Annotated in this window: 64 protein-coding genes (2 of these 64 cut by a window edge); 26 read left to right on the forward strand and 38 right to left on the reverse strand. The window is 60.7% G+C overall.

Annotation, left to right across the window (positions count from 1 at the left end; translation table 11 throughout):
• The 3 genes from ACZ25R_RS15095 to ACZ25R_RS15105 all read right to left on the reverse strand — a co-directional run.
• Positions 1-176: the 5' portion of an ArsR/SmtB family transcription factor gene (locus tag ACZ25R_RS15095; protein WP_223611257.1), read on the reverse strand. 160 nt of this gene lie to the left of the window's left edge; only the first 176 of its 336 coding nucleotides appear in the window; the start codon lies at positions 174-176; its stop codon lies off the left edge, out of view.
• Positions 177-307: 131 nt separating this feature from the next.
• Positions 308-718 carry a hypothetical protein gene (locus ACZ25R_RS15100; protein ID WP_472461410.1) on the reverse strand — a complete coding sequence of 137 codons (411 nt, stop codon included), beginning with the start codon at positions 716-718 and terminating at the stop codon, positions 308-310.
• 15 nt (positions 719-733) lie between these two features.
• Complete coding sequence (locus ACZ25R_RS15105) at positions 734-2,017, reverse strand: LysM peptidoglycan-binding domain-containing protein (protein ID WP_472461411.1); 1,284 nt, start codon at positions 2,015-2,017, stop codon at positions 734-736.
• 174 nt (positions 2,018-2,191) lie between these two features.
• On the opposite strand from ACZ25R_RS15105, the gene ACZ25R_RS15110 reads away from it, so the two are divergent.
• Both ACZ25R_RS15110 and ACZ25R_RS15115 read left to right on the forward strand, forming a co-directional pair.
• Positions 2,192-2,797, forward strand: a complete 606-nt coding sequence (locus ACZ25R_RS15110; protein WP_223611260.1) for an LOG family protein — start codon at positions 2,192-2,194, stop codon at positions 2,795-2,797.
• Between the two features lie 21 nt (positions 2,798-2,818).
• The gene (locus tag ACZ25R_RS15115) at positions 2,819-3,829 is read left to right on the forward strand and encodes a CorA family divalent cation transporter (RefSeq protein ID WP_472461412.1); all 1,011 of its coding nucleotides are present in this window, start codon (positions 2,819-2,821) and stop codon (positions 3,827-3,829) included.
• On the opposite strand, the gene rarD is transcribed toward ACZ25R_RS15115, so the two are convergent.
• The 4 genes from rarD to cysS form a co-directional block, all read right to left on the reverse strand.
• The gene (gene rarD, locus ACZ25R_RS15120) at positions 3,826-4,779 is read right to left on the reverse strand and encodes an EamA family transporter RarD (RefSeq protein ID WP_464659773.1); all 954 of its coding nucleotides are present in this window, start codon (positions 4,777-4,779) and stop codon (positions 3,826-3,828) included. The genes ACZ25R_RS15115 and rarD overlap by 4 nt on opposite strands.
• A 113-nt stretch (positions 4,780-4,892) precedes the next feature.
• Positions 4,893-6,506 (reverse strand): citramalate synthase, encoded by a 1,614-nt coding sequence (gene cimA / locus ACZ25R_RS15125; protein ID WP_472461413.1) that lies wholly within the window; start codon positions 6,504-6,506, stop codon positions 4,893-4,895.
• A complete protein-coding gene (locus ACZ25R_RS15130; RefSeq protein ID WP_472461414.1) occupies positions 6,503-6,997 on the reverse strand; it encodes a GFA family protein in 495 nt (164 codons plus the stop codon). Before ACZ25R_RS15130 ends, cimA begins: the two co-directional genes overlap by 4 nt.
• Positions 6,994-8,451 carry a cysteine--tRNA ligase gene (gene cysS / locus ACZ25R_RS15135; protein WP_472461415.1) on the reverse strand — a complete coding sequence of 486 codons (1,458 nt, stop codon included), beginning with the start codon at positions 8,449-8,451 and terminating at the stop codon, positions 6,994-6,996. The genes ACZ25R_RS15130 and cysS overlap by 4 nt, the downstream gene beginning before the upstream one ends.
• 385 nt (positions 8,452-8,836) lie before the next feature.
• Between cysS and ACZ25R_RS15140 the strand changes: the two genes are divergently transcribed.
• Positions 8,837-9,001 (forward strand): hypothetical protein, encoded by a 165-nt coding sequence (locus ACZ25R_RS15140; protein WP_158531317.1) that lies wholly within the window; start codon positions 8,837-8,839, stop codon positions 8,999-9,001.
• Here ACZ25R_RS15140 and ACZ25R_RS15145 read toward each other — a convergent pair.
• Together ACZ25R_RS15145 and ACZ25R_RS15150 are read right to left on the reverse strand one after the other, a co-directional pair.
• Complete coding sequence (locus ACZ25R_RS15145; protein WP_472461416.1) at positions 8,978-9,592, reverse strand: LysE/ArgO family amino acid transporter; 615 nt, start codon at positions 9,590-9,592, stop codon at positions 8,978-8,980. The two genes, ACZ25R_RS15140 and ACZ25R_RS15145, sit on opposite strands and share 24 nt — an antisense overlap.
• Positions 9,593-9,633: 41 nt before the next feature.
• Complete coding sequence (locus ACZ25R_RS15150) at positions 9,634-10,398, reverse strand: SOS response-associated peptidase (RefSeq protein WP_472461417.1); 765 nt, start codon at positions 10,396-10,398, stop codon at positions 9,634-9,636.
• 125 nt (positions 10,399-10,523) lie between these two features.
• On the opposite strand from ACZ25R_RS15150, the gene ACZ25R_RS15155 reads away from it, so the two are divergent.
• The 4 genes from ACZ25R_RS15155 (at position 10,524) to ACZ25R_RS15170 (ending at position 12,647) form a co-directional block, all read left to right on the forward strand.
• Positions 10,524-10,955 carry an NUDIX hydrolase gene (locus ACZ25R_RS15155; RefSeq protein WP_472461418.1) on the forward strand — a complete coding sequence of 144 codons (432 nt, stop codon included), beginning with the start codon at positions 10,524-10,526 and terminating at the stop codon, positions 10,953-10,955.
• A gap of 31 nt (positions 10,956-10,986) precedes the next feature.
• Entirely contained in the window at positions 10,987-11,409 is a 423-nt protein-coding gene (locus ACZ25R_RS15160; RefSeq protein ID WP_374042756.1) for a TIGR02301 family protein, read from the forward strand.
• A gap of 103 nt (positions 11,410-11,512) precedes the next feature.
• Positions 11,513-11,770 (forward strand): hypothetical protein, encoded by a 258-nt coding sequence (locus ACZ25R_RS15165; RefSeq protein WP_105736147.1) that lies wholly within the window; start codon positions 11,513-11,515, stop codon positions 11,768-11,770.
• Between the two features lie 22 nt (positions 11,771-11,792).
• Positions 11,793-12,647 carry a hypothetical protein gene (locus tag ACZ25R_RS15170; protein WP_472461419.1) on the forward strand — a complete coding sequence of 285 codons (855 nt, stop codon included), beginning with the start codon at positions 11,793-11,795 and terminating at the stop codon, positions 12,645-12,647.
• On the opposite strand, the gene ACZ25R_RS15175 is transcribed toward ACZ25R_RS15170, so the two are convergent.
• Positions 12,644-13,480 carry an AraC family transcriptional regulator gene (locus ACZ25R_RS15175; RefSeq protein WP_472461420.1) on the reverse strand — a complete coding sequence of 279 codons (837 nt, stop codon included), beginning with the start codon at positions 13,478-13,480 and terminating at the stop codon, positions 12,644-12,646. The two genes, ACZ25R_RS15170 and ACZ25R_RS15175, sit on opposite strands and share 4 nt — an antisense overlap.
• Positions 13,481-13,519: 39 nt before the next feature.
• On the opposite strand from ACZ25R_RS15175, the gene ACZ25R_RS15180 reads away from it, so the two are divergent.
• From ACZ25R_RS15180 to ACZ25R_RS15195, 4 genes are all read left to right on the forward strand, one after another.
• Positions 13,520-13,774: a hypothetical protein gene (locus ACZ25R_RS15180; protein WP_346308177.1), complete on the forward strand. Its 255-nt coding sequence runs from the start codon at positions 13,520-13,522 to the stop codon at positions 13,772-13,774.
• Between the two features lie 9 nt (positions 13,775-13,783).
• The gene (locus ACZ25R_RS15185; protein ID WP_472461421.1) at positions 13,784-14,176 is read left to right on the forward strand and encodes a hypothetical protein; all 393 of its coding nucleotides are present in this window, start codon (positions 13,784-13,786) and stop codon (positions 14,174-14,176) included.
• Between the two features lie 94 nt (positions 14,177-14,270).
• Positions 14,271-14,723, forward strand: coding sequence for a carboxymuconolactone decarboxylase family protein (locus ACZ25R_RS15190; RefSeq protein ID WP_472461422.1), 453 nt, complete (start codon positions 14,271-14,273; stop codon positions 14,721-14,723).
• A gap of 55 nt (positions 14,724-14,778) precedes the next feature.
• Positions 14,779-15,576 (forward strand): sigma-70 family RNA polymerase sigma factor, encoded by a 798-nt coding sequence (locus ACZ25R_RS15195; RefSeq protein WP_464663230.1) that lies wholly within the window; start codon positions 14,779-14,781, stop codon positions 15,574-15,576.
• 33 nt (positions 15,577-15,609) lie between these two features.
• Here the strand turns inward: ACZ25R_RS15195 and ACZ25R_RS15200 are convergent, their stop codons facing one another.
• Positions 15,610-16,269, reverse strand: a complete 660-nt coding sequence (locus tag ACZ25R_RS15200; protein WP_472461423.1) for a DsbA family protein — start codon at positions 16,267-16,269, stop codon at positions 15,610-15,612.
• Positions 16,270-16,438: 169 nt separating this feature from the next.
• Here ACZ25R_RS15200 and ACZ25R_RS15205 point away from each other — a divergent pair, with 169 nt between their 5' ends.
• Complete coding sequence (locus ACZ25R_RS15205; protein ID WP_472461424.1) at positions 16,439-17,227, forward strand: PhzF family phenazine biosynthesis protein; 789 nt, start codon at positions 16,439-16,441, stop codon at positions 17,225-17,227.
• Here ACZ25R_RS15205 and ACZ25R_RS15210 read toward each other — a convergent pair.
• Positions 17,215-18,552, reverse strand: a complete 1,338-nt coding sequence (locus ACZ25R_RS15210) for a dihydroorotase (protein WP_472461425.1) — start codon at positions 18,550-18,552, stop codon at positions 17,215-17,217. The genes ACZ25R_RS15205 and ACZ25R_RS15210 overlap by 13 nt on opposite strands.
• 76 nt (positions 18,553-18,628) lie before the next feature.
• Between ACZ25R_RS15210 and ygfZ the strand changes: the two genes are divergently transcribed.
• The 6 genes from ygfZ to ACZ25R_RS15240 all read left to right on the forward strand — a co-directional run bounded on the left by ygfZ (position 18,629) and on the right by ACZ25R_RS15240 (position 22,524).
• Positions 18,629-19,480, forward strand: a complete 852-nt coding sequence (gene ygfZ / locus ACZ25R_RS15215) for a CAF17-like 4Fe-4S cluster assembly/insertion protein YgfZ (protein ID WP_472461426.1) — start codon at positions 18,629-18,631, stop codon at positions 19,478-19,480.
• Positions 19,481-19,492: 12 nt separating this feature from the next.
• Entirely contained in the window at positions 19,493-20,125 is a 633-nt protein-coding gene (locus ACZ25R_RS15220) for an HD domain-containing protein (RefSeq protein WP_472461427.1), read from the forward strand.
• A 9-nt stretch (positions 20,126-20,134) separates the two neighbouring features.
• Entirely contained in the window at positions 20,135-20,656 is a 522-nt protein-coding gene (locus ACZ25R_RS15225; protein ID WP_472461428.1) for a tyrosine phosphatase family protein, read from the forward strand.
• Positions 20,653-21,618 (forward strand): NUDIX hydrolase, encoded by a 966-nt coding sequence (locus ACZ25R_RS15230; protein ID WP_472461429.1) that lies wholly within the window; start codon positions 20,653-20,655, stop codon positions 21,616-21,618. The genes ACZ25R_RS15225 and ACZ25R_RS15230 overlap by 4 nt, the downstream gene beginning before the upstream one ends.
• Positions 21,619-21,627: 9 nt before the next feature.
• A complete protein-coding gene (locus tag ACZ25R_RS15235) occupies positions 21,628-22,134 on the forward strand; it encodes a cupin domain-containing protein (protein WP_472461430.1) in 507 nt (168 codons plus the stop codon).
• A 99-nt stretch (positions 22,135-22,233) separates the two neighbouring features.
• The gene (locus ACZ25R_RS15240) at positions 22,234-22,524 is read left to right on the forward strand and encodes a HigA family addiction module antitoxin (RefSeq protein WP_472461431.1); all 291 of its coding nucleotides are present in this window, start codon (positions 22,234-22,236) and stop codon (positions 22,522-22,524) included.
• Between the two features lie 2 nt (positions 22,525-22,526).
• On the opposite strand, the gene panB is transcribed toward ACZ25R_RS15240, so the two are convergent.
• The 6 genes from panB to ACZ25R_RS15270 form a co-directional block, all read right to left on the reverse strand.
• Complete coding sequence (gene panB, locus ACZ25R_RS15245) at positions 22,527-23,342, reverse strand: 3-methyl-2-oxobutanoate hydroxymethyltransferase (RefSeq protein ID WP_472461432.1); 816 nt, start codon at positions 23,340-23,342, stop codon at positions 22,527-22,529.
• A gap of 26 nt (positions 23,343-23,368) precedes the next feature.
• Complete coding sequence (gene panC / locus ACZ25R_RS15250; protein WP_472461433.1) at positions 23,369-24,214, reverse strand: pantoate--beta-alanine ligase; 846 nt, start codon at positions 24,212-24,214, stop codon at positions 23,369-23,371.
• On the reverse strand, positions 24,211-25,101 hold the full coding sequence (gene nadC, locus ACZ25R_RS15255; protein WP_472461434.1) for a carboxylating nicotinate-nucleotide diphosphorylase: 891 nt from the start codon (positions 25,099-25,101) through the stop codon (positions 24,211-24,213). Before nadC ends, panC begins: the two co-directional genes overlap by 4 nt.
• Before the next feature lie 19 nt (positions 25,102-25,120).
• The gene (locus tag ACZ25R_RS15260) at positions 25,121-26,701 is read right to left on the reverse strand and encodes an L-aspartate oxidase (RefSeq protein ID WP_472461435.1); all 1,581 of its coding nucleotides are present in this window, start codon (positions 26,699-26,701) and stop codon (positions 25,121-25,123) included.
• A gap of 43 nt (positions 26,702-26,744) precedes the next feature.
• Positions 26,745-27,818, reverse strand: a complete 1,074-nt coding sequence (gene nadA / locus ACZ25R_RS15265; RefSeq protein WP_472461436.1) for a quinolinate synthase NadA — start codon at positions 27,816-27,818, stop codon at positions 26,745-26,747.
• Positions 27,819-28,103: 285 nt separating this feature from the next.
• Entirely contained in the window at positions 28,104-28,319 is a 216-nt protein-coding gene (locus ACZ25R_RS15270) for a hypothetical protein (protein WP_163600290.1), read from the reverse strand.
• A 142-nt stretch (positions 28,320-28,461) separates the two neighbouring features.
• Here ACZ25R_RS15270 and ACZ25R_RS15275 point away from each other — a divergent pair, with 142 nt between their 5' ends.
• Positions 28,462-29,694, forward strand: a complete 1,233-nt coding sequence (locus ACZ25R_RS15275) for an MFS transporter (protein WP_472461437.1) — start codon at positions 28,462-28,464, stop codon at positions 29,692-29,694.
• A gap of 6 nt (positions 29,695-29,700) precedes the next feature.
• Here ACZ25R_RS15275 and ACZ25R_RS15280 read toward each other — a convergent pair whose 3' ends face one another.
• The 5 genes from ACZ25R_RS15280 to ACZ25R_RS15300 form a co-directional block, all read right to left on the reverse strand.
• Positions 29,701-30,879, reverse strand: coding sequence for a glycoside hydrolase family 5 protein (locus tag ACZ25R_RS15280; RefSeq protein WP_472461438.1), 1,179 nt, complete (start codon positions 30,877-30,879; stop codon positions 29,701-29,703).
• A gap of 152 nt (positions 30,880-31,031) precedes the next feature.
• Positions 31,032-31,319 (reverse strand): PTS sugar transporter subunit IIB, encoded by a 288-nt coding sequence (locus ACZ25R_RS15285; RefSeq protein ID WP_464659729.1) that lies wholly within the window; start codon positions 31,317-31,319, stop codon positions 31,032-31,034.
• 27 nt (positions 31,320-31,346) lie between these two features.
• Positions 31,347-31,808, reverse strand: coding sequence for a PTS sugar transporter subunit IIA (locus tag ACZ25R_RS15290; RefSeq protein WP_472461439.1), 462 nt, complete (start codon positions 31,806-31,808; stop codon positions 31,347-31,349).
• A gap of 24 nt (positions 31,809-31,832) precedes the next feature.
• Positions 31,833-33,236, reverse strand: a complete 1,404-nt coding sequence (locus ACZ25R_RS15295) for a PTS galactitol transporter subunit IIC (protein ID WP_223611293.1) — start codon at positions 33,234-33,236, stop codon at positions 31,833-31,835.
• A 229-nt stretch (positions 33,237-33,465) separates the two neighbouring features.
• A complete protein-coding gene (locus ACZ25R_RS15300) occupies positions 33,466-33,972 on the reverse strand; it encodes a CcdC protein domain-containing protein (RefSeq protein ID WP_472461440.1) in 507 nt (168 codons plus the stop codon).
• A 76-nt stretch (positions 33,973-34,048) separates the two neighbouring features.
• Between ACZ25R_RS15300 and ACZ25R_RS15305 the strand changes: the two genes are divergently transcribed.
• Positions 34,049-34,642, forward strand: coding sequence for a TetR/AcrR family transcriptional regulator (locus tag ACZ25R_RS15305; protein ID WP_472461441.1), 594 nt, complete (start codon positions 34,049-34,051; stop codon positions 34,640-34,642).
• Positions 34,643-34,668: 26 nt separating this feature from the next.
• Here the strand turns inward: ACZ25R_RS15305 and ACZ25R_RS15310 are convergent, their stop codons facing one another.
• From ACZ25R_RS15310 to rpoZ, 10 genes are all read right to left on the reverse strand, one after another.
• Positions 34,669-35,187 (reverse strand): PaaI family thioesterase, encoded by a 519-nt coding sequence (locus ACZ25R_RS15310; protein ID WP_472461442.1) that lies wholly within the window; start codon positions 35,185-35,187, stop codon positions 34,669-34,671.
• Positions 35,184-35,960, reverse strand: coding sequence for a DNA repair protein RecO (gene recO / locus ACZ25R_RS15315; protein ID WP_472461443.1), 777 nt, complete (start codon positions 35,958-35,960; stop codon positions 35,184-35,186). Before recO ends, ACZ25R_RS15310 begins: the two co-directional genes overlap by 4 nt.
• 15 nt (positions 35,961-35,975) lie before the next feature.
• Positions 35,976-36,914, reverse strand: coding sequence for a GTPase Era (gene era / locus ACZ25R_RS15320; RefSeq protein WP_472461444.1), 939 nt, complete (start codon positions 36,912-36,914; stop codon positions 35,976-35,978).
• A complete protein-coding gene (rnc, locus tag ACZ25R_RS15325; RefSeq protein ID WP_464659717.1) occupies positions 36,911-37,624 on the reverse strand; it encodes a ribonuclease III in 714 nt (237 codons plus the stop codon). The genes era and rnc overlap by 4 nt, the downstream gene beginning before the upstream one ends.
• Before the next feature lie 7 nt (positions 37,625-37,631).
• Positions 37,632-38,414 carry a signal peptidase I gene (lepB, locus tag ACZ25R_RS15330; RefSeq protein WP_288194245.1) on the reverse strand — a complete coding sequence of 261 codons (783 nt, stop codon included), beginning with the start codon at positions 38,412-38,414 and terminating at the stop codon, positions 37,632-37,634.
• 89 nt (positions 38,415-38,503) lie between these two features.
• The gene (gene acpS, locus ACZ25R_RS15335; RefSeq protein WP_223611301.1) at positions 38,504-38,908 is read right to left on the reverse strand and encodes a holo-ACP synthase; all 405 of its coding nucleotides are present in this window, start codon (positions 38,906-38,908) and stop codon (positions 38,504-38,506) included.
• On the reverse strand, positions 38,905-39,465 hold the full coding sequence (locus tag ACZ25R_RS15340; RefSeq protein WP_464659715.1) for a DUF2062 domain-containing protein: 561 nt from the start codon (positions 39,463-39,465) through the stop codon (positions 38,905-38,907). The genes acpS and ACZ25R_RS15340 overlap by 4 nt, the downstream gene beginning before the upstream one ends.
• 72 nt (positions 39,466-39,537) lie before the next feature.
• The gene (pyrE, locus tag ACZ25R_RS15345; protein ID WP_223611303.1) at positions 39,538-40,116 is read right to left on the reverse strand and encodes an orotate phosphoribosyltransferase; all 579 of its coding nucleotides are present in this window, start codon (positions 40,114-40,116) and stop codon (positions 39,538-39,540) included.
• 10 nt (positions 40,117-40,126) lie between these two features.
• Positions 40,127-42,349, reverse strand: a complete 2,223-nt coding sequence (locus ACZ25R_RS15350) for a RelA/SpoT family protein (protein WP_472461445.1) — start codon at positions 42,347-42,349, stop codon at positions 40,127-40,129.
• A 152-nt stretch (positions 42,350-42,501) separates the two neighbouring features.
• The gene (gene rpoZ, locus ACZ25R_RS15355; RefSeq protein ID WP_223611305.1) at positions 42,502-42,906 is read right to left on the reverse strand and encodes a DNA-directed RNA polymerase subunit omega; all 405 of its coding nucleotides are present in this window, start codon (positions 42,904-42,906) and stop codon (positions 42,502-42,504) included.
• Positions 42,907-43,203: 297 nt separating this feature from the next.
• Here rpoZ and ACZ25R_RS15360 point away from each other — a divergent pair, with 297 nt between their 5' ends.
• Both ACZ25R_RS15360 and ACZ25R_RS15365 read left to right on the forward strand, forming a co-directional pair.
• Complete coding sequence (locus ACZ25R_RS15360) at positions 43,204-43,776, forward strand: LabA-like NYN domain-containing protein (RefSeq protein WP_223611306.1); 573 nt, start codon at positions 43,204-43,206, stop codon at positions 43,774-43,776.
• Positions 43,777-43,855: 79 nt separating this feature from the next.
• Positions 43,856-44,512, forward strand: a complete 657-nt coding sequence (locus ACZ25R_RS15365; RefSeq protein WP_464659712.1) for a uracil-DNA glycosylase — start codon at positions 43,856-43,858, stop codon at positions 44,510-44,512.
• Positions 44,513-44,716: 204 nt separating this feature from the next.
• Here ACZ25R_RS15365 and smpB read toward each other — a convergent pair whose 3' ends face one another.
• Both smpB and dapA read right to left on the reverse strand, forming a co-directional pair.
• A complete protein-coding gene (gene smpB / locus ACZ25R_RS15370; RefSeq protein ID WP_105735936.1) occupies positions 44,717-45,205 on the reverse strand; it encodes an SsrA-binding protein SmpB in 489 nt (162 codons plus the stop codon).
• 176 nt (positions 45,206-45,381) lie between these two features.
• The gene (gene dapA, locus ACZ25R_RS15375) at positions 45,382-46,263 is read right to left on the reverse strand and encodes a 4-hydroxy-tetrahydrodipicolinate synthase (protein ID WP_223611308.1); all 882 of its coding nucleotides are present in this window, start codon (positions 46,261-46,263) and stop codon (positions 45,382-45,384) included.
• A 265-nt stretch (positions 46,264-46,528) separates the two neighbouring features.
• On the opposite strand from dapA, the gene ACZ25R_RS15380 reads away from it, so the two are divergent.
• Positions 46,529-48,625 carry a lytic transglycosylase domain-containing protein gene (locus tag ACZ25R_RS15380; RefSeq protein WP_472461446.1) on the forward strand — a complete coding sequence of 699 codons (2,097 nt, stop codon included), beginning with the start codon at positions 46,529-46,531 and terminating at the stop codon, positions 48,623-48,625.
• Between the two features lie 89 nt (positions 48,626-48,714).
• A complete protein-coding gene (locus ACZ25R_RS15385) occupies positions 48,715-49,548 on the forward strand; it encodes an alpha/beta fold hydrolase (RefSeq protein ID WP_472462496.1) in 834 nt (277 codons plus the stop codon).
• Here ACZ25R_RS15385 and ACZ25R_RS15390 read toward each other — a convergent pair.
• From ACZ25R_RS15390 to ACZ25R_RS15400, 3 genes are all read right to left on the reverse strand, one after another.
• Positions 49,545-50,210: a hypothetical protein gene (locus ACZ25R_RS15390; RefSeq protein ID WP_472461447.1), complete on the reverse strand. Its 666-nt coding sequence runs from the start codon at positions 50,208-50,210 to the stop codon at positions 49,545-49,547. The genes ACZ25R_RS15385 and ACZ25R_RS15390 overlap by 4 nt on opposite strands.
• 174 nt (positions 50,211-50,384) lie before the next feature.
• Positions 50,385-51,050, reverse strand: coding sequence for a BON domain-containing protein (locus tag ACZ25R_RS15395; RefSeq protein WP_472461448.1), 666 nt, complete (start codon positions 51,048-51,050; stop codon positions 50,385-50,387).
• A gap of 178 nt (positions 51,051-51,228) precedes the next feature.
• Positions 51,229-52,347, reverse strand: a complete 1,119-nt coding sequence (locus ACZ25R_RS15400) for a porin (RefSeq protein ID WP_472461449.1) — start codon at positions 52,345-52,347, stop codon at positions 51,229-51,231.
• 405 nt (positions 52,348-52,752) lie between these two features.
• Between ACZ25R_RS15400 and ACZ25R_RS15405 the strand changes: the two genes are divergently transcribed.
• Together ACZ25R_RS15405 and ACZ25R_RS15410 are read left to right on the forward strand one after the other, a co-directional pair.
• Complete coding sequence (locus ACZ25R_RS15405) at positions 52,753-53,082, forward strand: DMT family transporter (protein WP_472461450.1); 330 nt, start codon at positions 52,753-52,755, stop codon at positions 53,080-53,082.
• 69 nt (positions 53,083-53,151) lie between these two features.
• Positions 53,152-53,203, forward strand: partial view of a porin gene (locus ACZ25R_RS15410; RefSeq protein WP_472461451.1) — the beginning only. It continues 1,007 nt past the right edge of the window; 52 of the gene's 1,059 nt are visible here — the first part of the coding sequence; it begins with the start codon at positions 53,152-53,154; the stop codon falls past the right edge of the window.

The raw sequence follows: 53,203 nt of genomic DNA on the forward strand, positions 1-53,203 counted from the left end.
AGACCGGCATCGACCAGTATTTTCAGATGCTGCGATACGGTCGACTGCGCCAGATCAAGCGTTGCGACAATATCCTTGCAGCAGGAGGCGTTCAGCCCGGCCAGCTGCCGGACAATGCGCAGGCGCGCGGGATGGGCGAGCGCGGTGAGAATCCGCGCCGTTTCCGCATCTGACATCGCCTGTTGAAATCGGTTGCTGCATTTCATCGTTCATCGGCGATAAACGATATAATTTTCCAATGCAAGGGTTAAAGCGGGTCATCCATGCCATACGGGTGCGGTTTTGGAGCATGTCCGACGCTCAAGCTTCAGAAAAAGCCGTCGAGAAACGCCGCCGTCCGATCCGAGAGTCCGACGATCTTGTCGGTTGCCTGGCGGTAGAACTTGAAGTTGAGTTCCGTACCGGGCTCACCATCTTTCCAGTCGGTCAGATGCCTGAGTTCACGCCTGCCCAGCGGATGCGCGGCAAGGGCATTGCGCCGGATCACAACGCTGACACGCGGCGTTTGCCTGATGACGCCGCTCTTCCTGGCGACGGCTTCGGCTGAGATGACGACACCGCGCGCGACAAGCCCCTGCCCGCCCTCGTTCTCGCTGGCGAAGAGAAAGACTGTGTCACCGGCGGCGATATGCTTGCCGCCATACATGGTCTTCTGCGCGGTGAATGCGAACATTTCTGCCTGCGGATCGCGAATCTCGGCTTTGATCGCGAATGCCACCCGTCCGTCCTTACGTTATTGCGGCGCCGGCTTGTCCTTTTCCGGCAATGAAAAGACCTGTCCGGGGAAAATCCTGTTCGGGTTCTGGATCTGCTCCTTGTTGGCCAGATAGATCGTCGTGTAGCGCACACCTGCACCGTAGGTCCGGCGCGAAATCGTCCACAGATTGTCGCCGCGCCGGATGATGACCGAACCATCGACATTGCGAAGCGGCTTGGCCGTATCGGTGCCCGGCGCCTGTTCACTGCCGGCAGCCGGGGCTGCTTCGGGCGAAGCCTGCGGCGTTGCCGCCGGTGCGGGCGTTGCGGATGGTGCGACGGCCGACACGCGCTGGCCTGCCTCGCGCTTGAACGGCACGGCGGCGCGGGCAATGACGGTTACGCCGTCTTTTTCCACCATGTCCGCACGGATGATATAGTCGCCCACGGGCAGGTCGCGGGTTGTCTGCACGAGAAAGTGGCCATCGGCGCCCGTCTTGGTCGAGCCAATGAGATTGTCATTGGCATAGACCTTGACCGTGTAGCCGGCATCGGCAATGCCGGCGATGAACAGTTTGCTGCCTTCGATCTCCACCGCTTCGACAACGATGCGGGCCTTGGCGGCGGGCTGCTTGGCAGGCTTGTCGCCGGTGGGCGCCGCTGCTGCCGCCGGCTGGTTGGAAGCCGCCTGACCTGCCGGAGCTTCCGGCACGGTGATCAGCCGGCTCGGCTGGCCGGATTGTTCGACAAGCGCCAGCACCTGCCCCGATTTGGTTTCGGGGATGGAAACGATGGCGGTTTCCAGCGATGTCATGGCGCTGCCATCGGGTGCCGTCGAGCGCAGGACCAGCTGGTAATCGCCGGGCTTCAGGGGATCATCGAGGACGATGACGAAGTCGCCATTGGGCGAAGCCTTGGTGGTTCCAAGAATATCGCCGCGGGCCAGAAGGTCCACCTTGGCATTGTTGGCAGCCTTGCCCGCCAGAACGATCGTCCCCTTGGGGTCAACGCGCAGCACATCGAAGGTTGGCGCACCCGGCTTGCCCTCGGCTGCTTCAACCGGCGGCGTCGTCGTGCCTGTGGCTGGCGCGGCAGCCGGTGCCGTCGTGTCGGCCGAGGGCGCAGCGGGAACTGCAGCTTGCGGCTGTTCGGCCGGTTTTGCGGCTGGCGTTTGCGCGGCTGGCGCAGGTGCGTTTCCGCTCGCCGTTACGGCCGGCGTATTGGAAGTCGGCTTACCCGGAACAAACCCCAGATAGGCAGCAACCAGCCCCACGGCGACAACAACGCCAAACCCCAATAGTGCAAACTTGTTCTTGACCATCGATCCCCAACCCTTTTGTTCTTTTTGCTCTAGCGCCTTTTGTGCTCTGCCACAAGAAAACCGTTTAGATTCAGCCTCATTCTTTGTGATTATTCTACCAGATTCGCAATTCGAGGCTTTTGTCGCATCCGCAGCGGCTTGACGTTTCACCGCACAGAAGGCACCACTTTTCAAATGAGCAAGATTCAATCCATCTGCGTTTACTGCGGCTCGTCTCCGGGCCGCGATCCGATTTACAAACAGAGCGGCAGGATGCTGGGCAAATCCATTGCCGAAAACGGGCTTGAGCTGGTGTACGGCGGCGGCACGAAGGGCATCATGGGCGCCGTTGCCGACGGTGTCATGTCGGCGGGCGGCAAGGTCACCGGCATCATTCCGAAGTTCCTGATGAACAAGGAAGCCACCGAGCATGCGCTCGGCCAGCTGTCGGAACTGGTCGTCACCGAGGACATGCACGAGCGCAAGCACAAGATGTTCGAGCGCTCCGACGCCTTCGTCACCCTGCCCGGCGGCATCGGCACGGTGGAGGAGATCGTCGAGATCATGACCTGGGCGCAGCTCGGGCGCCACCGCAAGCCGATGGTGTTCGCCAACATCAACGGGTTCTGGAATCCGATGCTTGCCCTCATCGATCACATGAAGGCGGAAGGCTTCGTGCATACGTCACATTTGGTCAATCCGCTTGTGGTAGAACGCCCGGAAGATATCGTTCCGGCGATCCTCAAAGCAGCCGCAAGAGGCGACCGGGACGGCGACGAAGCGATCATCGAACGGCTGTAGCAGCAAAGGAGCGGGGATTTCATGGTTCAAACGCTGAGCTTAGATCCCGCCCCCGAAGCAAAACTTCTGCCCCACGACGACTTCGTCATATCCTACCGCTTCGGCAGCGACGGCGCCTTGCTGTCGGAACCTGCCGCCGCGACGGACAAGGCATGGACCTGGAAGAGCTATGCGCTGGCCGATGCGCGCGCCCGGCGCAGCCTCGAAGCGGACAAGAGCCTGCCGGACAGCGTGCGCGAAGCCTTTCTCTCCTCCGGCGATCAATGCCAGATCAGCTTCGAAGACGGCTGGCTGTTCGGCGAACTGCCGGATCTGCAGCACGAGCACTACGGCGATCCGCGCGAGCTCGGCTATTTCCGCTTTGCCTTCGACAGGAACCTGTTCATCAGCGGCCGCCGCCACCCGCTGCAATCGGTGGATGACGTGCGCCAGTCCATCAATCGCGGCAAGATCAGGCCGGCCGCGCCGATCGCACTGTTCAACGCGATATTCCGGCGCTTTCTCGACCTGCTCAAGGCCGAGATCAACCGGCTTTCGGAAACGCTCGATTCCATCGAGGACCACATCGTCAGCGAAAAATGGCAGGGCGAGCGCGAACGGCTGGTGCCTGTGCGCCGCCAGATCGTGGTGTTTCACCGCTATCTCACGGCTGCCACCAGCCTGTTCCGCCATATCGACCATGCGGACCGGCGCGCCCTGCCGGAAGATCTGGACGACCTGATCGAAGGCCTGTCGATCCGCGCGGCAACGCTGCATGCGGAAGGCGAACAGCTGCAGCAGCGCGCAAGGCTGCTGCAGGACGAGCTGCTGGCCAAGATGACCGATCAGTCCAACCGGTTTCTGTACGTGCTTTCCGTCATGACTGCCGTGCTGTTGCCGAGCAATGTCATCACCGGACTGTTCGGCATGAACACGCCCGGCCTGCCCTTTGCCAACAGCGCGCATGGCTTCTGGGTGGTGGCGCTGCTCGCCGTGATCATTTCGGCCATGGTCTACCTGATCGTCCGCAGGATCGGCGGATCAGGGCGTTAGGAAAGCTTCGCCTTGCGCGATTCATGCAGCATCGACCAGGTGTAGATCGCCAGTGCCGCCCAGATCAGCGCGAAGGCAATGAACTGGCTGTTGGAGAACGGCTCCTTGAACACGAAGATGGCGCAGAGGAACACGATGGTCGGCGCGAGATACTGCATCAGGCCGATGGTGGTATAGCGCAGGAGTTTTGCGCCAAAAGCGTAGAGAATAAGCGGAATGGCCGTGGCCGGACCGGCAAACAGGAGAAGGCCGATATCATGGCTGCCGCCATTGACGAAATGGCTCGTACCCTGCGCCACGGTCCAGGCAATGAAGCCAAGCGAGGGAATGGACAGGATCAGCACTTCCAGCATGAAGCCTTGCGTCGGACCGATGGGCAACGTTTTGCGGAAGAAGCCGTAGAACCCGAAGCTGAAGGCGAGAACCAGCGAAATCCACGGCAGGCCGCCGGATGAAATGGTCAGGAGCACAACCGCGCAGGCCGCAAGGCCGACTGCCACCATCTGCGGGCGCGTCAGCTTTTCCGACAGGAAAATACTGCCGAGCACCACGTTCACCAGCGGATTGATGTAATAGCCGAGCGCCGTGTCGATGGCGTGTCCGGCGCCGATGGCCCAGACATAGGTGCCCCAGTTGATGGTGATCAGCGTCGCCGTCAAGGTGGCCATGGCCAGCATGCGCGGCGTTGTCAGCGCGGTTCTCAGATCGTCGAAACGGCCCAGCCACCACAGCACGGCACCGGCAATGGGAACCGACCAGACGATGCGGTGCGCCACCACTTCCAGCGCCGGCATGTAAGCCACGGCTTTCAGATAGAACGGCAGGATGCCCCACAGCAGATAGGCGGAAAGCGCAAAGATAAAGCCTTTCCTGCCGTCGGACATTCCCGGCCCTGCTTCAGCTGCGATTGCTCCAGCCCCAAGGCCGCTTTGATTGATCTGTTCACTCATGCGGCGATGCTCTACGACTACAGGCCGGAAACGTCTATCGAATTCGGCTGATCATCCCATCAACGCCCTTGATGATTTGGGATCAATTTCATCCAAAAATCGAGAAAACCGGCTCACTCGGCAGCGATTTTGCCAGCGAGATCGCGATTTTTCATCAATTTATAGACGATTGAGTCCATCAGCGCCTGAAACGAGGCATCGATGATATTGTCGGAAACGCCCACCGTCCACCAGCGCACATTGCTGGAATCCGTCGATTCGACCAGAACCCGGGTGATGGCTTCCGTGCCGCCATTGAGGATACGCACCTTGAAATCCGCCAGCACCAGATCGTCGATCTCGTGCTGGTAGCGCCCCATGTCCTTGCGCAAGGCCAGATCGAGCGCATTGACCGGGCCATGCCCTTCCGCCACGGACATGCGCTGCTCGCCATCAACCTCGACGCGGACCACGGCTTCGGAAACGGTCTTGATATTGCCGTTGGCATCAAAACGGCGTTCGACCATGCAGCGGAAGGATTCGACCTTGAAGAATTCCGGCACCGTACCGAGCGTGCGGCGGGCCAGCAGTTCGAAACTGGCATCGGCGCCCTCATAGGCATAACCCTCAGCCTCGTGCTCCTTGACCAGTGCGATCAGCGTATCGAGGCGCGGATCGTTTTTTGCAACGGGAATGCCGCGCCGTTCCAGTTCATTGATGAAATTGGACTTTCCGCCCTGATCCGACACCATCACCTTGCGGCGGTTCCCGACAGTCTCCGGCGGTATGTGTTCGTAGGTCGCCGGTTCCTTGATCAGTGCCGAGGCGTGAATGCCCGCCTTGGTGGCAAAGGCTGACGCGCCGACAAAGGCGCCCTGCGCATTGGGCGCGCGGTTGAGCAGTTCATCGAAACTGCGCGACAGGCGCGACAGGCCCTTGAGCTTTTCGGCGCTGATGCCGGTTTCGAAGCGGTCCGACCAGGCGGGCTTGAGCGCCAGTGTCGGGATGATGGTGATCAGATTGGCATTGCCGCAGCGCTCGCCGATGCCGTTGAGCGTGCCCTGGATATGACGCACGCCCGCATCGACGGCCGCGAGCGAATTGGCAACCGCCTGCTCCGTGTCGTTGTGGGCATGGATGCCGAGGTGATCGCCGGGGATGGCTTTGGTGACGGCGCGGACGATCGCGCTGACTTCATTCGGCTGCGTGCCGCCATTGGTGTCGCACAGCACCACCCAGCGCGCCCCGGCCTCATAGGCGGTCCTGGCGCAGGCCATGGCATAGTCCGGGTTGGCCTTGTAGCCGTCGAAGAAATGCTCGCAATCGACGATGGCTTCCTTGCCCGCCTCGACCGCCGCCCGGACGGAGGCATCGATGGATTCGAGGTTCTCCTCGTTGGTACAGCCGAGCGCGACACGGACATGGTAGTCCCAGCTCTTGCCGACAAAACAGACGACATCGGCCGAAGAGCCGATCAAGGCTGCCAGCCCCGGATCGTTGGACACCGAAACACCGGCGCGCTTGGTCATGCCGAAAGCGGCAAACTTTGCCCGTTTGGTGCGCTTTTCCGCAAAGAAGGCCGTGTCGGTCGGATTGGCGCCGGGATATCCGCCCTCGACATAGTCGAGGCCGAACTCATCGAGCATATCGGCAATGACCTTCTTGTCCTCGACCGAAAAATCGATGCCCGGCGTCTGCTGCCCGTCGCGCAGCGTCGTGTCGAAGAGATAAACGCGTTCTTTTGTCACTTGCCCGCCTCCCCCAGCGGCCATGCATCCGTATCATGATCGGGATGCTGGTTGGAAACCATTGTTTTCAGGAATTCGATCGATTCCGGATCGCCATCGGACCTGTAGCCCGGCAACCGGCTGAGATCATCGACAAAAGGCAGCTTGTCTTCGATGCCCCATTGCACGAGCGGCGCCAGTTCCTCCGGATGATCGAAGGCGCCGATGGCCAGCGCGACGCCGTCGGGCGCCTCGTAGGTCAGGGGCGTACCGCAAGCGGCGCAGAAGCCGCGCTGGACGTGATTGGACGAGCGGAAGCGTTTCGGCTCGCCGCGCGTCCACTCCAGGTGCGCCGTCCGGGTGGAAACCAGCGGCGCATAGAAATTGCCGAAAGCCTTCTGGCACATGCGGCAATGACAGATGGAGGTATCGGTCAGCGCACCTTCAACGCGGAACCGCACCGCGCCGCACTGACAGCCGCCGCTATAGACGGGCTTGTTATCAAGACTCACCGTTTCACCTCCCAGGTTGTCACGCGCTCGCCGGTCTGCGGGTCCTTGCCGTCCTTCAGCTGGATGCCCTGCTCCAGAAGCTCATTGCGGATGCGGTCCGCCTCGGCAAAACTTTTCGCCGCAAGCAGGGACAACCGCTCGCTGATCCTGGCATCGAGCTCCGCCTTGAAGGCGTCGGACAGGCTGGCGGCGGTTTGACCCGCCACATCCACGCCCAGCAGGGCAAATGCCGCGTGGTAATCCGCCGGGCTGACCGAACCGGATTTGCGGATCGATGCCAGCCAGTTGATCAGGCTCGGCGTCGCCAGATCATCCGACAGGATGGTGATCGCATCATCCGGGATCGTGCCGACAGGCGCATCGCCAACATATTCGCGCGCCTTGACCAGGATGTTCTCCGCTTCCTCGAGCCTGTTGACGGTGAAGTCGATCGGCTCGCGGTAATTGGTCATCAGCATGGCGAGGCGCAACACCGCGCCCGGCCATTTGCGATCGCCGAAGGTCGTGGTCTGGAGCAGCTCGTTGATGGTGAAGAAATTGCCGGCGCTCTTGGCCATTTTCTGGCCTTCGACCTGCAGGAAACCATTGTGCATCCAGATATTGGCCATGCGCTCTGTCCCCAGCGCGCAGCACGACTGGGCAATCTCGTTCTCATGGTGCGGGAACACCAGATCGATGCCGCCGGCATGGATATCGAAAATGTTCTTCATCGGATCGTCGCAGGCAAGACCGCCGCCGAAGGGTTCGAGCAGCTTGGCCATCGCCATGGCGGAGCACTCGATGTGCCAGCCGGGACGGCCAAGCCCTTCAATGCCCGCGGGCGACGGCCAGCCGGGTTCATCCACCTTGGACGGCTTCCACAGAACAAAGTCCATCTCGTCGCGCTTGTAGGACGCCACGTCGACGCGGGCGCCGGCGAGCATGTCATCGGCCGAACGGCGGGCAAGCAGCCCGTAGCGCGGACCCTTGCGGGCATTCATTGCGGAGGGCGAAAACAGCACATGGCCGTCGGCGACATAGGCGACGCCCTGCTCGACGAGCCGGTCGATCATCGCCACCATTTCCCGGATGTAATCCGTGGCGCGCGGCTGGTCCGACGGCTCGAGATTGCCCAGCGCCGTCACATCCGCCTGAAACTGCGCATTGGTCTTGTCGGTGACGATCCGGATCGCCTCGTTGAGCGGCAGGCCGGGATAGTCGCGCGCCGCACGGGCGTTGATCTTGTCATCCACGTCGGTGATGTTGCGCACATAGGTCACCTGCGCCTCGCCATGCAGATGGCGCAGCAGCCGGAACAGGACGTCGAAGACGATCACCGGGCGGGCATTGCCGATATGGGCATAGTCGTAGACGGTCGGACCGCAGACATACATGCGCACGTTTTTCGGATCGATCGGCACGAAATCTTCCTTCGTGCGGGTGAGCGTGTTGTAGAGGCTCAGGGTCTGCGGCATGTCTTTGATCTCAAATTCGGGTTGCAACGGTAAAAACGCATATCACGGCGCTGGTCTGGCGACCGGTGCGTTTCACATCTTTGGAGCGAATTTTGAGACGAAAACGGCCGGGGCCAGCGAAGCGCTAGCTGATAATAATCCGACAGGTAATAATCGTTACGGACGACGTTTTCATGATTGCATTTATGATTGAGCCGGGGCGCAAGGTCAAGCGCAACTTGCCAACGGCCGGGTGTGGCAAATTTATCGGGTTTGAACTGGTTAATTCAAATTAACCGGAAAGCCCAAAATCCTCCCGGAATGTGCCTTTTTTCCGGCGGAATTGACCGGGATTCCTGCACCCCAGAACAGAGGGGAATTGTCCCCGCGACACAGGACCGGACACATGACCAACACTTCCGTAGCGGCCAAAGCCCGCGACACCGTTTTCGCCGATCATCTGGCCGCACAATACCGTGCGATTGGCCCGGCCGCCGTTCAGGCCGCCGTTTTGACCAAGCCGCGCCAGCGGCCGCTGCTGACCGTTTCAACCGTGCAGGAAACGGACTAACAGACTGAGGGCGATCCCGGCCATGACAAGGCCGATCAGGACGTCCAGAACACGCCATGCGGCCGGCCTGGCAAAAACCGGCTGCAGCAGTCTCGCGCCGTAGCCGAGGCCAAAAAACCAGACGAACGAGGCGACCGCAGCTCCGGCGCCATAGGCCGCGCGGTTGGCGCCTTCAAAACGCGCCGACAGGCCGCCCAGCAGAACCACCGTATCCAGATAGACATGCGGATTGAGGAAGGTCAGCGCCAGAACCGTGGCAATGGCCGCCTTCAGCGAGCCCCCGTCCGAGCGCGCCGCCTGCATGGCCTCCGGCTTGAGCGCCCGGCGAAATGCCACCGATGCATACCAGAACAGGAATGCCGCGCCGCCAAGCGTGACCATCGAAATCAGCTGGGGGGACTGGGCAATCAATGTGCCGAGACCGGCAACACCGGCGGTGATCAGCAGCGCATCGGACAGCGCGCAGATCAGGGACAGGATGAAAACATGCTCCTGCAAAAGCCCCTGGCGCAGAATGAAGGCATTCTGCGCGCCGATGGCGATGATCAACGAGGCACCGAGAAGGAAACCGGACAAAGCGGCGGAAAACATGGGAAAATCCTGAAATCTGAAGGAGAGGCTTGGATGGACGGTCAGAACAGCTTCATCTGATCGTCGGACTCGGGCGGCTTCTGCCGCAGCGGTTTTTTGACCTCAAAAGCCCCTTCGGCCACCCGCTCCTGAATGTCCGGGCCCATATTGGCAACCTTGTTGACCTTGTCGGACACCGGTATCGCCTCGAAAAAGTCCGGCTGGGCGGGTTTCAGCAGATCGGCGACATGGCGCGGCTCCTGGGTCTTGCAGTCGAGCCAGCGGCTGAAATCCTTGGGTTCGATGACGACGGGCATGCGGTCATGAATGGGGCGCAGCGTTTCATTGGCGCTGGTGGTCAGGATCGCGCCCGTGTCCATTTCCGAGCCTTCCGCATTGGCCCATGGCTCGTACAGGCCGGCAAAGGCGATGACGCCGCCATGCTTGGGGCGGATCCAGAACGCCTGCGACTTGTTCTTGCCGTCGCGGCGCCATTCGTAAAAACCCGAAGCGGGAATGAGCGCGCGGCGATGCCGCATGGCGGTCTTGAAGGATGCCTTGTCGATGGCGGTTTCCGAACGGGCATTGATCATCAGCGGATAATCGGCGGTGTCCTTGACCCAGCCGGGAATGAATCCCCAGCGCACCAAAAGCGCCCGCCGGTCGGGGCGGTTGCTGCCGGGCGGCGGCGTTTCGCCCGAGACGATCATCAGCACCGGCTGTGTCGGCGCGATATTGTAGCGGGCCGGAAAGGCCTCGACATCCATCAGCCCCATCAGGGCTTCGATCTCTTCTGGGGTTCCGAGGAGGGCAAAACGTCCGCACATGCAATGAGAGCCTATTTGAATTGGAGTGGCGATCATCCGGTTTTTCGATGCCGGGTCAAGGTGGAGTTTGCGGGATGTTGCACGATGCTCTTGTCAAAGCCCCAGCCGCGACATACCCCTGACATATGGCACAGATTCCGCTTTCCCCCGATGTTGACGGCGTTTCAGCCGTCTGTATCCGCAACGAGGCTTTCCTCCTGGTGGAGCGCGGGCGCGAACCCGCCAAGGGCTGGCTGGCCTTCCCCGGCGGGCGGCGCGAAGAGGGAGAAGCGCCTGATAGCGCCGCCATCCGCGAACTGTTCGAAGAAACCGGCATCCGCGCGACGGAGGTGTCCTATCTCGACACGGTTGTCTTCGATTATTCGACCCCGGAATTTCCCGCCCCCCGGCCCTATCGCCTCGCGGTTTTCCTGGCGCACGATCCCCGGGGCGAGGCCATTGCCGCCGATGACGCGGCGGCGGTCCACTGGCTGAAAGTCGAGGAAATGGCCGGCTTCGATGTCACCGCCAGCGTGCTCGACATGGCCCACGCCCTGGCGCGAACCTTCAAAAGTTGAGGGTATTGCCGCATTGCGCCTTGAAGACGCCTTGCTTTCCGGCCACAACCGTCTGCAGGGGATTCCACCGCCACAGGGTCAAGACGTGCGCCGCAGAGCATTGATATCAGCATTTCTGTTGGCGATCGTCAGCGCGGGTCCCGCCCACGCGGTGGACCCATTGTATGAAACAAAGCTGATCCGGCTGGCGGAAATTCTCGGCTCCATTCATTCGCTGCGCAACATCTGCGGCGAAAAAAGCAGCCAGTGGCGCGACAGGATGGATTCGCTGCTGGCGGCGGAGAATCCGGACCCTGCCCGCCGGGCACGGCTGGTGGCCAGTTTCAACCGCGGCTACCGGACGTTTACCGAGACCTATACGGCGTGCACGAGCCAGGCGATTGCGGCGATTGACCGCTACCAGACCGAAGGAGAAAGGCTTTCTTCGGAGATCATATCGGGCTATGGAAATTAACCAGGCTTTAACTGTTGAAGCCAAAGGACCGCATTTTAAGCAAAACGTATGGTATTGTTTAGCGGCAGTTTAAGAATTGGCTTCGGCCAAGGATGGTATAATCATGAACATGACATCGGCGGACCTCGATAAGTTGGTTGCAGAAGAAAAAAAGCTGGTTGCGATCGAATATCAGAATGAAGTCTGGGCAGATGGCACTCTTGAAGGTATCGAGCCCGAGATCATGGCCGAAGCTGCATTTGCGACCGCGCTGACCGAATTGATCCGGGATAACGGCGAAGTGTCCGCGCTGGCCTTGCTCGAAGTGCTGCGCGAACGTATTTCTGCAGGTGAATTCTCTTCGAATCGCGTCCTGCAATAATTCAACGACCGGGTGATCCTGCATGCTCGACAAGCTCGCTTCCGCTTCCGTGATCGCCAGAACAGGTTTTCTAGCGGCAGTCCTTTGCGCCTGCGCTGTTCCTGCCTATGCCGCCGGACTGGACAGGCCCGTGCAGCTGGCGCTCAGCGAGATCAAGAAGGAAGAGCTGCCGAAGGCCACTGAAACGGCTCCGGCAAAGCCCGAGGAGAAGGCACCGGCGGGCACCGCCCCGGCAGCTCCGCCTGCCGCTTCGGAAACCAAACCCGCCACGACAACACCGGAAAAGCCCGCCGCCCCTGCCGCAGCGCAGGAAAAGAAGGCGCCCGAGGCACCCGCTGCCAAGGAAAACGATACGGCTGGCGCGCCGCGCAGCAATCCGGCCCTGCCGAACGTACCGGAAGGCTCGCCGCCGCCGCACGTGGAATACGACGTCACCAAGCTGCCCTTCCCGGTGCAGAAGATGCGCGAGCTTATCATTGCCGCAGCCAAGACCGGTTCGCTGGAATCCCTGCGGCCGCTGATCGGCTCGGGCGACGACATGACGATGCTGTCGCTCGCCGATACGGACGGCGACCCGATTGCCTATCTGAAGAGCCTTGCCGGCGACACGGATGGACAGGAAATCCTCGCCATCGCCATCGATATCCTCAATTCAGGCTACGTCCATCTGGATGCCGGAACGCCTGATGAGCTCTATGTCTGGCCGTATTTCTTCGCCTACCCGCTCGACAAGCTCGATGCCAAGCAGCGCGTGGAGCTCTTCCAGATCGTCACCGCCGGTGATTATGACGAGATGAAGCAGTTCGGCACCTATGTGTTCTACCGCCTCGGCATTACGCCGAAGGGCCGCTGGCGCTTCTTCGTCAACGGCGACTAAGACCCTCCACCAGCGAAATAGCGCGTGGGCGTAACCCCGAACACGCGCCGGAACATGGCAATGAAGGCGCTGATATTGTTGTAGCCGACATCAAGCGCAACTGATGTGACCGCCTGCCCCGCTGCCAGCAGTTCCAGCGCCCGCATCAGCCGGGCGCGCTGGCGCCATTCGGTAAAGGTGAAACCCGTTTCAACCACGAATTTGCGCGTCATCGTCCGGGCGGGAATACCCGCCCAGTCAGCCCAATCCTCGGCTTTTCGTTCGTCGAGCAAATTGCCGGTAAAGGCATGGGCGATGCGCGCCAGCCGCGCATCCGCCGGCATCGGCAGCCCGAGATCCTCATGCGGCAGGCTGGCGATCTCATCGAGAATGACGCGCGCAATCCGCTCCTGTCCCTGATCAAGCACCTCGCCCTTCCAGCCGGCCGCCCGGCTGACCGCCTCGCGCAGCAGGCCGGAACTGCGCAGGGTGCAGGGAATGGCGGGGAGCATCGCGCATTCCGGCTCCGCCACGTAGACACTCCAGCCGAAATAGGCCCCGTGCGACTGCAGCGAATGCTTGTGATACGGCGGTATCCACACCGCGTGGATGGCGGGAACGACCCATTGCCCCGCTTCCGTTCCAATCGTCAACAGACCGGTGCTCGCCCCCAGCAGCTGGCCGCGCGCATGGGCGTGGACAGCAACGAACCGTGGAACACTCCTCTCCTGCTTGCCCGCAATGATGATCGGGCCTTCGGACGACATGGCTTGTTCCGGGGTGATGAAATAGCTCATTTTGGCCTCAACGCCGTATTCATTGGCATGGATACGATAGCAGCGCCAATGCGTCATGGCTAGTTTGCTCGCATGATTTTTGCCAAGGAGACGACGATGCGTGCCCAGGACATTTTGCCCGACAATATCAACCAGGTAGAGGTCAACGACGTTGCCGTGCGCAAGGGGACGGTCGGCGCCTTCCTCATCAATGCACGGCTCTGGCTGAAACCCGGCGCAACCGCCGAGGAGCGGGAGCTGACCGAACAGGATATTCTCGATGCGCTGCCCGCACTGGTTGCATTGGGTCTGTTTGACTTCTTATCGATCCGTGATCCCAAACTCAGGGAATTCGTCGCCATGCACCTGTAGGAGACAACGATGTTCATTGATCTGAAGGAATTTCCGCTTGTCTATCTGCGTGCCGACCAAGACAGCAGCGAAAGCCCGGAAGCGCAGATCAGGGCGCTGTTTGCCCGCGGCGAACGCTTCGTCATGATCGCCGATCATTCGCCCGACGATCATCAGGAGGAGCCGCACGAGCAGCGCAAGCAACGCTCGCAGGTGCTCAAACGCTTTCGCGACCAGCTGGCGCGCTGGTGTGCCGGCGCCATCGTCATCGAGAACAAGGGGCCGGTGGCAAAGCCGATCAAGCTCGCCTCCCAGGCGTTCGGCCATGCTTTCGGCGTTCCCTTTGCCTTTGTCAAAGACGATGCCGCCGCACGGGAAACCGCACACCGCATCCTTGTGCTGCAGGCTTTTCCGCTCGGCTGAAAAATAATCCGAAAAATTTGCGGGGCATGTCACATCCGGCCTTTCCATCTCGTCTTGTCTGCAGGCAACGCAATGCCGCACAAGGAGATGACTGATGAAAGCCCGATTGATTCCCTATAGCTACGCCATCATGAAGCCAATGCTTGACATGGAGGACGCCGTTGTCAAAAGCGGCCTCGAACACAGCCTGATCGAGCTGGTCAAGATGCGCGCCTCGCAGATCAATGGCTGCGCCTACTGCCTCGACATGCATTCGAAGGATGCGATCAAGCATGGTGAGACGGTGCAGCGCCTGGTGCTGCTTGATGCCTGGCGGGAATCGCCGCTTTATAGCGACCGTGAGCGCGCCGCGCTCGGTTGGACCGAGGCACTGACACTGGTTGCGCAGACTCATGCCGACGACCGCGACTTTGAGCCCCTCAAGACGCAGTTCACCGAAGAGGAGATCGTCAAACTGACCATGCTGATCGTGACCATCAACGCCTGGAACCGGATTTCCGTCGGCTTCCGCTCCGTCCATCCGGTCGACAAAGCCCGTGCAGCCTGACGCGACGGAAACATTCAACCGCCTCCGGCCCCGGCTGATCCGCATTGCCTACCGCATGCTCGGTTCAGTCGCGGAGGCGGAAGACATCGTGCAGGAAGGTTTCATCCGCTGGCACCAGGCCGACCGGTCGCAGGTGCGCAGCGCGGAAGCCTTCCTCGTGCGCACCATATCGCGGCTTTGCCTCGATCACCTGAAATCGGCGCGCGTGCGGCGGGAGACCTATGTGGGAAGCTGGCTGCCCGAGCCAATCTTCGACCCCAGCGAGGAGGAAACCGACAATGATATCACCCTCACCCTGATGATGGCGCTGGAACGGCTGTCGCCGCTCGAACGCGCGGCCTTCCTGCTGCATGATGTGTTCGGCCAGGATTTCAATCAGGTATCGGAAGCCATCGGCCGCGATCCGGCAACCTGCCGCCAGCTTGCCAGCCGCGCCCGTACCCATGTGCAGCAGGCAAAACCGCGTTTTCCCGTGTCCGACACGCATGGCAGGACTATTGCGACAGCCTTCTTCAATGCCTCGCGCAGCGGCGACATGCAGGCCCTGCAGGCGCTGCTCGCCGAGGATGTCACGCTCTACACCGATGGCGGCGGCATCCGTCCCTCGGCGATCAATCCCGTCTATACACAGGACAAGGTGTCGCGTTTCTTTGCCGGTATTGCGCGCCACGCCGAATACCGCAAACCGCCACTGTTGCGTCAGGGACTGATCGATGGCCTTCCCGGCTATGTCACCCGCGAAGCCGACGGCCTGCTCCAGACCACCGCCCTCGCCATCGAGGACGGAAAGATCAAGGCGATCTACATCGTGCGCAACCCGGAAAAGCTGGGCCATATCGCCGTCGCCAATTGACCTTGCGGCAGCAGAGGGCAATCCCCGCGCGCCCTACCGCGCGGCTTGCAACGCGCCGTCGATGATCGCCGACATCTGGGCCACCGAAAGCGCGCCGACATATTTCCTGCCATTGACGAAGAATGTCGGCGTGCCGGTGACGCCGAACTCCTTCAGTGCGCGTTCCCGGACGGCGTTCACCTTGTTGAGGAGTGCCTGGTCGGCCAGGCAGGATGTGAATTCCTGCTCCGACAGCCCCGCCAGCTTGGACGTCTGCTGCAGATAGCCCATGATATCCTTTGTCTGGATCCACTGCCGCTGATGCCCGAACAGCGTTTCAATGAAGGGATAATAGCGCTCTTTGGTCACGCAGCGCGCCAGCATGAAAATGCCCGTAGAGCGCGGCTCCAGCGGCAATTCGCGAAAGATGAGCTTCGCCTTGCCGGTGCTGATGTATTTCTGTTTGATGACGGGCAGCGTCTGCACGGTGAAATCCGCGCAATGCGAGCAGGCCATGGACGCGTATTCAACGATGGTCACGGGCGCGTCGGCATTGCCGAGGACCATGTCCTCAAGCGGCCCCGGCTGCATGAGTTTGGCCACATCAACGCTGCCGACAGGCGCCGGAACAGCCTCGCCGGCAGCCATCGCCGGGACGGCCATGGAAATGGCGGCGGCAGCGGACATCAGGAGCGTATCACGGCGGTTTGGCATTGGAATTCTCTCGATCAGTATTTGAAGCAGACATCTGTCTATATCAGCATCCATGACTTTTTCATGGAGTATCGCTTGCCGGACCAGATACCCGTTGACCATTTGCGCATTGACCCGCCGGAAAGCTGCGCTCACGATAGGTGCACCTTTCACCCCACGGAATCATCCCATGCCAGAATTCACAATGTATCAGGTCGATGCTTTCACCAGCGCGCTTTTCCGCGGCAATCCGGCCGCCGTTCTGGTGCTGGACAACTGGCTGCCCGAGGCAACCATGCAGAACATTGCCGCCGAGAACAATCTGGCTGAGACGGCATTCGTGCGGCCCAACGGCAGCGGATGGGACCTGCGCTGGTTTACCCCGGTGCACGAGGCGCCGTTCTGCGGCCATGCCACGCTGGCGACCTCGCACGTGCTCGCGCATGAGATGGGCATTGACGGCCAGCTGGTGTTTGAGACGCAGGTCGGCACCTTGCGCGTCGATCGCAGCAATGATGGCTACCAGCTTGATTTTCCGAGTTTTCCGCCTGAGATCCTGAGCGAAATTCCAGCATCGTTGAGGGACATTTTCGGCACGGGCGAGGTCAAGGCGTTCCGCAATTTCGAAAACATGTTCGTCGAACTTGCCGATGAACGGGCGGTCGTGGCGTTCGTGCCTGATCTGCCCGCAATCCTGAAACTCGATCCGCTCAGCCTGGTGATCACGGCAAAGGGCAATGAGCACGATTTCGTCTCGCGCTACTTTGCGCCGCTCGCCGGCATCCCGGAAGATCCGGTCACCGGCTCCATTCACGCGACGCTGGTGCCCTACTGGGCGCAGAAGCTGGGCAAGCCGAACCTTTCCGCCTTCCAGCGCTCCAGCCGCGGCGGGCACCTTCTGTGCGAACTCAAAGGCGACCGCGTTCTCATTTCAGGATCGGCGGTCACCTTCATGAAGGCGCAGATTTACCTGCCCTGACCGAGCGCTTCGCCAAACAGCACCGGCTCGCCCTGCGACGGCGTGACGATTTCGCCGTCCCACATGACCTTGATACCGCGCACGATGGTGCCGACGGGCCAGCCGGTGACGATCCTGCCGTCATAGGGCGTCCAGCCGGCTTTCGAGCCGACCTGCGCATTGGTGATGGTTTCGCGCCGCTTCATGTCGACGATGGTCAGATCCGCGTCATAACCGACGGCGATGCGGCCCTTGCGCGCCATGCCGAACAGGCGGTTGGGGCCGTGCGAGCTCAGGTCGACAAACCGCTCGATTGACAGGCGCCCGGCATTGACGTGATCCAGCATGATCGGCACCAGCGTCTGCACGCCGGTCATGCCCGACGGCGATGCCGGATAGGGCTTTGCCTTTTCTTCCAGCGTGTGCGGCGCATGGTCGGAGCCGAGCACATCGACAATGCCCTGCCCGATGCCCTTCCAGATGCCATCGCGGTGGCGCGCATCGCGCACCGGCGGGTTCATCTGGATCAGCGTTCCCAGCGTGGCATACTGGCTGGCATCCAGCGTCAGATGATGCGGCGTTGCCTCGCAGCTGGCCACATCCTTGTGCCCGGCAAGGAAATCGATCTCTTCTGCCGTGGAAATATGCAGCACATGGATGCGCGCGCCGGTTTGGCGCGCAATGCGCACAAGCCGCTCGGTGCACTGGAGCGCGGCAATTTCATCGCGCCAGACCGGGTGCGAGGCGGGATCGCCGGCAATGCGGTAGCTCTCGCGTTCGCGCAGGCGGAACTCGTCCTCGGAGTGGAAGGCGGCGCGGCGGCGGGTGTTGCGCAGGATGGAAGCCACGCCTTCGTCATCCTCGACCAGGAGATCGCCGGTGGACGAGCCCATGAACACCTTGATGCCTGCAGCGCCCGGCAGACGTTCCAGTTCGGCCACGTCTTTCGCATTGTCGCGCGTGCCGCCGACCCAGAAAGCGAAATCGCAATGCATGCGGTGATTGCCGCGCCGCACCTTGTCTTCCAGCGTTTCCGCCGACGTGGTCAGAGGTTTGGTATTGGGCATTTCGAAGACGGCGGTGACACCGCCGAGGACGGCCGAGCGCGAACCGCTTTCCAGATCTTCCTTGTGCTCAAGGCCGGGCTCGCGGAAATGCACCTGGCTGTCGACAACGCCGGGCAGAATGTGCAGGCCGGTCGCATCGATGATCTCGCCGGCGGAAGCACCGCCGAGATTGCCGATGGCGGCAATGCGGCCATTGGTGATGCCGATGTCGCGCAATCCGACACCATCCTGATTGACAACCATTCCGCTTCTGAAAATCGTATCGAACGTCTGTGCCATCTGCTTTCCATTCCTGCCTTGCGAACCCTTCCCTTGCGGCTTACGTAACGGGGACAGCAAAGGCAAGGGTGATATGATGGCATCGGCAAACTTAAGCGGCAGAGCGGTTCTCGACATAACCGGAGACGATGCGGAAAAGTTCCTGCAGAACCTGATCACCACCGATCTCGACACCCTCAGTGAAGGCGATCTCAAACCCGGCGCGCTGCTGAGCCCGCAGGGCAAGATCCTGTTCGAGTTCCTTGTCTCCCGATCAGTGGAAGGTCTCGTGCTCGATACGCTGCAAACCTCGGTCGCCGATCTCCAGAAAAGACTGACGCTCTACAAGCTGCGTGCCAAGGTGCAAATTACCCTGCGGCCAGAATCGGTTATCCGGGTTTCATGGCACAAGGAGTCAGGCGCTTCAGGTGATGATTCAAGCCTGCACGACCGCCGCTTTCCCGACACCTTGAATGTCCGGCGCCAGTATGGCGGCGAAGCGGCACCAACAGCGGATGAATCGCAATGGACGGCGCTGCGCATTGCGCACGGCGTGGCGGAAGCGCCGCTCGACTATGCGCTTGGCGATGCGTTTCCGCATGATGTCAATCTCGACCAGACCTCCGGTGTGTCCTTCAAAAAGGGCTGCTTCATCGGCCAGGAGGTGGTCTCGCGCATGCAGCACCGCGGCACGGCGCGCCGGCGCATTCTCATTGCCTCGGGCAATGCCAGCCTGCCTGAAACGGGTACGGCCATTACCGCCAACGGCCGCGAGATCGGCACGCTGGGCAGCACTGTCGGCAATGCAGCGCTGGCGCTGGTGCGCATCGACCGTGTCAAGGACGCCATGGATGCGGGCACACCGATCCTGTCAGGAGATGCGGTTCTTACCCTTGCCATTCCGCCCGAACACCGCTTTACATTTCCCGTGACGACCGAAGGGGCCTGAGCGGGAGAATCCATGCCGAAACCGGCAGCAGCCAAAACCAAGCAGACCAACGAAACGCGGGCATGGCAGCGCATGCTGTCGGGCCGTAGGCTCGACCTGCTTGACCCCTCGCCGCTCGACATCGAAATCGAGGATATCGCGCAGGGCCTGTCACGCGTGGCGCGCTGGAACGGCCAGACCGTCGGCGACCACGCCTATTCGGTGGCGCAGCATTCCCTGCTGGTCGAGCACATCTTTGGCCTGATCGTCCCCGATGCAAGCACCGAGCACCGGCTGGCAGCACTTTTGCACGATGCTCCGGAATATGTGATCGGCGACATGATCTCACCGTTCAAGGCGGTGGTGGGCGGCGATTACAAGAGCGTCGAATTGCGCCTGCAGCAGGCCATCCACCTGCGCTTTGCCCTGCCGCCAACCGTACCGCAAAGTCTGCGCGGCCTGATCAAACGCGCCGATGCCGTCGCCGCCTATTTCGAGGCGACGCGGCTTGCCGGTTTTGCCGAGAAGGAGGCGGTGCTTTTCTTCGGGCGTCCGCGCGGAATCGACCCGCAATGTCTCGACTTGACGGCCATGGCCACCCAGAATGCGCAGAATGCCTTTTTGCAGCGTTTTGCTGTATTGGAATCACTACGCCACCAGACATAAGGGCCAGCCATGCCGCATATCATCGTCACTCCCCTTTCCCGGCTTGCCGAAACGGTAACACGGTCCGGCGCACGGGACATGGTGACCCTGATCAACATGGGCACCCCGGTGGAACGGCCCGCCGAAATCGCCGAAGCGCGCCACCTGTTTCTCGGCTTCAACGATATCACCGAACCGGCTGACGGCATGACGCCGCCGGGTGCCGAGCACGTGCAGAGCCTGATCGCCTTCGGCCGCAATTGGGACCGGCAGGCGCCGCTGCTCGTGCATTGCTATGCCGGTATCTCACGCTCCACCGCCGGGGCCTATATCACCGCGCTGGCGCTCAACCCCGCGCTTGACGAGGTCTGGCTGGCCCAGACCCTGCGCCGGAACGCGCCTTCCGCCACGCCCAATAGCAGGCTGGTTGCCCTCGGCGACGACATCCTTGGCCGCAAGGGGCGCATGGTCGATGCGATCAAGGCGATCGGGCGCGGCGAGGACGCATTTGAAGGCACCCCGTTCATCCTGCCGCTCGCGGTCCAGCCATGACAACCACCGGTGCGCCCAACGCCGTCGAAATCAACCTGAGCGCCGCCATCGCCGCGGTTGCCGACAACGATCCGCTGATCCTGACGACACCGGCCAGCGACGATGCGCAGCGCGATGAACTGCCGTTCGGGCCGTTCAATCCGCTGGCGCACCGCACCTTCGAGACGGGCCTGCGCGAGTGGGTGGCGGAGCAGACACCGCTGCGCCTCGGTTATGTCGAGCAGCTCTACACATTCGGCGACCGCGGGCGGCACAAGACGGCCGAGGACCGTGACCTGCACATCGTCTCCGTCGGTTATCTCGCACTGACCCGGATCACCGACGACAACCGGGAAGCGCTGCGCAAATCCGGCGCGCGCTGGCGCAGCTGGTATTCGTTCCTGCCGTGGGAGGACTGGCGCGGCGGCAAGCCCGCCATGATTGATGACACCATTCGCCCTGCATTGTGCCAGTGGGCCGAACAGGGCAACTCGCATGCGCGCCTGAGCCGGTTCCGGCTGGCCTTCGGCGACGAGGGCATCGCCTGGGACGAAGAGCGGGTGCTGGAACGCTATGAACTGCTCTACGAGGCGGGTCTCGTCACCGAGGCCGTGCGCGACGGGCGCGCCGATCCGCCTGCCCTCACAGGCAATCTCGGCCTGCCCATGAGTTTCGATCATCGCCGTATCCTGGCAACGGCGACTTCGCGGCTGCGCGCCAAGCTGAAATACAGGCCCGTCGTTTTCGAGCTGATGCCGCCGACCTTCACGCTTACCGCGCTGCAGGAAACCGTGGAAGCCATCTCCGGCCGCCACCTGCACAAGCAGAATTTTCGCCGTCTGGTGGAAGGGACGGAACTGGTCGAGCCGACCGGGGCCGAACAGACACAGGCGCGCGGCCGCCCCGCTGCGCTTTACCGGTTCCGGCACAATGTATTGGAGGAGCGCAGCGTCGCGGGCCTGCGGGTCGGCGGGCGCGGATAGGGAGGGGATATGACCGACAAACCCAGTGCCGTGAACGCCGAAGGCATTGCGGAACCGTTCGCCGTGGAAAGCGTGCCGTGGCAGGACTGGTCGGAAGGCAGCCGTTACGGCTCGCGCTTCCGCTATCTCTCTGCCTTCGGCGGTGCCAGCCATGTCGGCGTTGCGATGGAGGAACTGGCGCCGGGCATGGAGTCCAGCCTCAACCATTATCACATGCTGGAGGAAGAGCAGGCGCTGATCGTCGCGGGCGAAATGACCCTGAAGCTCGGCGACAAGACCTATCTGGTCAAAACCGGCGATTACGTCTGTTTTCCCGCGGGCCAGAAGGCTGGACACTCCTTCTACAACCACAGCAACGAGCCCTGCCGCTTCCTCATTATCGGCGAGAAGAACCCGCATGACGTGATCGTCTATCCGGAGACCGGCCGGGTCAGCGTCCGCCTGACCGGCGAAGGGTATGACAAGTCGGCCACGATGGAATATTGGCAGGGCGCCGATATGGAACGGAAGGGGTAAGCGCCAGCGTCATATCCTACCAACGTAGAATTGACTGATTGGCTCGATCCAGACAGACTTGCAAAGGCTAAAGATGTCTAAGGAGCCTTGATCGACGTCATGCCTCATCCAGATCGTTGCCCGTCCCATCCCGGCGCGCTGCTTGATGACATCATTCCGGCGACTGGAAAGACCAAGGCGGAAATTGCGCAACTTCTGGGAATATCGCGCCAACATTTCTATGACATTATCGGCGAGCGCAAGCCGGTGTCCCCTGCCGTGGCGGCGCGCCTTGGCAAGGCTTTCGGCGATGGCGCAGCGGTATGGCTGCGGATGCAGGCAGCATATGACGCCTGGCATGCGGAACGCGAAGTCGACGTCAGCAAAATTCCGACGATCCGCGCCGCATAACCTTACTTCAGGAGATAAACGTTCTCATCGCCCGGAAATGCCCGTGCGCGGACATCATCCGCATAGGCTTTCACCGCCGCGTCGATACCGGCGCCGACCGTGCCGTAGACCTTGACGAATTTGGGCGGTTTGGGGTTGTAACCCAGCATGTCCTCCAGCACGAGAATCTGCCCGTCACATTCTTTCGACCCGCCGATGCCGATAGTCGGAATTGGGATTTCCCGGGAAATCTCGGCGGCGAGCGGCTCGACGATGCCTTCCAGCACCACGGAAAACGCGCCGGCTTCGCTTACCGCCTTGGCATCCGCCTTGATCAGCGGCCACAGCGCCGTGTCGCGCCCTTGCGTCTTGAAGCCGCCGAGCGTGTTGATCGACTGCGGCGTCAGGCCGATATGCGCCATCACGGGAATGCCGCGTTCGGTGAGAAAGCGGATGGTCTCCGCCATGCGCACGCCACCTTCGATCTTGATGGCGCCGCAGCCGGTTTCCTGCATCACCCGTGCCGCATTGCGGAACGCCGCGGCGGGGCTTTCCTCGTAACTGCCGAAGGGCATGTCGACGACAACCATGCCGCGTTTTGAACCGCGCACAACAGCCTTGCCGTGCATGATCATCATGTCGAGCGACACGCCAAGCGTGGAGTCCATGGCGTAGAGCACCATGCCGAGACTGTCGCCGACGAGGAGAATATCCGCATGATTGTCGATGATGCGGGCCGTGTTGGCGTGATAGGAGGTCAGCGCTACGATGGGTTCGCCGCCCTTGCGTGCACGGATTTCCGGCGCCGTAACCCGGCGAATGACGATTTCCTGGCTCATCTGGATGCGCTCCCCTCGCGTTGTTGTCAGCCGATCACGCGCTGGTCGATCAGCCGCACCTTGCCAAAGCGCACCGTGAGCAGGATGACCACGGGCTGTTTGAATTTACCCGAGACAGGATCGAGCGTCTGGGCGTCACGGATATCGACGGCTTCGACGTCGCCCTGCTTTTCCGTTTCCAGCATCGTGCGCACCGCATTGCGGATGGCCGCCACCGAACGCTGCCCTTTTGCCACCATCGCATCGGCAAGATCGAGCGAGCGCGGCAGGATCGCCGCCGCCTTGCGATGTTCCGGCGTCAGCATGGCATTGCGCGAGGAGCAGGCGACGCCATCCGCTTCGCGCACCGTTGCCACGCCGGTGATGACGATGGGCATGTCGAGATCGGCGACCATACGGCGGATGATGGTCAGTTGCTGATAATCCTTCTCGCCGAAGAAGGCGTGGTCCGGCTGCACGATGTTGAACAGTTTCGTCACCACCGTGCTGACACCGCGGAAATGGCCGGGCCGGATCTTGCCGATCAGGATGCGCGAGAGAACCGGATTTTCGACGATGGTGTGGGCGCCCGCCCGGTAGATTTCGGCCACCTCAGGCGTGAAGACATAATCGACGCCTTCGGCTTTCAGCTTGGCGAGATCGCCGGCCATGTCCCGGGGATAGGTGGACAGGTCCTCGTTGGGACCGAACTGGGTCGGATTGACGAAGATCGACACGACAGTCACATCGCAGGCGGCGCGCGCGTGGCGCACCAGCGTCATGTGGCCGATATGCAGATAGCCCATGGTCGGCACGAGACCGATACTCCGGCCCTTCAATCGTTCCGCCTTGAGGGCGGCGCGCAGCTCGGCGATGGTGGCGATGACTTTCATTTCAGTTCTATGTCCAGTCCGATATCCAGCGTTGGCGCTGCCATGGTGATCTTAGAGGTCGAGATGTAATCGACGCCGGTTTCGGCGATGGCCTTGATCGTATCAAACGCAATATTGCCCGATGCTTCAAGTCTGGCGCGGCCTGCATTGATTTTCACCGCCTTTTCAAGCAGTTCCGGCCCCATATTATCAAGAAGAATCACATCGGCATTGACGGACAATGCCTCATCGAACTGGTCGAGGCCATCCACCTCCACCTCGATCTTGACGAGATGTCCGGCATAGGCGCGCGCGGCCAGAATGGCCTTGGCGACACCGCCCGCAACGGCAATGTGGTTGTCCTTGATCAGGATCGCGTCATCGAGACCGAAGCGGTGGTTGGAGCCGCCGCCGCACTTCACCGCATATTTGGCGAAAGTCCGCATGCCGGGAATGGTCTTGCGCGTGTCGCACACCCTGGCATGGGTATGGGCGATCAGGTCGGCAAAGCGGGCGGTATAGCTGGAGATTCCGCTCAGATGCATCAGGAAATTGAGCGCCACGCGTTCGGCCGACAGGATGGCGCGGGCATTGCCTTCGACAATGGCGATGATGTCGCCGGGTTTCACCCGCACGCCGTCCTTGACCAGGGCGGTGAATGTCACGTCGGGATTGATCAGGGTGAAGGCCTTGCGGGCAAATTCCATGCCGCAGATCACGCCGGCCTCGCGGCTGGACAGAACCGCCTTGGCGGTCGCCTCCTCGGGAAGCGTGGCATTGGTGGTCAGATCACCGGCGCGCCCGAGATCTTCGAGCAGGGCGGCGCGCACGGCGTCGTCGATCAGCAGTCCCGGCAATGATGGGGGAAACGCCTTCTGCGCTACAGTTGCTTTCTGAGACATATTCATCAGCTCTCTCCACCTGCGCCTAGGCGCGTTCCATCATGTCGCCGACATAGGCCTGCGCATCGTCCAGTGTCAGAAATGTCCGGTGCTGCCATTCCCGGCGTTTTTCGGGAAAATCGGTGCGGAAATGGCCGCCGCGGCTTTCCTCGCGGCGCAAGGCACTGACCGCCACCAGCTTGGCGGTGGCCAGCACATTGCGGAATGCCGGATCGCGGTTGGCCCGTTCAAGGGCGAGAATGACCTTCAGCCCGGCGCGCATGTCCTCGCCGTTGCGGATCACCCCAAAGCTGGCGCTCATGGTCCTGCGCAGCGTCGCCATGGCGGAACTGTCGCCTTCGGTCTGCAGGTCATCGCGGTCGACCGATCCGGCCGACCAGTTATCGACCGGTTTCGCGCCGTCCCTGCCGATTTTGGCAGCGATGCGGGCAGAGAACACGACTGCCTCCAACAGCGAATTGGATGCGAGGCGGTTGGCGCCATGGGCACCCGTGGAGGTGCATTCGCCGCAGGCCCAGAGGCCGTCAATCGAGGTGCGCCCGTCGGCATCGGTGAGGATACCGCCCATGAAATAGTGGGCGGCGGGAATAACGGGGATGGGCTGGGTCACCGGATCGATGCCGGCGTCGCGGCAATAGCGGTACACCGTCGGGAATTCGTCGGGGAACGCCGCGCCGACCGCCGTGGTGCAGTCGAGCCAGGCGCCCCGCCCCGCCATGACTTCGGCATAGATGCCGCGCGCCACCACATCGCGCGGGGCAAGTTCGCCATCGCTGTCGATTTTCAGCATGAAGCGCTCGCCATCGCGGTTGATCAGTGTCGCGCCATGGCCGCGCAGCGCTTCGGTTGCCAGCGGCGCCGGGTCCTTGTGCACATCGAGCGCCGTCGGGTGGAACTGCACGAACTCCATATCGGCCATCATGGCACCCGCACGCGCCGCCATGCCGATGCCCTCGCCGCGCGCCTCGGACGGATTGGTGGTGACCGCATAGAGATGACCGATGCCGCCCGTGGCGATGACGACCGAACGGGATGCAAGGCGTATCTTCTCGCCCCGGCCAGCGTCGGCGCGGGCAATCACCCCGGTCACGGCGCCTTTTTCCGTGGTGATGTCTTCCACCACATAGCCTTCCATTACGCGGATGGACGGGGTGTTCTCGACGGTGTGCACCAGCGCCTGCATGATGGCGCGGCCCGCCATGTCGCCGCGCACGCGGACAATGCGGCTTTCCGAATGGGCCGCCTCACGCGACACCTGCAGCTTGCCTTCCAGATCGCGGTCGAATGGCACGCCATAGCCAAGCAGGTCATGCACGCGGGCAGCGGCTTCCGTTGCCATCAGCCGCGCAATGCTTTCGTCCACGATGCCGTCACCGGCGGCCATCGTATCGGCGACGTGCTTGTCCGTGGTATCGCCCTCGGAGACGGCCGCGGCAATGCCCGCCTGCGCCCAGGCCGAGGACGCACCGCGGCCGATGGGTGCGGCCGCGAGAATGGTGACGGGACGCGGCGCAAGCTTCAGCGCGCAAAACAGGCCGGCCAGACCGCCACCGATAATGATCACCGGCTCAACCGGCGCCGGGGCCTTGGAGAATGGTACGCTCATCGGAATTACCCCCTGTTGCCCAGCCGGGCCGTTGGGTTGAAGGTCAGTTCTTGAGGTTCACCATGCGCTCGACGGCAAGACGGGCACGTTCGGCAACCAGCGGATCGACGTGAATTTCCTCACGCATGTAGACGAGGCTTTCCAGAATGTTCGGCAGCGTGATGCGCTTCATGTGCGGGCACAGGTTGCACGGTTTGATGAACTTCACCCCGGGCACTTCCGACTCGATGTTCGACGCCATCGAGCATTCAGTGACGAGAAGCACCTTTGCGGGCTTGCGGTCCTTCACGTAATTGATCATGCCGCTGGTGGAGCCGGTATAATCGGCGATGGCCACGACTTCCGGCGGGCATTCCGGATGGGCAATGATCTGGATATCCGGATCGGCAACCCTGTAGGCCAGAAGCTCATCGGCGGTGAAGCGCTCATGCACTTCGCAATGGCCCTTCCAGGTGAGGATTTTCACGTCGGTTTGTGCGGCGACGTTCTGCGCCAGGAATTCATCGGGAATGCACAGAACCCGGTCAACGCCAAAGCTCTCGACCACCTGAACGGCGTTGGCCGAGGTGCAGCAGATATCGCTTTCCGCCTTCACCTCGGCCGAGGTGTTGACATAGGTGACGATCGGCACGCCGGGATAGGTTTCCCGCAGCAGGCGGACATCGGCGCCGGTGATGGATTCAGCCAGCGAACAGCCGGCTCGCATATCCGGAATAAGAACGGTTTTCTGCGGGTTCAGCAGTTTCGAGGTCTCGGCCATGAAATGCACGCCGCACTGGACGATGATTTCCGCGTCGACACGCGTGGCCTCGCGGGCCAGCTGCAGGGAGTCCCCGACAATGTCGGCAACGCAATGGAAGATTTCCGGCGTCTGGTAATTATGCGCGAGAATGACGGCATTGCGCTGCTTCTTCACCCGGTTGATCGCCGCCACATAGGGCGCGTAAACCGGCCATTCGATGCGGGGAATATGATGCGCAACCCGCTGGTAGAGGTGTTCGGTTTCCGCCGCCACTTCCGGGGTGAAAGACAGGTCCGGCATGGTGAGAACGCCGAAACGTTCCGCTGCGGATGGGCCGGCGATAGGGCCGTTTACGGTGCGCGCAGTGCTGGTCATCGTCTTTTCCTCCAAGGGCAACCTCCTCAGATTGCCTGCTGCCGATCATTTATACTCAATATGAGCATATTTGTGATCAAAAGAAAAACGGCAAGGCCGTCGTTGAATACATAGGCCAATATTTCCACGGCTTCAAGGGGCAGATTTTCAACAATCGGCTAAAGATTGCGGGAGGAATGAACGCGCCGAAGACAATCCGGCGCGGGTTTTCCCTGTGTCACGCAGGACGTGCGAGCCGATGGAAACGCCCGGCTTGAGGGCATTTCCCCGATTTATTTCAGAGGGTTAGTACGTGGTTCCCCGGTGGCGGTAATAGTTGCGGTCCTGCCGGTCGCGTTTGGCCGGGCTGTCGCCACCCAGACGCGGCGAGCAATCGGTGAATATTTTCGCGTTGATATCCGTTGGCCGGTCGCAAAAGACCAGCGGGCTGACCCGGCCCGAATTGGCGCAACCGGCCAGGGTAATGGTGGTCAAAGCCAGAAGTGGCAGAAGAAATCGCATCGGGAAAACCTTTGTCTGTATGTGCGGCGGGGAATCGAAGGACCCATAACGTATCAATTGTGTTGATGTGCCAATTCACATCTATTCAATTGATTGAGAGTACAAATAGGATAATTCTCTCCTGGATTTAAGGGGAGAGACCATGATTCAATCGCGCACAGCAAAGCCTGCGGGCTTACCGTGGCTGATCATCACCGCCGGTTGTCTCATCGCGGTCATGACATTCGGCCCGCGCTCGGCCATGGGTCTTTTCCAGTTGCCGCTGCTGCATGACAAGGGCTGGGACCGCACCACGTTCGGCATGGCCATCGCCCTGCAGAATCTGTTCTGGGGTATCGGCCAGCCCTTCTTCGGCGCCATCGCCGACAAGTTCGGCACATGGCGGGTCCTGCTGATGTCGGCGATCCTCTACAGCGCCGGGCTGATCCTCATGGCATGGGCTTCCTCACCCGGCATGCTCTATGTCGGCGGCGGCCTTCTCATCGGCCTCGGCATCGCCTCCGGTTCCTTTGGAACGATCCTTTCCGCATTTGCCCGCAATGTTTCGGCCGAAAAACGCACCTTCGTCTTCGGCCTCGGCACCGCAGCGGGTTCCGCCGGCATGTTCGTGTTTTCGCCGCTCAGCCTTGCGCTGATCGAGCGTTTCGGCTGGTCCGATGCGCTGGTCTATCTCGGCATCGCCATGCTGATCGTACCGCTTCTCGCCATCCCGCTGCGCGGCAATTCCACCAGCGGCCGTGTCAGCGAGGCGCAGTACAAGCAATCGATGGGCGAAGCCCTGCGCGAAGCGCTCGGCCACAGAAGCTATGTGCTGCTGACGACAGGCTTTTTCGTCTGCGGCTTCCAGCTGGCGTTCATCACCGCGCACTTTCCCGCCTATATCAGCGATATCGGCATCGATGCCAAATATGCGGTGCTGGCGCTGGCCCTGATCGGCTTTTTCAACGTGATCGGTTCACTGGCATCCGGCGTCATCAGCCAGCGCTATTCCAAGCCGAAATTCCTCGCCTATCTCTATATCGGCCGCTCGGTGCTGGTGGCGGCTTTCCTGTTGCTGCCGCAGACCGGCGCATCCGTCGTGGTGTTTGCCATCGTGATGGGGCTGATGTGGCTTTCAACCGTGCCGCCGACCAATGCGCTGGTCGCCATCATGTTCGGCACGCGCTATCTCGGCATGCTCGGCGGCATCGTGTTCTTGTCGCACCAGATCGGCTCCTTCCTCGGCGTCTGGCTGGGCGGCTATCTCTACGATCACTTCGGCAGCTACAATCCCGTGTGGTGGCTGAGTGTCATCCTCGGGATTTTCGCCGCCATCGTGCATTGGCCGATTGAAGAGCGCCAGGCGGACCGCCCCGCCCTGCAACCGGCTGAATAGGCTGCGCTACGGCTGCAGGCGCTTACGGATGGGTTCGAATTCCGGCGTGGCCTTGCGCTTGACCGGATCCGGCTCGTTCGCGTCGATGGCTTCCCAGTACTTCCAGTTTACCTTTTCCGATCCAAGCTCGTAGTCCATGCCGTCCCAGCTGTCCTCACGGAAACTGTAAAAAGCCCAGTGCAGCCTGTCTTTATCGAGCACGGTCAAGACATCGTCGAGATAGGCCTTGCAACCCGCAAGCATGCGCATGCAGCCATATTCGCCTGCGACCAGCCGGTTGAGCGGGATATGATGCGCTTTTGCCCAGTCGACCGGCTTGGCGAGGTAATCGGCAACTTTCTGCGCATTCCATGTCACCGTTGATCCGGCATAGGGAACCTCGCCCGGATAGGCATAGGGCTTCTTCCGCTTGATATTCGGCGCGCTTGTTGCTTCGTAGGGCTCGTACATGTGGAAGCTGTAAATGACCTTCGTGTCATCGAGCGGTGTCGGCCAGTAGCTGAAGGCATCGGCAGCCGCATACCACCCGGCATCCGCCATGACAGGTGTGACGGGATCGACCTTGCGGATTTCGGCGATCACCGTGTTGTAGAAGGCGATCAGGTCGCGCGGGCCGCCCTTCTGCTTGCCGTACCAGGCCTGCATGTCCGCAACACTGGCATGTTCGGCAATACCGCCCATCTTTTCCGGCGCCGGCTCGTTGATGATATTATAGGCGGCAACGGCCGGATGATCCTTCAGGGCGGTCGCCAGATCCCGCCAGAACTGTGCGGCTTCCTGCCATCTTGCCTTGTCCTGCCAGAGCCGGTCATCGAACGTGCCGTTGTTGTTCTGCGACCAGCGCATGGATGGCAGGGACAGCGGCGTGATGACGACCTTGAGGCCGGCCTTATCAGCGCGGTCGAGCGTTGCCTTCAGCGTGGCAAGATCGGCTGCGGGAATGCCTTCATAGTGATCGGCATCGCCGATGAGAAAATCCCGCTTGGCCGGCTTCCACTTGTCGTAGGAAAGCCGCACCCAGCTTGCGCCATATTTTTTCAAGGCGTCGAAATAGGCCTGGTCCGGCGGCAAGCGATTGAAACTGTTGCCGCCATGCTGCGGCGTATCCCAGAAAGTGATGAGATCGGCGGCATTGGCCGCACAGCTCATGGCGAGGGAGAGAAGCAGGGTCGTCGCGATACGCATGGGCACTCCTACGGATCAATGGTCAGAGGGACAACTGACGGGGCACTGCGGCGGCAATGGGCCGGGTTTTGCCCGGCGCGACGGTTATAAACAGAAACCGCCGCCTGACGGGTCAGACGGCGGCGATTTGCATCGATATGGTAAGCGGAGTGTTAATCGCGCAATGCCGCCTCGATCTTGTCGAGCGCTTCCGCCTTGCCGATGCCGGTGAGGAAGGCCAGCGTCGTGATCACCGGCTTGCCGAGATCCTTCGGCAACTGGGTCGTGGTGACGACAAGGTCGACATCATCGATCTGGCTGGCTACCTCGGTCGCTTTGCACTGGCGTGAATTGAACGTAATGCCGCGTTCCTTCAGCGCGTCCTCCACCGCGTGAGCGACGACGGTCGACGTCGCGATACCGGTTCCGCAGGCGAAAAGTACAGTCTTTTGTTTGGTCATTGGTCCCTCTTCATCCCGGATGGCGCATCAGGCCAAAAGCCGGGTCACATCGTCAACAGTGGTGGATCGCATCAGGGCGGAGATCGTATCCGCCGACTGAATGGTCAAGGCGATTTCCTGCAGCATTTCGATCTGCTGGTCCTTGTCGTTGAGGGCCATCAGAAAAACCACGCTGACCTGCAGTTTTTCCTCCGGGTCCTCCATATTGCAAAAGGCCACCGGTCTGCACAGCGTCGCCATGGCGAGGCCCGGTTTCAGCACATGTTCCGGGTCCGTATGGGGAATGGCAACATTGTTGTCCAACCCCAGCGGCAAGCCGGTGGGCAGCGCCGCCTCGCGGGCAAGCACCGCTGCGGCAAAGCTCGACTTCACATAACCCAGGCTGTGCAAACGATCGGAAAGAATCCGGATCACGTCCTGATCATTCCCGGCCTCGACCCCAAGGATAATCGCCCCGGGATCGAGATAGTTCATCAGGGCTTTCGCCATTCACTTACTCCAGTATACGTCTTGTCAGGCAGTCTTGTCGGCGTTTTCATCGGCACCGGCGGCACGTTCCCATGCGGCGGTGTTGCGGTGATAGGCCCAGAAGGCCCCGGCGATGACGATGGCAATGACACCAAGACCCGCCGCGCCGAGACCGCGGATCGCAGCGATCACCGCATAGGACACCCACAGGAACCCGTCGACGACGCTGGTGATCTGCACCGCATTGGCCGGCATCTTGAAGCCGGACGACTGGGCCGCGCTGGTGAACAGCGGTGCCAGCGCGTTGGCGACGTAGAAGCCGACAGCCAGCGTGAAGGTGCCGACAATGACCATGCGGAAGACATTCCCCTTCAACAGCGGCGCTGTCATGGCGACGATGAACGGAATGACTGCCAGATCGGCAAAAAGAATGACGCGGTTGCCCGGCAGGATCACCGAGAGGATGATGGCAATCGGCACCAGGATCAGTGACGAAGAGATCGCCGCGGGATGGCCGATCAGAATTGCCGAATCAAGCCCGACCAGCAATTCCCTGTCGCCCGTCCGCTTCTTGACGAAGGCCTGTGCTGCATCGGAAACCGGCAGAAGCCCTTCCATCAATATCTTGACCATGCGCGGCAGCAGCAGCATCACTGCAGCCAAGGTCATGCCGGTCTGCAGCACCTTGCTGAGAACCACGCCGAAATCCCCGGCGTTGTAATAGGCGATCACGCCCAGCACGAGACCGATGATCAGGCCGAGAATGACCGGCTCGCCGAAGACGCCGAAGCGCTTTTCGAAGGTTTCGGTGTTGATCTCAATCTTGTTGATGCCGGGAATCCGGTCGATGATCCAGTTCAAGACGATGGCAATCGGCAGGATTTGCGCTGAGGCCAGATGCGGCACGGAAATGCCGGGAATGCCATAGAACTGCTGCACGGCCTTGGCCGACCAGTCGGCAAAGAGCAGGCAGAGTGCGACCATCAGCGCCGCGACGATCAGGCCGTAGGCCAGGCTGTCGGTGGCGGCGACGGCGAGCGAGCCGATGAAGGCAAAGTGCCAGAAATTCCACACGTCGACGTTCAGCGTGCGGGTCATGCGCGTCAAAAGCAGCACGATATTGACCGCAATGCCGATGGGGATCACCCACAGTCCGACGGACGATCCGAAGGCGATGGCAGCGGCCGACGGCCAGCCCACATCGACGATATCGCGCTGAATGCCGGTATTGGTGACGATCGCCTTGGCGACATCGCCAATCGATGTGAGCATCAGCCCGAGCACCAGATTGATACCGATAAAGGCAACGCCGATGGTGACGGCTGCACGGAACGCGCGCCCCACCTTGGCGCCAAGCACCACGGCAATGATGAAAATAACGATCGGCAAGAGGACCGTCGGCCCCATCGTGTCGACGGCAGCCTTCAGGCCCGCCAAGAAACTGTCCATTTTTAACCTCCCCAGCAACCTTGTCGGCTGCGATACCCCAAACGCTGTTTTTGCGTCGCGCCAATGTTTGACAGGATATGCGGGAAAAACTAGCGGATTTTCCGAAAATTCGACCGAAATTCACACTTGTGCGCGGCAGTTTCGCTGCAATTTCCCAGTTCGTGGGCAGATTTTCACGGACCGGGTAAAAGCTTGGTCATTCCGGCCGGCAAACCCTGAAAATGCGTGTTCAAGATGCCTCTGGAACCGGTACTGCCTGCTGGTCGCGATACCGCAGCGCAAGATTGACATTGCGTCCGGCGGTCATGCCGAGAAACCACGCCCAGACACCCGCGGCAATCGGCTGGACCGGCCAAACGGCAACCCATGCAGCATGGGATTCAATGCCGTAATGCAGGGTGAATTCGAAGGCGAAGCTGGCAAGGATAATCGCGAACATCATGATGTCACCCGGCACGGTGATCTGTCCGGCCTGCCGGTCGATGGCGATGGTCCAGCGGCGGGCATGATGCCAGCCGAGCGCCAGCCCGACGGCTAGTCCCAGCAGCGCGGCGAGAATGTCCCGATCCGCCGGATGCGGAAACAGGCCGAAGAACCCGCGAAAACCGAGAGCCGCAAACAACAGGGGCATGATGAGAAGCCGCCGGATGCGGATTGTGCGCCGGAAGCAGCGCGTAACCCCGACCCACAGCAATGCAATGAAGATAAAATAGACGTAGACCGGGATATGTGACATGGCAAAATCCGTTCTCATTGTCAGTTCACCTCAAATAAACTACAATCCTAACACTGTAAAGATAGTCTGGATACGCATGGACGAACACGATCAGAACCCCGCCGGTTATCATCATGGCAATCTGCGCCAGGCGCTGCTTGCCGCCGCCCGCGGGCTGCTGGAGGAACGCGGCCCCGGCGCCTTGAGTTTGCGCGAGATCGCCCGCCGGGTCGGCGTATCCGCGCCTTCGGCCTATCATCACTTCGCCAGCCTCGATGCCATTGCCGTGTCGCTGGCAGAGCAGGGATTCAGGGAATTCGCCGAGCAGCTGGAAGCAGCCCCGACCAATGCCAAGGGCATGCTGGCGCCAACCGGCGAGGCCTATATCGCCTTTGCCCGCGCCAATCCGGCGCTTTACCGCCTGATGTTCGGTGAAGGATTGCGCGGTGCTTCGAGGGAAAGCGAAGCCGTGCGCGCACTGCGCCAGCGCGCCTATGAAAAGGTCAAAGCCGGCCTGTACAAAAGGCTGCCCGCAGAAGAGGTTCCCGCAGCCGCCCTGTTTCTATGGTCGCTGACCCACGGGCTGGCATTGCTGATGATCGACGGGCAAGTGGACGCCGGGGCTGATGCCGACGCCTTGATCCGAAAGGTTCTGAGACTGTCGGGAACCGGCTTGCCGAGCGCCGGGTAGAAAGGTCTGATGTGCCGTCAAAAGCTTCAGCCGCCGCGCATGAAACTTTCGAGCGGGAAAATCGCGCACGTCTCGGTGCCGTGGGCCAGCAGCTTGCCGTTGGCATCGCGCAGGAAGGCTTCCGAGGTCGCCAGCGTGCGGCCGCGATGCACAAGCTTGCCCTCGCAGAAGACAGGGCCGGTATCGGGCGACAGCGGCCGCACCAGATTCACCTTGAATTCCACCGTGGTGTAGGCTTCGCCCGGCTTCAGGGTCGTCATCACGCAGCAGGCCAGCGCAGAATCCATCAGTGTCGCCACCCAGCCGCCATGAATGCCGCCCAGCGGATTGAGATGCTCCTGCGCCGGGACGCCCTTGAAGACAACCCGGTTCGGCTCGACCTCGTGCAGGGCGAAGGACAGGGTTTTGGCCATCGGCGGAGCGGGATACTCCCCGCCCAGCATCGCCTGCAGGACGTCGAGACCGCTGCGCTTTGCCAGATCGGCAAGCGGCAGCGTACCGATGCCACCGGGAAACGCGATGGCGGGCATGGTATCTGAACTCATGGTTGTGCTGACCTTTCCTGCTCGGCCTGGCCCTGCCCTGCCGTCCTTGCTATCGAGCGCGATACCGCCGTCAAAAATCCGTCGCGCGACTCCGGCGCCTTCAGCGCCCGCGGTTCCCAGACGTGTCGGGTGAAGAAGAAACTGGTCAGACGGAAAGCATCCGTCAGTTCCGCGAGCGACGCGGCCCGCACCGTCGAACTGATCATGAATGGCGGCATCGCCAGAAGCTTGTCGGCCCAGGGCGCACCGGCATCGCGCGATACAGCCCGGCCGGATTTCGGCGAGACATAGGCAAGGTTGTCGCCGCTGCCCGTCGCCGCGCAGCGTTTCAGGTCGAGCCCGAAACCCAGCTCCTCCAGCATCATCACCTCGAAGCGCAACAGCAATTCACCCGAGATCAGCGGGTCGTCGCAATGTTCGAGGATGATGGCAAGCGTCTCGAAAAGCCCCTGATGCGGATCACGCTCAGGCAGGAGGCGCAGATGCGCGGCAGCCAGCTGCAGGGCATAGAGGCCGACGGGCTGTTCGATCAGCCGGGCGGCGGCAAAGGATACCGGTTCGACCTGCATCATGCCGAGATGCTCGTCAATGCGCGCGCGCCAGATCACATCCACCCGGTTGCCCGGCTGCAGCAGCGGCTGCATGCGGCGGGAGCGGCCGCCGCGCACCAGCCCCATATGGCGGCCATGCGCGCGCGTCATCAGTTCGAGGATCGCACTGGTTTCCCCGTGCCGCCTCGTTCCGAGTATGATTCCTTCATCCCGCCATTCCATGAGGCGAGACTCGCGCTATCCGTGCGGGAATTCAAGGCCCATTTCGCGGTAGCGCTCGGGATCATTGCCCCAATTGTCACGCACCTTGACGAACAGGAACAGATGGACCTTCTGTTCGAGGATTTCCATCAGTTCCTTGCGGGCGGACTGGCCGATGGCCTTGATCGCCTGCCCCTCGTGGCCGAGCACGATCTTCTTCTGGCTGTCGCGCTCGACATAGATCACCTGCTGGATGCGGACGGAACCATCCGGCTTCTCTTCCCAGCTTTCGGTCTCGATGGTCGACGAGTATGGCAACTCATTGTGCAGGCGCAGATAAAGCTTTTCCCGGGTGATTTCCGCCGCCAGCATGCGCATCGGCATGTCGGAAATCTGGTCTTCCGGATAATACCACGGACCTTCCGGCAGGTTGTCCGCGAGGTACTTCAACAGATCCTTGCAGCCATAGCCCTTCAGGGCCGAAATCATGAACGTCTTGTCGAAATTCACTTTCTCGTTGGCGCGCTGCGCCAGTTCCAGGAGTTTCGGCGCTTCGATGCGGTCGACCTTGTTGAGGACGAGAATGACCTTGCGCTTCTTCTCGTGCAGGCTGCCCAGAATGGCTTCCGCCTCTTCGTTGATGCCCTCTTCAACGTCGATCAGCACCAGAATGAGGTCGGCATCCTTGGCGCCGCCCCAGGCTGTCGTCACCATGGCGCGGTCGAGCCGGCGCTTGGGCTTGAAAATACCGGGGGTATCGACCAGCACCATCTGCGTGCGGTCGTGAATGACGATGCCGCGCACCAGCGCGCGCGTGGTCTGGACCTTGTGGGTGACGATCGAAACCTTGCTGCCGACCAGCTGGTTGACCAGCGTCGACTTGCCGGCATTCGGCGCGCCGATCAAGGCGATGAAGCCCGAACGCGTCGGGCCTTCGGGCTGGGCCGTTTCCGGCGTTGCATCCTGTTCGGTCATGTCTGTCCTTCTTCCTGCGTCTTCTGACGGACGCCTTCCCGGTAAAGCAGGGCAACGGCCGCTTCCTGCTCGGCGATGCGCTTGGAGCGCCCCGTGCCGGTGGCTGGCGCAAAGCCCTTCACCTCTACCTTCACCGTAAACTGTGGATCGTGGTCCGGGCCGGTGCGCTCGACCACGCTGTATATGGGCTGGGCACCATCCTGCTGGTGTGCCCATTCCTGCAATTCCGTCTTGGGATCGCGCTGCGCCGAGTTGATCTCGCGCGAGCGGGCATCCCAATACCGCTGGATGAAAGGTTGCGCCGCTTCCAGCCCGCCGTCCAGATAAATCGTTGCGATCAGCGATTCCACCACGTCGGCTCGCAGGCTTTTCAGCCGCTTGTCCGCCAGCCCCTTCACATCGGAACCGGTGCGGATGAATTCATGCAGGCCGATTTCATCGGCCACCGCAGCGCATGTATCGGCATTGACCAGCGAGTTCAGGCGCAGCGACAATTCCCCTTCGCTCGCGGTCGGATAGGCGCGGAAGAGCATTTCGGCAATGACCAGCCCGAGAACGCGATCGCCGAGGAATTCGAGCCGTTCATAATCCGATCCGACCGACTGGCGGGCACTGGCATGGGTCAGCGCGCGCTCCAGGCGGGCGAGATCGCGAAATGTGTGGCTCGTCTGCTCCTCCAGTCTGCGAACGGCGTCAGCGGACAGGGTCATCGGCGGCTCATTGGCTCTTCGGGGTGAAGGAGGTTCCGTTCACGCTGTGAAGCAGACGGTCAAAGCGCAGCTCCGACGGCCAGCGCCACAGTTCCAGCGGGCTTGCCTTGCCGGCAATGGAGAAGAAGATGATGTTGGCACGGCCGATGAAATTTTCGAAGGGCACGTAACCGACGTCAAAGCGGCTGTCGGCGGAATTGTCGCGATTGTCACCCATCATGAAATAGTGGCCGGCAGGCACAACGAATTCACGCGTGTCGTCGCCGAGACCATTGGGGGTCAAATCGAGCGTATCATAGGTCACGCCGTTCGGCAGCGTTTCGCGGTAGACATCCACGGGGCGGTTGACTTCGGTGACATCGGGATTGTTGATCTGGCCAACCTTGACGCGCGGCACGGCGACGTCGTTGAGGTAAAGCACGCCGCCACGCATCTGCACACGGTCACCGGGAAGGCCGACGACGCGCTTGATGAAATCCAGCGATGTATCGTTGGGCTTGCGGAACACGGCGATGTCGCCGCGCTGCGGCTCGCTGGCCCAGATGCGCCCGGAAAACAGGTTTGGCGCAAAGGGAATGGAGTATTTCGAGAAGCCGTAGGAGAATTTCGAAACGAAGAGATAATCGCCCTCAAGCAGGGTCGGACGCATCGAACCGGACGGAATGTTGAACGGCTGGAACAGCACGGTCCGGATCACCAGAGCGAGCAGCAGGGCCTGCACGACAACGCTGATCGTCTCGCCAAGACCGCCAGATTTTTTCACAACAGATTTGTCGCTCACGCTCGTCATATCTCCAAATTTCTAAGCTGCACCCTCTTAACCGCTGAATCTGCAGGGAGCAATGCTACATAGCTCTGCTCAATGGCGTTTGATTGCGGCTATTCCACGATTTTCAACGCTTCGATAATCACGAATGCTTGCGCAAGCGGAAAATCGTCGGTGATCGTCACGTGGATGTGCGCGGTATGTCCGGCGGGCAGAATCGCCTCAAGCCGACGGGCGGCACCATTGGTCAGCCGCATCGTCGGCGCGCCGCTCGGAAGGTTGATCACCCCCATGTCGCGCCAGAAAACACCTTCGGACAGTCCCGTCCCGAGCGCCTTGGCGCAGGCCTCCTTGGCCGCAAAACGCTTGGCATAGGAGGCGGCGCGCAGCTTGCGCCGTTCGGAGCGGGCCTGCTCGACCGGCGTGTAGACACGATCGATGAAGCGCTGGCCATGCCGCTCCAATGTCTTTTCAATCCGTCTTATATCAATCAGGTCACTGCCGATCCCGATGATCATGAGGGTTCGGCCACCTTTTCCAGCGCATAACCGGCCTTGCGGCGGTGCTGGAAGCTGGCAACGATCCAACGGGTCGGGAAATAGACCACCAGGGCGGCGATGAAACCGAGGGGTATCGCGCCGATCAGCATCGGCTTGACGATCGGGCCCCACAATTCGGCGAAATCCAGATGCCGCAGCATATGGCCGAGATGATGCGGGAAAGGCTCGTCGCTGGGACCGCCGCTCAGGATGAACCGTCCGGCCTCCAGCGTCGCGCCCCAGATAAACGGCAGGAACAGCGGATTGCCGAGCGTCGTGCCAAGGATGGCGGCGGCAATGTTGCCGCCGATGATCCAGGCTATCGCCAGCGCCACGGCGATATGCACACCGAGAATGGGAATGAACGAGGAAAAAATGCCGGCGGCAAGCCCTGCCGCAATAGCGTGCGGGGTCGCCCGCAGCCGCAAGACGCGCTTGCCGAAATAGCGCAGCGACCGGCCGACCGAGCGGCGCGGCCACAACGCAGTACGCATCCGTTCACGGAAGCCCGGTTTGATACGCCGTTTGAAGAGCATTGGTATTCAAGTCCCTCGACGCCGGAGCCAGCGAGTGCGCAACTGGCTCAAGCGCTCACGTCTTTTGGTTAATCAAATATTACGACTACCAGGCTTAACGGGCGGAATTGCGGCAAGCTCAGGCGGTAATTGGTCCGCAGGATAGGCCGGGACTTCATATTCCGCCAGTGCAATCAGCGGCACGCCGACATCTGTCTTGCCGGCGGAGCGATCGATAATGCAGGCAGCAGCCAGAACCTCGGCGCCCAGTTCCTGCAAGGTGGTGACCGTCTCGCGGATCGACAAGCCCGTCGACACGATATCTTCGACGATGACGACGCGCGCACCTTTGGCAATTTCAAAGCGGCGCAGGCGGAACACACCGTTCTCGCGTTCGACCCAGATGGCCGGGACGCCGAGATGGCGCGATGTTTCATAGGCCGGGATGATGCCGCCAATGGCTGGTCCCACCACGTAGTCGATCGGGCCAAGACCGGCATTCCTGATCTTGTCGGCCAGCGCACGGCACACGCGCTCGGTCTTGTCCGCATGCATGAACACGCGGGCCTTTTGCAGGAATGTCGGGCTGCGCAAGCCCGATGTCAGGATAAAGTGCCCTTCCAGCACTGCCCCTGCTTCGCGAAATACCTGCAGAACTTCATCCGTATTCATGTGTGCCCCTCTATCCGTTCACGCGCTGTGCGTCGCTGACGCACTTGCTTTCCTTGAGTTTCGACAGGATCCGGTTGAGATGTTTCAGATCCCAGACCTCCAGGTCGACGATCATCTGCGTAAAGTCAGGCGCCGTGCGGACCATGGAGAGATTGTGAATGTTGGTTTCGTTCGCCGCAATGATCTCGGCGATTTCTGCCAACGAACCCGGCGCATTGATCGCCGAAATGTTGATGCGGGCCGGGAAGCGGTCGCGCCTGCTCTCGTCGATATCCCAGCGCACGTCGATCCAGCGCTCCGGCTGGTCGTCATAGGCCATCAGCGCCGATGACTGGATCGGGTAGATGGTCATGCCCGCACCGGGCTGCAGAATGCCGACGATGCGGTCGCCCGGCACCGCGCCTTCCGGCGAGAAGTGCACGGGCATGTCGGGGCTTGCCCCGCGGATCGGCAGGGCATGCGGGCCGCCCGGCTCCCATCCCGTCGCGCCGTCGCTGCCTTCCGGCATCTTGAAGATCATGCCCGACGTGTTGCGGAAATTGACCCAGCCTTCCTCGCGTTCGCTCTGCGTCGGCTTGGGCTTGGAGTCCTGATACTCCGGATAGACCGCCTTCATGACATCGGAGGACGGCAGTTCCCCGCGGCCGACCGCCGCCAGAACATCGTCGATCTCCTTGCGCGCCAGGCGCGGCAGGCCCTTCTTCAGTTCATCGCGCGAGTAGACTTTCCCGGCCCGCTCGAAAGCCCGCTCGAGAATCTGCGTGCCGAGGCCGGAATACTGCTTGCGCACCGCAATGCGCGTGGCACGGCGGATGGCAGCGCGCGCCTTGCCGGTGACGACCACCGATTCCCAGGCCGCCGGCGGTGTCTGCGCCTTGGATCGGATGATCTCGACCTCATCGCCATTATGCAATTCGGTCATCAGCGGCATGATGCGGCCATTGACCTTGGCGCCGACGCAGCTGTCGCCGATATTGGTGTGCACCGCATAGGCGAAATCGATCGGCGTTGCCCCGCGCGGCAGGGCGATGAGCCGACCCTTCGGCGTGAAGCAGAAAACCTGGTCCTGAAACAGCTCCAGCTTGGTGTGTTCGAGAAACTCTTCCGGATTGTCGCCTTCCGCCAGGGCTTCGATGGTCTGGCGCAACCACGCATAGGCGTTGGTTTCCGTCGAAATGACATGCGGGTTCTGCGCGCTGCCGCGATCCTTGTAGATCGAGTGGGCGGCCACGCCGTATTCGGCAATGTCGTTCATTTCGCGGGTGCGGATCTGCAGTTCGACACGCTGACGTGACGGGCCGACGATGGTGGTGTGGATCGAACGGTAATCGTTCTGCTTGGGCGTCGAGATATAATCCTTGAAGCGGCCCGGCACCATCGACCACGTGGTATGGATGATGCCAAGCGCATTGTAGCAATCGGCGACGGTATCGACGACGACGCGGAAGCCGAAGATATCGGAGAGCTGTTCGAAGGAGAGCCCCTTGCTTTCCATCTTGCGGAACACCGACCAGGCCTTCTTCTGCCGGCTTTTGACACTGGCCTTGATGCCGCGCTTTTCGAACAGGCTGGAAAGATCGGTTTCGATCTGCGTCAGCGTGCTGCGGTTCTTTTCCATCAGCTCGGCGAGCCGGTTGGTCACGGCATTGAAAGCTTCGGGATTGATGTAGCGGAAGGCCAGGCCTTCCAGTTCCTCGCGCATATCCTGCATACCCATGCGCCCGGCGAGCGGCGCATAGATATCCATGGTTTCCTCGGAAATGCGCAAACGCTTGTCCGGCGGCACGTGATGCAGCGTGCGCATATTGTGCAGGCGGTCGGCGAGCTTGACCAGCAGCACCCGCACATCGTCGGAAATGGCGAGAAGCAGCTTGCGCAGGTTTTCCGCCTGCACGGCCTTTTTCGAGACGAGGTCCAGCTTTTTCAGCTTGGTCAGGCCTTCGACGAGTTTGCCAATGTCGGGCCCGAACAGCGTGTCGATTTCCTGCCGGGTCGCCGAGGTATCCTCGATGGTGTCATGCAGCAGGGCAATGGCGATCGTCGCCTCGTCCAGATGCATGTCGGTGAGGATCGCGGCCACTTCGAGCGGATGGGAAAAATACGGATCGCCCGATGCACGTTTCTGGTGACCATGCTTCTGCATGGCATAGACATAGGCTTTGTTGAGAAGCGCCTCATTGACGTCAGGCTTGTAACGCTGAACACGCTCGACAAGCTCATACTGACGCATCATGGACGGAAGCCTCCAAACCCAAAACTCTAAATTATCGAGCGATATATGGTAATTGCGTTACCAAGACGCAAAAATAATGCGCCGCAGAAAGACTGCGACGCATCACGATAGCCTGAACCGGCAATCAGTCGCGCTGAAAGCGCGACATTTGATTAATAGTCGTCGCTTTTTTCCGGAGCTACCAGACCTTCGATACCGGCCAGCAATTCCTCTTCCGACATGCTGTCGAAGGAAACATTGTCGTCTGCTTCGATCTCGGCAATCTCGTTGCCTTCGCTGTCGCCGGAGGTGACCTGCGGTACCACAGCAACGGCTTCCGGCTCGTCGACTTCCACATGCTTCTGCAGCGAATGGATCAGATCTTCCTTGAGGTCGCCCGGCGAAAGCGTTTCCTCTGCGATTTCGCGCAGGGCAACAACCGGATTCTTATCATTGTCGCGATCGATGGTGATCGCTGCACCCTGTGAAATCAGGCGCGCGCGGTGACTGGCGAGCAAAACCAGTTCAAACCGGTTTTCGACCTTGTCAACGCAATCTTCAACAGTGACGCGGGCCATGAGCTGCCCCTTTCATTTTTAACTGAATTAGCGGATTAAGCGGGACATAACGCGGTTACACGGAAAAAACAAGCAAAAGCCGTCAGCAGGTTCAACGCAGGCTGTTTAACAGTAAAAAACAATCACCATATATTGAGCGGCTCCATCCAAAATTCGGACAAATTTTCCGCCCAGCTATTGGCTTTTCACCGAACCCGACGTAGTAAATATGCTACTTTCGTATAAGATCAGATCGAGCTTTATTACCTTCTAGCTGATTTGAAATTGAAGCTCACCTTTTTGAAATGGAACCTTATTATGTTTGATCCACGTGAAAAGATCGTTTTGTTTATCGATGGTGCAAATCTCTACGCGGCCTCAAAGGTACTGGGATTTGATATTGACTATCGCAAACTTCTTACAGCTTTCCAGAAAAGAGGCTATTTGCTTCGCGCGTATTACTATACAGCGCTTGTAGAAGATCAGGAATACTCATCGATACGCCCATTGATCGATTGGCTGGATTACAACGGATATAAGGTTGTTACGAAACCCGCAAAAGAATTTACCGATTCTGCCGGCCGCCGTAAGATCAAGGGCAATATGGACATTGAACTTGCTGTCGATGCCATGCAGTTGACGGACACGGTGGACCATTTTGTTATCTTCTCCGGCGATGGCGATTTCCGTTCCCTGGTGGAAGCCTTGCAGCGCAAGGGCCGCAAGGTCAGCGTGGTCTCGACACTTTCGACCCAGCCGCCAATGATATCGGACGAACTGCGCCGTCAGGCGGATCATTTCATCGACCTGACATCGCTGCGCACCGAAATCGGCCGCGAGGCATCCGAGCGCGCACCGCGCCGCGTCGAAGAAGAACAGGTCGATTACTAATAATCGCTTATTGATATTTGTGGAAAGATTCGGAAATGCCGCATGGAAAACCATGCGGCATTGTGCTTTTTAGCGCCCTATGAGTGTCGAACCTTCCCCCGATTGCCCGATCTGCCCGCGACTGCATGACTTCATCGCCGGATGGCGCGTGAAAGAACCGGCGTGGCACAACGCGCCGGTCCCGGCCTTCCTGCCTGCGGGTGGGATTGAGTCGGTCCAGCTGCTCATTATCGGGCTCGCACCCGGCCTGCGCGGCGCCAACAGGACGGGCCGCCCGTTCACCGGCGACTATGCGGGGGATTTGCTTTACGGCACGCTGGCAGAATTCGGCTTTTCCCGCGGCACATTCGCCGCCCGGCCGGATGACGGCCTGGAACTGCTCGATGCGGCAATCGTCAACGCCGTTCGCTGTGTTCCGCCGGAAAACAAACCGGTCGGCGGCGAGATCAACAATTGCCGGCGGTTTCTGACGCCGACCATTCAGCAGTTCCGCAACCTGCGCGCCATCGTGACCCTTGGCACCATCGCGCACCAGTCGACGATACGGTCGCTGAAGCAGCCGGTGGCGAAATTTCCGTTCAGCCATGGCGGACAGTCCGACATCGGCGATATCCGTATTTTTTCGAGCTATCATTGTTCGCGCTACAACACGAACACCGGACGCCTGACCGAACCCATGTTCAAGAGCGTCTTTGCCGCCGTGCGCGCCCATCTGGACACCGTGGCTGCAAGGTAACACGCTGATTATCTCTCCCCTTGCGGGAGAGAAAGGATTTTCTTGGATTTAGCCCCTTTGCTAAATCCTTAGAAAATCCAAGAGAGGGGGAATAGCAATTTCTGCCAAATCCCCTCTCTGGCGATTTCCAGCACTTAGCAAGAGCTAAGATGCTGAAATCGCTTTCTCCCCCGCAAGGGGGGAGGTAAGCGTCGGCACTTACTTTCAGCCGCGGTCGCGCAGCAGCCGTGACTTCTCACGGTTCCAGTCGCGCTGCTTTTCCGTCTCGCGCTTGTCGTGCAGTTTCTTGCCGCGGGCAACGGCAAGTTCGAGCTTCGCCCTGCCCTGATCGTTGAAATAGAGTTTCAGCGGCACGACGGTCATGCCTTCGCGGTCCACCGATTGCGCCAGCCGTGCCATTTCACGCTTGCTGACCAGCAGCTTGCGGTGGCGGCGCGGCGCGTGGTTGAAGCGGTTGGCCTGCAGATATTCCGGAATATAGGAATTGATCAGCCAGAACTCGCCGTTCTCGAGGCTCGCATAGCTTTCGGCAATGTTGGACTGGTTGTTGCGCAGGGATTTGACTTCCGTGCCCTGCAACACAATGCCAGCCTCCATCGTGTCGAGAATCTCGAAATTGAAGCGCGCTCTGCGGTTCTCGGCAATGACCTTGCGAACCGTAATGGGTTTTTTGGCAGCTTTGGGCTTGTTCATGAGGCCTATATAATGCTTTGCAAGTAGGTCGTACACTCACAAATCTGGTCGAAATGGCGCCTGAAACGGCAAGAAGATGCGAGGAGAGGCGCGAAGGGCGGGGTCTTTCCCCCGGCCGAGCGGCTCGATACTGCAGCTTGCAGCCGTTTCGGCGTCCGGAGGATATGGCTCAATTGTCAGTTGATCAAACCCGCATGTTTCATCGCCTGATCGATACGTTCGGCGGTAGCCGCTTCAATCGGGACGAGCGGGGAACGCACCGAATTGTTCATCTTGCCGAGCTTGGCCAGGGCATATTTCGGGCCTGTCGGGTTTGGTTCGATAAACAGCGCCTTGTGCAGCGGCATCAGGCGGTCCTGAATGGCGAGCGCCGCGGTGAAGTCGCCCCGCAGGGTCGCGGCCTGGAACTCGGCACACAGGCGCGGCGCGACGTTCGAGGTGACGGAGATGCAGCCGACACCGCCATGGGCGTTGAAGCCGAGCGCCGTCGCGTCCTCGCCGGACAGCTGGATGAAATCCAGACCGCAGGTGATGCGCTGTTCCGAAACACGCTCGATCTTGCCTGTCGCATCCTTCACGCCGGCAATGTTCTTGAAGTCATGCGCCAGCTGGCCCATCGTCTCCGGGGTCATGTCGATGATCGAACGGCCGGGAATGTTGTAGATGATGATCGGCAGCGAGACGGATTCGGCCACGGCCTTGTAATGGGCATAGAGGCCGCGCTGGTTCGGCTTGTTGTAATAGGGCGTGACGACGAGAATCGCGTCTGCCCCGGCCTTTTCCGCATGCTGCGCCAGCTCGATGGCTTCGCGTGTGTTGTTGGAGCCCGCACCGGCAATTACCGGCACCTTGCCCTTGGCTTCCTCAATGCAGACTTCGACCACGCGCTTGTGCTCGGCATGGGACAACGTCGGCGACTCGCCCGTCGTTCCGACAGGCACGAAACCATTGGTGCCCTCGGCGAGCTGCCAGGCCAGGAATGCGCGAAAGGCTTTCTCGTCAAACGATCCGTTTTGGTCGAATGGCGTGACGAGAGCGGTGATTGAGCCTTTCAGCATGGTGAACTCCAAGAAAACAACGTTAGATCAAGGCCGGGCCAGCATGGCGCCAACCAGGAGGTGGCGCACCATAGTCGTGCAACCTTCGCCGGGCAAGATGATTTCCTTGATGAAAAACAGCAATACAATTGATGTTTTGCGTAGAACCAACGGACCATGCTAACCTTTCGTTAAGATTGCCTTCACACGTCCGCCACTATTATCTGATCCAACAGTTCTGGATCCGGGGCTGCGCGTGATCCTTTCGATTAAATTGGTTGCCTGAATGCTGAGAACTTCTGTTTTGCGTCATGTTCTTCTCGCGTCATCGCTGCTGGTGACGACGGCGTCGTTTGCGCAAAATTCAACGCCGCCCATCCCAACTCTCAAACCGTTTGCCCCTACCCAGACACGGACCAGCCCCGCGGCGCAGATCATGGCCAAGCCCGATCCGGTGACCACGGCGGGTATCGCCCAGCCGTCGAAACCGTCGGCCATTGCAGGCAGCCTCAAAAGCGGCCTCGATGCCCTGTCGGGCGGCGACGTGCAGCAGGCTCTCGGCATCCGCAACGGACTGCCGGCCGACGCGCTGGACCGTCATATCCTGACCTGGGCCATCGGCCTGTCGAACGCGCCGGGTGTTCCCAGCTCGGAAATCGCCCATGCGGCAGCGGAACTGCCGGGCTGGCCTGGCATGGCGACCTTCCGCAACAATTCGGAACGGGCGCTGTTCAAGGAGAACCCGCCGGCGGCAACGGTGATCAATGCCTTTGGCGGCACCCCGCCGCAGACGGCCGAAGGCACCATCATCCTGGCCCGCGCCTTTGTCGCCACCGGCAACACCGCCCGTGCCCGTCAGGTGCTCGGCCCCTTCTGGCGCACCAAGAAGCTGGACGATGCGCAGGAAACGGCGATCCTGAAGGAATTTGCGCAGGTCATTCCGCGCGAGGACCATCTGGTGCGCATGCTGACCATGCTTTACGAAGGCAAGGCAAAATCCGCCGGCCGCGTCGCCAAGCTTGCCAATGCCGACATACTCTATCAGGCCTTTGCCGCGGTTCTGCAGAAATCACCGGATGCGGCGCAGAAACTGGCGGCTGTCACCGGCTCCTGGCAGTCCAACCCCGCCTACATCTTTGCCAAGGCGCAGTATCTGCGCCGCCAGGAACGCTTCAAGGAAGCGGCCGATGTGCTGGCCACCGCGCCGCGCGATGCGGCATCGCTGATTGACCCGGACGCCTGGTGGGTGGAACGGCGCGTGCTGTCGCGTGAGCTGCTGGATATCGGCGATGCCACGCGCGCCTACAAGATCGCGGCCATGCACAGCGCCGAAACCCCGTCCGTCGCCGCCGAGGCGGAATTCCATGCGGGCTGGTATGCCCTGCGGGCGCTCAAGGACCCGCAGACGGCGCAGCGCCATTTCGCCCGCATCGCCGAGATTTCGTCGCGGCCGATGTCCGCCTCGCGCGCCTATTACTGGCTGGGCCGTTCCGCCGAAGCGGGCACGGGCGGCAATGCGCGTGACTATTACAGCCGTGCGGCGCGTTTCGGCACGACATTCTATGGCCAGCTGGCCGCCGCCAAGCTCGGACAGGCGAGCCTGCAACTGCCCTATCCGCGCCCGAGCGATGCGGATCGCGCCCGTTTTGCCCAGCGCGAAGCCGTGCGCGCCATCCAGCGCCTGGAAGATACCGGCTATGCGCAGCGCGCCGCCATTCTGTACGCCAGCCTGAGCCAGGAACTCGACAGTCCCGGCGAACTGGCATTGCTGGCGGTCATGGCGGAACGCACGAGCAATCACTTCGTCGCCCTGCGTGTCGGCAAGATTGCGGCGCAGCGCGGCATCGACGTCGGCGCCCTGTCGCATCCCATCGGCGCCATCCCCGGCAATGCCAATATTTCCGGTTCCGGGGCTGCCCTTGCCTATGCCATCGCCCGGCAGGAGAGCGAGTTCAACGCCAGCGCTGTTTCCAGCGCGGGCGCGCGCGGCCTGCTGCAGTTGCTGCCCGGCACAGCCAAGGACGTCGCCAAGCGCGCCGGAATTTCCTATTCCAAGGACCGGCTTACCGGCGATGCCGCCTATAACGCCACCCTGGGTGCACGGTTCCTCGGCGAACAGATCGCCAAATTCGATGGTTCCTACGTCCTGACCTTTGCCGGATACAATGCCGGGCCCAACCGCGCCAATGAGTGGGTTTCGCGCTACGGCGATCCGCGCGGCAAATCCGTCGACGAGGTCGTCGACTGGATCGAGCGCATTCCCTACACGGAAACCCGCAATTACGTGCAGCGCGTCATGGAGAACTACGAGGTCTACAAATCGCGGCTCTATGGCAAGGCCCAGATCGAGAGCGATCTGACCGCCGGTCGGCTGCAGCGTTAGCCGGACCCTACACTCAACAACAGGATTGCGGATTGGCCGATTTATTGCGCGACATTCATTTCGACGCCCCCGATGGCCTGCATCTCCATATGAGGCTTTACCAGCCCGAGCACAAAAGCGACAACCTGCCGGTCGTCTGCCTGCCCGGGTTGACCCGCAACAGCCGCGACTTTCACGATCTCGCATTGTCCTTGTCGCAGCACCCGCAGACGCCGCGCCCGGTAGTCAGCGTCGATTACCGCGGACGCGGATTGTCGGCCTATGATCCGGACTGGTCGCACTACAATATCGGAATGGAAGCAGGCGATGTCATCGCCGGTCTTGCCCATCTGCAGATCGACCGGGCGATTTTCCTCGGCACATCCCGCGGCGGGCTGATCACGCATATTCTGGCAGCCATCGCACCGCAGCTTCTCGCCGGCGTCATTCTTAATGATATCGGGCCGGAAATAACAGTCGAAGGCCTGCAGCAGATCAGTGCCTATCTCAATGGCGCGCGCCAGCCCAGCGACTGGAATGACGCGGCAGAGTTGCAGCGGTCAGTGCACGGAGCAGCCTTCCCTGCCCTGACCCAGGACGACTGGCAGCGTTTTGCCCGGATGATCTACCGCGAAGACAACGGTGTGATCCGCCCGGATTACGACCCCAATCTCCGCAAGACGATGGAGAACATCGACTATTCGCAAAAACTGCCGGATCTGTGGGCCCAGTTCGAACTGATGAAAGACCTGCCGCTGCTGCTGATCCGGGGTGAAAACACCACTTTGCTGGCGCAGGAAACCGTTGACGAGATGGCGCGGCGGCATAGCGCGCTGCAGGTGTTCAACGTTGCGGGTCAGGGCCATGCGCCGCTGCTGGAGACAGGCCGCATGCCCGAGCTGATCGCCGCGTTTTGCGCAGGCGTTGATTTGCGCGCGGACTAGCCGCTCTTTGCCGGCTTCTTGGGTGCCGCCTTGGGCTTGGCCTTGGCCGCAGCCTTTGCCTTGGCGGGGACGTCCCCTGCCTGCCTGATCATATCGGCAGCCTGCTTCATCCAGCCTTCGCGATGGGCACGGCCGGGGAAGCCAATCGCACGGCTCACCCACGCAGCCTGATCCACATCCCAACCCGCAATCTGGTCGAAGTGAAACACGCCGAGCGTATGAAGCTCCGACTGGATCACGGTGCCGATCCCCTCGATGTCCGACAGGCGATCCGGCTTGCCCCGCCGTGCGTTTTTCAACAGCGCGGGGCGGTGCGTGTCGTCTTGAGATACCCTGACCGCCCGGCTGCCTGCAGTCTTTGCCGCGGTCTTTTGGGCCGGAGCCTTCGTCTTTGATCGCGCGGCCACGGGGGATGCCATCGCCGGGACCGGCTCGGCCGGCGGCACCATTGCCGGACCGGACAGCGGCTTGCTCACATCGTCATTGGCAGGCGTGACCGGCATATGCGTTGCGGCGGCGAGACGGGCATCAGCGGCGCGCGTCGACTCCTGAGAAACAGAATCGGTTTTCGGAGAGAACCTTTTGAAAAGATGACCCAAAATGGCGCCGATAATGAACGCGGCTGAAATGAGCAAAAGCGCCTGAAGAAGAAAAATGACCACAGCTCGTTACCCCAGTTTCAACACAGATCAGTTGCGCTTGCCGCCCTGGGTCGACCAGCCGACATAGAAACCGACAAGAGCGGCCACCAACAGAAAGAGCCATAGCTTCGTGATGAGATACATGATTGTCCGCGCTCCCGTTGATTGCACTGGATCGGCATTCCCGCCGGGAAGTCACCTGGCATTGCCGGCCGGCGGCGGCGCCAGCTTCACCTCGCCCACCCTACCATTACCCGGAAGTTGTGTCTTCAATGCGTTGGTGACGGACTCATAATCCGCGGCATTTGCAGCTGTTCCGGTGATGCTGTAGGTCTCGCCGGCAAGCCGGACCTCACCGCTGATCAGCTGCGATGCCTGTTTCAGCGCGAAATTGGCAAGCTCGACAAATCCCTGCGGCGCGCCGCGCGCGACGGCCATCTCGTCCAGGATTTCAATGCCCGGCATGGCATTTTCAGCCGCAGCCAGAAGCTTGGCACGCGTATCGCCATAGGGGACATTGCCCGACAAGAGGATGCCCTGATCCGACTTGGTCACCACGAAACTGAAGGGATCGACCAGGGGTAAAAGCGTCGCTGCGTTCTCGACGACGCGAATCCCATCGGTGGTTTCAGCGATTTTCAGCGCCGATGCGAGGGCTTCGGCCGACGGCGCCACCCCCTTGAGGGTCAGATCGCGCCCGTCCACCTCGATGCTGGCCCAGCTGTTATCCGTTTCCAATGCGGCAGCGACGGTCTCCGTCAGTTGGCGGTCCATCGGCTCGGCAAGGAACCAGCCGGCAAGCGTTGTCAAACACGCAACGGTAATCAGACCAGGCCAGAACCAGCTTTTCACAATGTGCATGGATGGCATTTTCCCCTTACGGCAATCGAACAGAATGCTGTCTTGCCCGATGTCGGGGGGAATATCAACACGGCGCCCCGCGGCAAACGGCGAACGCCGGAAAACTGGCCGCGCGCACCATAAAGAAAAACCCGGCAGCTTGCGCTGCCGGGTCTTATGAACTCAATCCTGTTAAGGATTAGAAGTTGCGCTGGAAGCGGATCATGCCACCGAATGCATCATCGTTACCGCCGTTGGCAATCGATACATCCTTACGATGACCATCGAACTTGGTGTAGCTGATTTCTGGCGTGATCGTGAAGCCAGGAACGAGCTCGTATGCCAGGTTCAAAGTACCAGCAACGGTGCCTTCGGATTCGTATGCAACCTGTGCATTGACAGTTGCCTTATCCGAAACCTTGGCGGACAGGCCACCCCAAACAGCCCAGTCGCCTTCCCAGCGGCCGAACCAGTTCAGGCTGCGGACGTGACCGGTCGTGTAGTTGTCGTCGAAGTTAGACTGATAGCCACCCATGACGAATGCCTTAACAGCGTCGGTGATCTTGACGTCCAAACGAACCTTACCGGCCCATTCTTCGATAACCGAGTCATAACCAGCAACAGCCGAGATGCCGCCCCAACCCTGCTCATACTTCACACCACCAAGTACGTGTGGCATGTAGTCGTTGATGCGGTAGTCGTGCGACAAGCCATCGTTGTCCGACTCAACTTCACCCTGTTCAGCAGCGATGATCGCCGAGAAACCGTTACCAGCTGTGAATGTGTAGCTGATCTGGTTGGAAGTGCCTGACTGATAGTTGATCACGTCGTCGTTGATGACGTCGCCAGCATAACCAGTGAACGAACCGAACAGTTCGTCAGCAACACCAACGCGGAAACCACCGAGTTCGATGAATGCCTGAGGAATGGAGCTGTTGTTGGAACCGTTCTTATAGTTGAAACGTGTTTCAATGTACGAACGCAGTGTGCCAAGTTCGGTTTCCGAACGGGCGTCAAAGCGGATCGTTGCACGTGTCAGCTTGTCGTATGTGCCGTCGCCGTTAGGATCGCTGCCCTGGTTGACGTGGCCGCCGGTGTATACGCTGTCGCCGCCCTTGGCGTCGTAACGCAGATAGCCGCCGATCTTCAGGCAGGTCTCAGTACCAGGAATGTAGAAGAAGCCCTTGCCGTATGCATCGCAAACGCGAACATATTCGACAGCTTCTGGCTCAGCGACGACAACTGCATCGGCAGCGCGTGCGCCAGTTACTGCAACGAGGGCTGCAGCGGAGCCGAGTAGAAGGCTCTTGATGTTCATTTCTGACCTCCAGTCAAAGTTAAAAATGGGTCTGGGCATTCCAATTTGGCTGAAGGACAACCTTGTCCCCATCCCCTAAGTCCTAGAAGAAATGCGATCAACGCCGTTCCTCTGCGACCGAACATACTCGCCCTCTCGGGGGTTTCAACCATGAATGTCGGCATCCACACCTCGCGGCCCCTCTATGCCTTATCCCTGTTGCACAAATGACACGAAAACGTCGCGACCCCGGCGAAATCTTTACCACTCATTAATATAGGTAACCGGATTTTCATCAATTTCTCTGTATCGATGGCGGAAACGGAACGGTGTTTTGACTCGAAATCGGGCATGCATCACCGGCATATTTGCAGTGTATGCATCGAATCAAATGGGGCACGTAGTGATTCTGACAGGTGGTTTGCCATGACTTATTTCTATCTCTTTGTAGCCATAATTTTCGAGGTGGCGGCCACGTCGGCGCTCAAGCAAGCGGATGGTTTTACAAAGCTTTGGCCGTCGCTGATCTGTTTGGCCGGTTATGCGGCGGCTTTCTATTTCCTGTCCATACTGGTCAAGACGATGCCCGTCGGGATCGTTTATGCCATCTGGTCCGGCGCCGGGATCGTGCTCATCGCGGCCATCGGCTGGTTCTGGTTCAAGCAGCCGCTCGACATGCCGGCAATCGTCGGCCTTTCGCTGATTATCGCCGGTGTTCTCATCGTCAACCTGTTCTCGGGAACCGTCGGACACTAGAGCCTTTCCTGCCGGCAAAAACCCGTTGAATCGCCTGGCCTTCCGTCAAACTTTGACTGGAGGTCAGAAATGAACATCAAGAGCCTTCTACTCGGCTCCGCTGCAGCCCTCGTTGCAGTCA

This window comes from Phyllobacterium sp. RCAM01083, assembly GCF_055685835.1.

What these genes read in the sequence shown, in the direction of transcription:
- ACZ25R_RS15105 (WP_472461411.1), bottom strand. Translation starts at nt 2,017, where the DNA reads ATGGTCAAGAACAAGTTTGCACTATTGGGGTTTGGCGTTGTTGTCGCC.
- ACZ25R_RS15110 (WP_223611260.1), top strand. Translation starts at nt 2,192, where the DNA reads ATGAGCAAGATTCAATCCATCTGCGTTTACTGCGGCTCGTCTCCGGGC.
- ACZ25R_RS15115 (WP_472461412.1), top strand. Translation starts at nt 2,819, where the DNA reads ATGGTTCAAACGCTGAGCTTAGATCCCGCCCCCGAAGCAAAACTTCTG.
- rarD (WP_464659773.1), bottom strand. Translation starts at nt 4,779, where the DNA reads ATGAGTGAACAGATCAATCAAAGCGGCCTTGGGGCTGGAGCAATCGCA.
- cysS (WP_472461415.1), bottom strand. Translation starts at nt 8,451, where the DNA reads ATGCCGCAGACCCTGAGCCTCTACAACACGCTCACCCGCACGAAGGAA.
- ACZ25R_RS15140 (WP_158531317.1), top strand. Translation starts at nt 8,837, where the DNA reads ATGACCAACACTTCCGTAGCGGCCAAAGCCCGCGACACCGTTTTCGCC.
- ACZ25R_RS15145 (WP_472461416.1), bottom strand. Translation starts at nt 9,592, where the DNA reads ATGTTTTCCGCCGCTTTGTCCGGTTTCCTTCTCGGTGCCTCGTTGATC.
- ACZ25R_RS15150 (WP_472461417.1), bottom strand. Translation starts at nt 10,398, where the DNA reads ATGTGCGGACGTTTTGCCCTCCTCGGAACCCCAGAAGAGATCGAAGCC.
- ACZ25R_RS15155 (WP_472461418.1), top strand. Translation starts at nt 10,524, where the DNA reads ATGGCACAGATTCCGCTTTCCCCCGATGTTGACGGCGTTTCAGCCGTC.
- ACZ25R_RS15165 (WP_105736147.1), top strand. Translation starts at nt 11,513, where the DNA reads ATGAACATGACATCGGCGGACCTCGATAAGTTGGTTGCAGAAGAAAAA.
- ACZ25R_RS15170 (WP_472461419.1), top strand. Translation starts at nt 11,793, where the DNA reads ATGCTCGACAAGCTCGCTTCCGCTTCCGTGATCGCCAGAACAGGTTTT.
- ACZ25R_RS15175 (WP_472461420.1), bottom strand. Translation starts at nt 13,480, where the DNA reads ATGACGCATTGGCGCTGCTATCGTATCCATGCCAATGAATACGGCGTT.
- ACZ25R_RS15180 (WP_346308177.1), top strand. Translation starts at nt 13,520, where the DNA reads ATGCGTGCCCAGGACATTTTGCCCGACAATATCAACCAGGTAGAGGTC.
- ACZ25R_RS15185 (WP_472461421.1), top strand. Translation starts at nt 13,784, where the DNA reads ATGTTCATTGATCTGAAGGAATTTCCGCTTGTCTATCTGCGTGCCGAC.
- ACZ25R_RS15190 (WP_472461422.1), top strand. Translation starts at nt 14,271, where the DNA reads ATGAAAGCCCGATTGATTCCCTATAGCTACGCCATCATGAAGCCAATG.
- ACZ25R_RS15195 (WP_464663230.1), top strand. Translation starts at nt 14,779, where the DNA reads ATGCTCGGTTCAGTCGCGGAGGCGGAAGACATCGTGCAGGAAGGTTTC.
- ACZ25R_RS15200 (WP_472461423.1), bottom strand. Translation starts at nt 16,269, where the DNA reads ATGCCAAACCGCCGTGATACGCTCCTGATGTCCGCTGCCGCCGCCATT.
- ACZ25R_RS15205 (WP_472461424.1), top strand. Translation starts at nt 16,439, where the DNA reads ATGCCAGAATTCACAATGTATCAGGTCGATGCTTTCACCAGCGCGCTT.
- ACZ25R_RS15210 (WP_472461425.1), bottom strand. Translation starts at nt 18,552, where the DNA reads ATGGCACAGACGTTCGATACGATTTTCAGAAGCGGAATGGTTGTCAAT.
- ygfZ (WP_472461426.1), top strand. Translation starts at nt 18,629, where the DNA reads ATGGCATCGGCAAACTTAAGCGGCAGAGCGGTTCTCGACATAACCGGA.
- ACZ25R_RS15220 (WP_472461427.1), top strand. Translation starts at nt 19,493, where the DNA reads ATGCCGAAACCGGCAGCAGCCAAAACCAAGCAGACCAACGAAACGCGG.
- ACZ25R_RS15225 (WP_472461428.1), top strand. Translation starts at nt 20,135, where the DNA reads ATGCCGCATATCATCGTCACTCCCCTTTCCCGGCTTGCCGAAACGGTA.
- ACZ25R_RS15230 (WP_472461429.1), top strand. Translation starts at nt 20,653, where the DNA reads ATGACAACCACCGGTGCGCCCAACGCCGTCGAAATCAACCTGAGCGCC.
- ACZ25R_RS15235 (WP_472461430.1), top strand. Translation starts at nt 21,628, where the DNA reads ATGACCGACAAACCCAGTGCCGTGAACGCCGAAGGCATTGCGGAACCG.
- ACZ25R_RS15240 (WP_472461431.1), top strand. Translation starts at nt 22,234, where the DNA reads ATGCCTCATCCAGATCGTTGCCCGTCCCATCCCGGCGCGCTGCTTGAT.
- panB (WP_472461432.1), bottom strand. Translation starts at nt 23,342, where the DNA reads ATGAGCCAGGAAATCGTCATTCGCCGGGTTACGGCGCCGGAAATCCGT.
- panC (WP_472461433.1), bottom strand. Translation starts at nt 24,214, where the DNA reads ATGAAAGTCATCGCCACCATCGCCGAGCTGCGCGCCGCCCTCAAGGCG.
- nadC (WP_472461434.1), bottom strand. Translation starts at nt 25,101, where the DNA reads ATGAATATGTCTCAGAAAGCAACTGTAGCGCAGAAGGCGTTTCCCCCA.
- ACZ25R_RS15260 (WP_472461435.1), bottom strand. Translation starts at nt 26,701, where the DNA reads ATGAGCGTACCATTCTCCAAGGCCCCGGCGCCGGTTGAGCCGGTGATC.
- nadA (WP_472461436.1), bottom strand. Translation starts at nt 27,818, where the DNA reads ATGACCAGCACTGCGCGCACCGTAAACGGCCCTATCGCCGGCCCATCC.
- ACZ25R_RS15270 (WP_163600290.1), bottom strand. Translation starts at nt 28,319, where the DNA reads ATGCGATTTCTTCTGCCACTTCTGGCTTTGACCACCATTACCCTGGCC.
- ACZ25R_RS15275 (WP_472461437.1), top strand. Translation starts at nt 28,462, where the DNA reads ATGATTCAATCGCGCACAGCAAAGCCTGCGGGCTTACCGTGGCTGATC.
- ACZ25R_RS15280 (WP_472461438.1), bottom strand. Translation starts at nt 30,879, where the DNA reads ATGCGTATCGCGACGACCCTGCTTCTCTCCCTCGCCATGAGCTGTGCG.
- ACZ25R_RS15285 (WP_464659729.1), bottom strand. Translation starts at nt 31,319, where the DNA reads ATGACCAAACAAAAGACTGTACTTTTCGCCTGCGGAACCGGTATCGCG.
- ACZ25R_RS15290 (WP_472461439.1), bottom strand. Translation starts at nt 31,808, where the DNA reads ATGGCGAAAGCCCTGATGAACTATCTCGATCCCGGGGCGATTATCCTT.
- ACZ25R_RS15295 (WP_223611293.1), bottom strand. Translation starts at nt 33,236, where the DNA reads ATGGACAGTTTCTTGGCGGGCCTGAAGGCTGCCGTCGACACGATGGGG.
- ACZ25R_RS15300 (WP_472461440.1), bottom strand. Translation starts at nt 33,972, where the DNA reads ATGTCACATATCCCGGTCTACGTCTATTTTATCTTCATTGCATTGCTG.
- ACZ25R_RS15305 (WP_472461441.1), top strand. Translation starts at nt 34,049, where the DNA reads ATGGACGAACACGATCAGAACCCCGCCGGTTATCATCATGGCAATCTG.
- ACZ25R_RS15310 (WP_472461442.1), bottom strand. Translation starts at nt 35,187, where the DNA reads ATGAGTTCAGATACCATGCCCGCCATCGCGTTTCCCGGTGGCATCGGT.
- recO (WP_472461443.1), bottom strand. Translation starts at nt 35,960, where the DNA reads ATGGAATGGCGGGATGAAGGAATCATACTCGGAACGAGGCGGCACGGG.
- era (WP_472461444.1), bottom strand. Translation starts at nt 36,914, where the DNA reads ATGACCGAACAGGATGCAACGCCGGAAACGGCCCAGCCCGAAGGCCCG.
- rnc (WP_464659717.1), bottom strand. Translation starts at nt 37,624, where the DNA reads ATGACCCTGTCCGCTGACGCCGTTCGCAGACTGGAGGAGCAGACGAGC.
- lepB (WP_288194245.1), bottom strand. Translation starts at nt 38,414, where the DNA reads ATGACGAGCGTGAGCGACAAATCTGTTGTGAAAAAATCTGGCGGTCTT.
- acpS (WP_223611301.1), bottom strand. Translation starts at nt 38,908, where the DNA reads ATGATCATCGGGATCGGCAGTGACCTGATTGATATAAGACGGATTGAA.
- ACZ25R_RS15340 (WP_464659715.1), bottom strand. Translation starts at nt 39,465, where the DNA reads ATGCTCTTCAAACGGCGTATCAAACCGGGCTTCCGTGAACGGATGCGT.
- pyrE (WP_223611303.1), bottom strand. Translation starts at nt 40,116, where the DNA reads ATGAATACGGATGAAGTTCTGCAGGTATTTCGCGAAGCAGGGGCAGTG.
- ACZ25R_RS15350 (WP_472461445.1), bottom strand. Translation starts at nt 42,349, where the DNA reads ATGATGCGTCAGTATGAGCTTGTCGAGCGTGTTCAGCGTTACAAGCCT.
- rpoZ (WP_223611305.1), bottom strand. Translation starts at nt 42,906, where the DNA reads ATGGCCCGCGTCACTGTTGAAGATTGCGTTGACAAGGTCGAAAACCGG.
- ACZ25R_RS15360 (WP_223611306.1), top strand. Translation starts at nt 43,204, where the DNA reads ATGTTTGATCCACGTGAAAAGATCGTTTTGTTTATCGATGGTGCAAAT.
- ACZ25R_RS15365 (WP_464659712.1), top strand. Translation starts at nt 43,856, where the DNA reads ATGAGTGTCGAACCTTCCCCCGATTGCCCGATCTGCCCGCGACTGCAT.
- smpB (WP_105735936.1), bottom strand. Translation starts at nt 45,205, where the DNA reads ATGAACAAGCCCAAAGCTGCCAAAAAACCCATTACGGTTCGCAAGGTC.
- dapA (WP_223611308.1), bottom strand. Translation starts at nt 46,263, where the DNA reads ATGCTGAAAGGCTCAATCACCGCTCTCGTCACGCCATTCGACCAAAAC.
- ACZ25R_RS15380 (WP_472461446.1), top strand. Translation starts at nt 46,529, where the DNA reads ATGCTGAGAACTTCTGTTTTGCGTCATGTTCTTCTCGCGTCATCGCTG.
- ACZ25R_RS15385 (WP_472462496.1), top strand. Translation starts at nt 48,715, where the DNA reads ATGAGGCTTTACCAGCCCGAGCACAAAAGCGACAACCTGCCGGTCGTC.
- ACZ25R_RS15395 (WP_472461448.1), bottom strand. Translation starts at nt 51,050, where the DNA reads ATGCACATTGTGAAAAGCTGGTTCTGGCCTGGTCTGATTACCGTTGCG.
- ACZ25R_RS15400 (WP_472461449.1), bottom strand. Translation starts at nt 52,347, where the DNA reads ATGAACATCAAGAGCCTTCTACTCGGCTCCGCTGCAGCCCTCGTTGCA.
- ACZ25R_RS15405 (WP_472461450.1), top strand. Translation starts at nt 52,753, where the DNA reads ATGACTTATTTCTATCTCTTTGTAGCCATAATTTTCGAGGTGGCGGCC.